We start from the raw sequence: 57,671 nt of genomic DNA, 5'->3' as shown, positions 1-57,671 counted from the left end.
ACGCCGGATGGAAGCGGGCGAAGCCGTACCAGGCTTCGTCTACGATGACCTTGATGCCCTGCTCGTGCGCGGCCTCGATGATGGGCTTCAGGTCGTAGCGCAGGCCGTCGTATGTGCAGGAAGTCAGAATCAGCACCCGCGCGTCGGGATTGGCGTCGATCGCGGCGAAGATGGTTTCCTTGGGCACCGGGCCGAAAATACCGAACTGCTTATTGATGGAGGAATCCAGGTACACCGGCAGCGCGCCGGACAGGATCACGCCGTGATGCACCGATTTGTGACAGTTGCGATCCAGCAGCAGCTTGTCGCCGGGCGCCAGCAAGGTCTGGAAGATCACCTTGTTGGAGGTGGAAGTGCCGTTGGTGGCGAAGTAAGTGCGCTTGGCGCCGAAGGCCTTGGCCGCCAACATCTGCGCCTCCTCTATCACGCCGGTCGGGTGCAGGAGCGAATCCAGCATCGGCACCGACACCGACAGATCGGCGCGCAGCATGCTTTCGCCGACGAAGTCGTGAAAATCGCCCACCCAGGGGCTGCCTTTCAAGGAATCGCCGCCGGAATGCCCGGGCGTGTGCCAGGAATCCTTGGCCATGCGCACGTATTGCTTGAGTTTGTCGTAGAACGGCGTTGCCGACTTCTCCGCCAATTCCGCCGACAGAATGCGGAACCAGCCGTGGAAATCCAGCTCGTCGCGGTAGAAATAGCCGTCCACTGCGTGGCTGGCCAGGTCCTCCACCAGCGCGCGCTCGTCATCGTCGAACAATAAGACATACAGCGAAATTTCCGGACGGAAGGCGCTGATGCGGTTGGCCAGCTGCGCCGCCGCCTGACTGACGCCCTTCTCCTGCAACTGCTTGTCCACCAGCACCACCTGGACGTCGCCGTCTCGGGCGATCTGATCCAGCGCCTCCTGACTGCGCGCGACGCCGACGAAAGTCAGGCCATAGGGGTTTTCCAGCCGGACCGCGGCGGCGCCTAGTCCGGCCAGCACATCGGCCTGCCATTTGGCGTCGTCGCTGACCACCAGCACTCGGCTAACGGGTGTCATGATCGGGTTTCTCCTGTTGATATTGCTTTGCGCTGTTATTGATGGATTTGTCTGCCTAAGTCGCTCGCGCAATTTCGCTTGTTTTTATATTTGCCTATCCTATCCACATCCGCGCGTCGCCGTCATTTTGCAGTCGCACATCAGGATTTCCCCATATTCGACGCCCAGCTTGGCGCGGCCAGACAAGGCCGCCCCCTTGCGGTACAATCGCCGCCATGCTGACCCCTGCTGAAAAAGACGCGATTCGCGACCATTACCGGACCATAGCCGACAACCTGCCGGGTTTTCGCCCGCGCGCCGCGCAACGCCGCATGCTGGCGGAAATCGCCAACGCACTGTCGCGCAGCAAGGACAAGGAAGGCGACGACTGGCCGGAACGCGCCGGCGAAAGCATCACCGTGATCGAAGGCCCTACCGGGGTCGGCAAAAGCCTGGCTTATCTGCTGGCCGGCGGCGTAATGGCAAAATCCCGCGCCAAGAAGCTGGTGGTCACCAGCGCCACCGTCGCCCTGCAAGAACAGTTGGTCAACCGCGACCTGCCCTTCGTCGTCGAGAACAGCGGCCTGCCGCTGACCTTCGCGCTGGCCAAGGGCCGTGGCCGCTATTTGTGCCCGCAGCGCATCTACGCGCTGACCGCCGAGAACGCCCAGGGCCAGCTATTGGATCTTGACCCCACGCTGGCGCTGTGGGACCGCAAGCCGGAGGCCGGTGAAATTGAAACCTTGCGCCAGCTGGCCGACGCCTTCTACTACCGCCGCTGGAACGGCGACCGCGACGCCTGGGAAAGCGTGATAGAAGACGGCCTGTGGTCGCGCGTCACCAACGACCGCCACGGCTGCCTCAAAGCCGCCTGTCCGAACCGGCCGGAATGCCCGTTCTACCTGGCGCGCGACGTGCTGGAAAACGTGGACGTGGTGGTGGCCAACCACGACTTGATGCTGGCCGACGTATCCATGGGCGGCGGCGTGATCCTGCCGGCGCCGGAAGAAAGTTACTACTGTATCGACGAGGCGCACCACCTGGCCAAAAAGGCGGTCAACCAATTTTCCGCCGAACATTCCTTGGCTCAAGCCATGTCCTGGCTGGACAAAGTGGCCGCCGCCGCCATCCGCGTGGAAGCGCTGACCAATAAGGTGGAAATTGTCAGCCAGGCGATAGAAGCCGCCAGCGCCTGTTCCGAAACGCTGACCGAGTGGCTGTGGCTGCTGGAAGGCGAAGATGCGCTGGCAGCCTCCAGCGACAATCTGGAGCCCACCTGGCTGATAGAAGACGGCGTGCTGCCGGAACGCTTCCAGAGCCCCACCGCCAATATGGCCACCTCGGCGCGCTCCCTGTTCAAGCAACTGAGCCTGCTCTCCGACGCGCTGGGCGAGGCGCGCAAGGACAAGGGCGGCGAAGCGGCGCAAGTCGACAAGACCGCCTCCGACCTGGGTTTTCTGACCGCGCGCGCCGAGCAGTTGCTGGCGGTGTGGGAGTTGTTTGAGAAGGAAACCGAGCCCAGCAGCCCGCCCATCGCCAAATGGATCACCCGTCGCGCCGAAGGCAAGGGCGACTACCTGTTCTCCGCCTCGCCGGTCAGCGCCGCCGCCAGCCTGGCCGCCACGCTGTGGCGCCGCGCCGCCGGCGCCATCCTGACTTCGGCCACGCTGCGCTCGCTGGGCGAATTCGACCTGCTGCTGTCGCAAACCGGCCTGAAATGGATGCCGGAAGTCAGCTGCGTGGCGCTGGACTCCCCATTCAATTTCGACGAGCAAGGCGAGCTGTATCTGCCCCCCATGCTGGCCAGCCCCAAGGACGCCGGCGGCCATACCCGCGAAATCGTGGAATGGCTGCCCAAGCTGATCGATGTGAAAGAACCGGTCGGCACCCTGGTGCTGTTCTCCTCCCGCAAACAAATGCAGGAGGTCGCCGCCGGCCTGCCGGCCGCGCTGCGCGAGCGGCTGCTGATTCAGGGTGAAATCCCCAAGAGCCTGCTGATAGAACAGCACCATCAGCGGCTGAAACAGAGCGAACCCAGCGTGATCTTCGGCCTGGACTCCTTCTCCGAAGGTTTGGACCTGCCCGGCGAAAGCTGCGTACACGTGATTATTGCCAAACTGCCGTTCGCAATGCCCGACGACCCGGTGGGCAAAACCCTGTCTCGCTGGATAGAGAAACGCGGTGGCAATCCCTTCATCGAGATCACGGTGCCGGAAGCTTCGATCAAGCTGGTGCAAGCCGTGGGCCGGCTGATCCGCACCGAACGCGACTACGGCCGCGTCACCATTCTGGACAACCGCTTGCAAAAACAAAGCTACGGCAAGCGGCTGCTCGCCTCGCTGCCGCCATTCAAGCGCATCTGATTTTCGGGTAAAATACTAAATATTCAGCAACAAACAAAACGCCTGAACATAAAACGCCAAGCGCAAATCGCTTAGCAGACGATAAAAAACAGGCTAAACCAAAAGCAAACACTCCGGTCCACCGCCATGATCTGCAATCCATACGAAATAGTCATCCAGGGCATCACTTCCGAGGGGCGCACCTTCCGCCCCAGCGACTGGGCCGAACGCCTGGCCGGCATCCTGGCCTCCTTCGACGATCAAAAGCTGCACTACCACGCCCATGTCCGCCCGATGATGCTGGACGGCGTGCGCTGCGTGGCGGTGGATAAGAAACTGGAGAAAATCAGCCCGCAGGTGTTTTGCTTTCTGATGGACTTCGCCAAGGACAACGATCTGCGCATCGTCGATTGCCGCACCCTGCTGGACGAGGTCTACCCCAATCAATTCTTGGCGTAATTGCAACACTACCCCTGTCCGAATTGTCTTGATGCAACAACATTGCAACACCCACGTCATATTTTGTGGCTAAACTAAGACATGTGTTGTGGCGATACCGCACTTATCTACTATAGATATTGCAGGTCCGTCAGCTTCGGCACCTGACTTTAGTAAAGCAAAAACTGACTTGGAGCATTCAAGATGCAAAAGAAAAATCTGGCAGCCCTGCTTGCCGCAATGTTCGCCTTGCCCGTTGTCGCCCACGCTGACGTAACCATCTATGGTTTCCTCAGCGGCGGCATCGAATCGAGCAAAGCCACCGGTTCCGGCGGCAGCGAATACAGCAGCCGCACCCGCATCGTCGACCACAACTCCCGCATCGGCTTCAAGGGCTTTGAAGACATCGGCGGCGGCACCAAGGCGATCTGGCAGGTGGAAAACAGCCTGCGCAACTTCGAACAAGGCGGCACCAACGACAAGGGTCAGAGCGCTACCTTCGCCACCCGCAACTCCTTCATCGGCATCGACAATGCCGACTTCGGCCGCGTGCTGCTGGGTCAACACGACTCCGCCTACAAGATGTTCACCGGCAGCAGCAACAGCGCGCTGGGCACCGACCTGATGGTCAACACCACCGCCGACAACTTCGGCAGCAGCTCGGTCAACAGCCGCGGCGAAGCGCGCTTGGCCAACTCCGTGCACTACTACTCTCCGAGCTGGGCCGGCTTCAAGCTGGGCGGCTCCTGGGGCGTGGATGAAAGCCGAACCAATGGCACTGACGCCAAGCGTATTTCTCTGGGCCTGGGTTACACCTGGCAAGGCCTGAACTTGGCCGCGGCCTGGGACCGCCAATACGACAAAGGCGTCACCCCCAACACCACCACCACGAGCACCACCTCCGGCAAGAACGTCACCTTCTACAGCATTGCCGCCAGCTATAAGTTCGACACCGGCACCTTCGTCGGCGGCAACTACGAGTGGGGCACTTTCGACCAGGTTGGCGGCGGCCAGCTGAAGCAGGATGACTGGCTGATCGCAGTGGGTCAGGACTTCGGCGCGGCTTCGGTCAAACTGTCCTACGGCCAGCTTGGCACCCTGAAGAACACCTCGGCCGGCGTCAGCGGCGACGACTTCAAAGCCAAGCAGTGGATCCTGGGCGGCACTTACAACCTGTCCAAAACTACCCAGGTGCTGGCTTACTACACCAAGATCGACAACAAGGCTCGTCAAAACGCCAACTTTGCCAACAATCCCGTTTACGATGCAGGCACTTTAGGCACCTCTTCTGCAGCTCTGACCGCCGGCAACGACCCGCAGGCCTTCGGTGTGGGCTTCAAGATCGCTTTCTGATCCTGAACGACTACCGTTCCAATCACGCCGCCGGCCCTGCCGGCGGCGTTTTTCATTTGCTCAGGCTGGCGCGCAAGGCCTCGATCGCGTAACGCACTTTGGCCGGCTGAATGTCGCGGCGCGGCGTCACCGCGTAAATCGCCAGCGGCGGCAAGCTCCACTCCGGCAATACTCGCAATAAGCGGCCGTCGGCCAGTTCCTGGCGTATCTCCGGCTCCGGCTGCACCGCCACCCCCATGCCGGCCAGCACGAACTGGCGCGCGGCGACGATATTGTTGCTGACCAGGCGCGCGTCCGGTTCGGCGGTGAAGCGGCTGCCGTCAGCGTGCTCGAAGGCCAGCCAACCCAGCTTGCGATCCGACAAAGCCACCCACTGCAGCGCGGACAATTGCTCCGGCCGCGTGATCGCCGGCTGACGCGCGAGATAAGCCGGCGACGCGCACAGCACATTGGGCCAGTCCGCGAGGTGGCGCGCCACCAGGCTGGAGTCCTTGAGCACGCCGGCGCGCAAAGCCAGATCGATGCGGTTGTCCACCAGATCTATCATTTCGTCGTGGAAAAACAAACGCAGCTTCAGGCCCGAGTGCGCGCTCAACAGCGGCGTCAGCGCCTCGCTCAACAAGGCGCCGGCAAAGCCGGTGGGCGCGGCGATACGCAGCTCGCCCACCGGCGCGTCTCGCAGCTCCAGCAAGCGCTGCTCGGCCAGCTGCGCCGCCGCCAACATGTCGGCGCAGCCCTGATAGAACAAGCTGCCGGCCTCGGTCAGCGTCAACTTGCGGGTAGTCCGGTGCAGCAGACTAACGCCATGTTGCTGCTCCAGCTTGCTGATATGTTGGCTAACCGCCGACGGCGTCATGCCCAGTTCGCGGGCCGCGCCGTTCATCGAACCCTTATCCACCACCATGGCGAAAACCGCCATGCGTCGCAACGCATCCATTTATTAAGCCCTACTAAACTATCAATCCTATTCTTGCTGGATTATCGCCCTATAATCAAGCTGCTATTCTGAACGCCATCAAACTTCATTATGTTTATCGCGGAAAGGAATCCCCATGAAAATCGCTCTAATCGGCGCCAGCGGCTTTGTCGGCTCGGCCATCTTGCAAGAACTGCTGTCCCGCAACCATCAAGTCCGCACCATCGTTAGCAATCTGTCCAAACTGCCGCAACACCCGCAGCTGAGCGGCGTGGCCGCCGACGCCTACCAGGCCGGCCAGATAGCCGCCGCCGTGGCCGGCCACGACGCCGTGGTCAGCGCCTTCAATCCCGGCTGGGACAAGGCCGACATCCAGGCGCTGGCCGTGAAGGGCCACGACGCCATCGTCGCCGGCGTCAAGCAGGCCGGCGTCAAGCGCTTCCTGGAAGTGGGCGGCGCCGGCAGCCTGGAAGTGGCGCCCGGCGTGCAATTGGTGGACACTCCGGAATTCCCGGCGGAATGGAAGGAAGGCGCGCTGGGCGTGCGCGAGGCGCTGCGCCGCCTGCGAGAAGAAACCGCGCTGGACTGGACCTTCGTCTCCCCGCCGGCCTTCCTCCACCCGGGCGAGCGCAGCGGCAAATACCGGCTGGGCGGCGATCAGCTGCTGTTCAACGGCGACAAGCCGGCCGATATCAGTGTGGAAGACCTGGCCGTGGCCATCGTCGACGAACTGGAAAAACCGCAGCATCTGCGCCGCCGCTTCACCGCCGCCGCAGCCTAAGAACGTGTTTACGATCTCACGAGCTAGGGCGAGACAAGGCGAAAACGGCTGAGAAAGCGGAATGTACGTGTGGTACATGAACATTCGAAGCCATACTCACCGTGGGGCGTCTCACGAAGCGCAGCAGATCGTAAACAGGTTCTAAGCTCCAAGCCCGGCTCGCCCGGGCTTTTTCACGCCCCATTCCCCTCCTCGCCTTGTACAAAGGGCCTCCCGCCCGCCCTGCTCATGCCGTCCGAATGCGAAGCGGTCTCAACTCTTCGAATCCCCGACGCAACTTAGTCCTGACTCTATAATTCTAAATTGACAGCCGTCGCCGGCTTGTCTAGATTGCCCGGCTGCCGCAAGATGGCGAAGCGCTGGCAACCCCGGCGCCACAACCATGTGAAACCATGACAACGACAATAATAAGGACGGCCCAGGCCATCCTCACAACAACCCGCTTAGCGGGACACAGCCCTTAAAGAGAAGCATTATGGCCATCAGTGTTTTTGATTTGTTCAAGATAGGCATCGGCCCGTCCAGCTCCCACACGGTTGGACCGATGCGCGCCGCGCGCCAATTCATCGCCCGGCTGGAAAAAGACGAGTTGCTGACTCAGACCGCCAGCGTGCGCGCCGAGATGTTCGGCTCGCTGGGCGCCACCGGCAAGGGCCACGGCACCGATGTCGCGGTCTTGCTGGGACTGCAGGGCGAGCAGCCCGACCTGATTGACACCGATGCGGTGGACGGCATGCTGGCCGCCATCCGCGCAGACAAAGCCGTCTCGCTGCTGGGCAAACAGACCGTACCCTTCGTCGAAGGCGAGCACCTGATTCTGCACAAGAAGAAAACCCTGCCCTATCACCCCAACGGCATGATTTTCGAAGCCTTCGACGCCGCCGGCGCCAGCCTGTCCAAACGCGCTTATTATTCGGTGGGCGGCGGCTTCGTGGTCGACGAGGCCGCCATCGACGCCGGCTTCGTGCCGCCAGGCGTCACCGAGCTCAAGCACCCGTTCAAGAGCGCGGCGGAATTGCTGGCTTTGTGTCAGCGCCACGGCAAATCCATCAGCCAGATCATGTTGGAGAACGAACTGGCCTGGCGCAGCGAGGAACAAGTACGCGCCGAGCTGCTGAAAATCTGGCAAGTGATGCAGGACTGCGTCAAGCGTGGCTGCGAACGCGAAGGCATCCTGCCCGGCGGCATGAAGGTGAAGCGCCGCGCCGCCGACATGCACCACAAACTGCTGGCCTCGCCCGAGGCGGCGCTGCGCGACCCGCTGACGGTGATGGACTGGGTCAATCTGTATGCGCTGGCGGTTAATGAGGAAAACGCAGGCGGCGGCCGTGTGGTGACCGCGCCCACCAACGGCGCGGCCGGCATCATCCCGGCGGTGATGCACTATTACGCCCGCTTCGTGCCCGGCGCCAGCGACGACGGCATCGTGCGCTTCCTGCTCACCGCCGGCGCCATCGGCGTGTTGTTCAAGCTCAACGCCTCCATCTCCGGCGCCGAAGTGGGCTGCCAGGGCGAAGTGGGCTCGGCCTGCTCCATGGCCGCGGGCGCCTTGGCCGAAGTGCTGGGAGGCACCCCGGAACAGGTGGAAAACGCCGCCGAGATCGGCATGGAGCACAATCTGGGCCTGACCTGCGATCCGGTGGGCGGCCTGGTGCAAGTGCCCTGCATCGAACGCAACGCCATGGCCTCAGTCAAGGCCATCAACGCGGCGCGCATGGCGCTGCGCGGCGACGGCCAGCACTTCGTGTCGCTGGACCGGGTGATCAAAACCATGCGCGACACCGGCATGGACATGAGCACCAAGTACAAGGAAACCGCTCGCGGCGGCCTTGCCATCAACGTCATCGAGGTGCCGGTGAATATTGTTGAGTGCTGAGCCGCTGGCCTGTTAGCATCAAAGCCGATGGCGTTTGTGCGCCGTCGGCTTTTTTTACGACCTCATCCCGCGAAATCCGAACCAGCCATGCATCACATCGCCACCGCCAGACTGCAACTGCGCCCGCTGCACGCCAGCGACGCCCCCTTCATGCTCAAGCTGCTGAACGAGCCGGCCTTCATCGCCAATATCGGCGACAAAGACGCCCACGATCTGCTCGGCGCCCTGCGCTATATCGAGGAAGGCCCGCAAACCAGCTACCGCAAGCACGGCCACGGCCTCTTGCTAGTCGAGCAGCTGGACGACGGCGCCCCGGTCGGCATCTGCGGCCTGGTCAAACGCGACGGCCTGGACTACCCGGACATCGGCTACGCCTTCCTGGAGCAATACTGGGGCTGCGGCTACGCCAGCGAAGCCGCGCTGGCCGCCATAGAACACGGCCGCGAGCAACTGGGCCACGCGGTGGTGGTGGGCATCACCGCTCCGCACAACCTGGCATCCATCCGCGTGCTGGAGAAAATCGGCCTGCTTTATCAGGGCCGTATCGAACTGCCCGGCATCGACGGCGACAGCTGTTACTTCGTGCCGCCGGCCTTGTTGAAAGATCAGTCCGCCTGAACAGACGCCGCCGGCCGCAACCAGCGCCGGCACAGCAACACGCCCAGCGCGGCGGCGACGGCAGACATCGCGAACGTCGTCGCCATGCCGCCGTGCGGCCACACCAGCCCGCCGATCAGACCGCCGGCGCTGCCGCCGACGCCAAACGAGGCGATGATGTACAAACCCTGGGCGCGTCCGTGGTGATGTGGGTCGAACATGCGGTGAATCAAGCCCACCGAGGCCGCGTGATGCAGACCGAAAGTCAGCGCGTGCAGCAGCTGCGCCCCTATCGCCACCCAGGCCAGTTGCGCCGCGGCGGCGATCAGCGCGAAACGCAGCGCCGCCGCCGCTAGCGACAACAGCATCAGCGTTTCCAAACGCGCACGCGCCATGATCTTGGGCATCAGCAGGAATATCGCCACCTCGCTGGCCACGCCCAGCCCCCACAGCATGCCGATCGCGCCTTGCTCATAACCCGCCTGCTTCAGCCCGATGGAAAAAAAGGTGTAGTAAGGCCCGTGAGCGAAGGCCATCAGAAAACAACAGCCAAACAGCGCCATCACCTCCGGCCGCCTCAGCGTGGCGGCGATAGGCGCAGACGGCCCGCTCTTGCGCTCAGCAACCACCTCCGGCACCCGCCAGGCCGCCGCCGCCACCAGGGCCAGCAAGGCGCACAGCGCCCAGGGCAGATTGCCTATGCCGATGCCGTCCAGCAGCAGGCCGCCGCTCATCGCCAGACAGACGAAGCCTATCGAGCCCCAGACCCGCACCCGGCTGTAACGCCCTGGCTGCGCGCGCGTCAGATGGGCGGTGCTGGCCTCCACCAGCGGCAGCGCCGCCGCCCAGAAGAAGTGGGACACCGCCAGGCTGACGAACACCCACCAGAAAGCGCGGTCCAGTCCCACCAGCAGGAAGGCCGCCGCCGACAGCAGCGACGTCGTCAGAATGATGGCGCGCCGGCGGCCGCGCCTGTCCGCCAGCCAGCCCCAGAAACCGGGTGCGACGATGCGCGCCAACGTGGACAAGGCCATCAACACCGAGATCTGCCAGGCGGAGAAGGACAGCGATTGCAGATAGAGCCCCCAGAACGGACTGAACAGGCCCTGAAAGGCGAAATAACTGAAATAGAACAGGCTGAACGGCAGCAGGGATACGGCGGGTGACGCGGCAGACGGCATGATGTAAAGCTCGGCCCTTAAACGGGCTCCTGGTTGAAAACGTAAAACGGCGCGCGGAAATGCCGCGCAGCAGACTTTGAACCGGCTCTCAGAACTGCCCTTTGAACTTGCCGATATCCCGGCGCGCCTTCTTGGTGGGACGGCCGTCGCCGTGCGGGAAACTGGCGCGCTCCGCTTTTAGCAGCAACTGCTGCTCGGCTCGCGCGCGTTGCGAGGCCTCGTCCTCGCGGTAGAGCAGCCGCGCCTCCTGCGCCGGGCGGCGCTGGGTGCTCAGCGCCAGCACCTCAACGCGGTACTCCAGCTGATTGATGCGCATCACTAGCTGGTCGCCCTCCTTGACCACCCGCGATGCCTTGACCTTGTCGCCGTTGACCTGCACACGCCCCAGTTCCAGAGCTTCGTGCGCCAGTTGCCGGGTCTTGAAGAAACGAGCCGCCCACAGCCATTTGTCGAGACGGACCTTGCCGTCGTCCTCGCCTGAGGCCGCCATCAGAGCACGCTCCATTCGGCGGAGGCCAATCCATCCAGCTTCAAGCTAAGCTTGTCACCGGAGCGCACCGCGGCCACGCCTTCCGGCGTGCCGGTATAGATCAGATCGCCGGCCTGCAGGCCGTAGGTCCGCGACAGATAGGCGATGATGGCCGCCACCGGGAACAACATCAAGCCGGTGTCGCCTTGCTGACGCAACTCCCCGTTGACACGCAATTCGAAGCTCAGCCGCTGAGGATCGGCCACTTGCTCAGCCGGCGCCAGCCTCGACAGGCAGGCGGCGGTGGGAAAACCCTTGGCCTTGGTCCAGGGATGGCCCTTGCTCTTGGCCGCCGATTGCACGTCGCGAGCCGTCATGTCCAGGCCAATGCCGTAACCAGCCACATGATCGAGCGCTTCCGATTCCGCAATATCGCAGCCGCCCTTGCCTATCAACAGCACCAGTTCGCACTCATGGTGAACGTCACGGGAATAGTCGGGCAGACGCAGTGGCTCGCCCTCGCCGGCCAGCGCCGAAGTCGGTTTCAGGAACACCAGCGGCTCGTCTTCCAGTGGGTTGTTCAACTCCGCCGCGTGCGCGGCGTAATTGCGCCCAATGCAGAAGATATTCCCCACCGCGACGTCCTCTTCGCCCAAGCGCGCCTTGAATGCCGTCATGACCATCCTTTCCCGTTCAGTCCAACGCCAATTGAATCTTCGCGATTATCCCATAATTTCCATCCTCCCGGCATGCCAGGCCGAAAGGACAGCTAGGCAGATTGTGCACTGCGGCAACAAGATGCGGCTTTCGACGCGCCTTATCGTCCTCCTCCCGGTGAAAATGTCATGCAACCCTGTTACAGTCATGGCGTACCTTGCGACCGCACACTTTGTTACACGGTCCAATGCAGGAAAGCTTCGATAACGCTTCGGCACGTTTCAGGAGACAGCTTTGACCCAAGAAAGTACAAACCCGCTGGATAGTTTCTTCGCCAGCCTATCCGAGGCCAACCAACAATGGATGCAGCAGTTCGTCAACAACCTGCCGCTGCCGCCGCAACCTGGAAATGCTGAACTGCCGCTGGCCAACGCCTGGGGCGCCATGCTCAGCAACGCCGGCCAGCTGTTCGCCTGGCAAAGCAGCTTGTATCAGCAGCAGATGAATCTGTGGTCTCAGTTCCTGGGCCAGGCGCCCGCCGCCAACGGCGACGCCTCGGCGAAAAAGGGCGATCGCCGCTTCGCCTCGCCGGAATGGGATGAACACCCGTTCTACCATTTCCTCAAGCAAGGTTATCTGCTCACCAGCAAATGGATGACCGAGCTGGTGGACAATGCCCAGCTGGAGGAAGAAGCCAAGGACAAGCTGGCCTTCGCCACCCGCCAATATCTGGACGCGGTCTCCCCCAGCAACTTCATGCTGACCAACCCCGACGTGATGAAACGGGCGATAGAGACCAAGGGCGAGAGCCTGGTCGACGGCATGAAGAACATGCTGGAGGATTTCCAGAAGGGCCATATCTCGATGTCGGACGAGAGCCAGTTCGAGATCGGCAAGAACATCGTGGTCACCCCGGGTGAGGTGGTGTTCCGCAATGAATTGATCGAACTGATCCAGTACACCCCCACCACCGGCCAAGTCTATGAAAAACCGCTGCTGATCGTGCCGCCTTGCATCAACAAGTACTACCTGATGGATTTGCAGCCGGACAACTCCATGGTCCGTCACTTCGTCGCCCAGGGTTACCGCGTGTTCTTGATCAGCTGGCGCTCGGCGGAACCAGAGATGAAGCATTTCACCTGGGAAAGCTATATCGAGAAAGGCGTGATCGCCGCGGCGGAAACCGTGCGCAAGATCAGCAAGCAGGACAGCATGAACGCGCTGGGCTTCTGTGTCGGCGGCGTGATCCTGACCACCACCCAGTGCGTGCTGCAGGCGCGCGGACTCAAATACTTCGATTCCACCACCTTCATGACCTCGCTGATAGATCACGCAGAACCGGGCGAGATCTCCTACTTCATCGACGAGAACCTGGTGGCCAGCCGCGAAGCCAAGATCGCCGCCGGCGGCATCATCAGCGGCAAGGAGATAGGCCGTACCTTCGCCAGCCTGCGCGCCAACGATCTGGTGTGGAACTACGTGGTCAACAACTATCTGCTGGGCAAGACGCCGGCGCCGTTCGACCTGCTCTACTGGAACAACGACGCGGTGGACCTGCCGCTGCCGATGCACACCTTCATGCTGCGCCAGTTCTACATGAACAACGCGCTGACCAAACCGGGTTCCATCACCCTGTGCGACGTGCCCATCGACGTTTCCAAGATCGACATCCCTGTTTACATCTTCGCCGCGCGCGAAGACCACATCGTGCTGTGGAGCTCCGCCTACTCCGGCGTCCACTACCTGACCGGCGCGCCGTCGCGGCGCTTCGTGCTGGGCGCCTCCGGCCATATCGCCGGCTCGATCAACCCGGTGACCAAGGACAAGCGCAATTACTGGGTCAACGACAAGTTGCCGGAACACGCGGACGCCTGGCTGGAAACCGCGGAAAGCCGCCCCGGCAGCTGGTGGAAGGACTGGGACGCCTGGCTGGCCCCTCAATCCGGGAAGAAAGTCGCCGCGCCCAAGAGCCTGGGCAGCAAAGACTTCCCGCCGCTGCAAGCGGCGCCGGGCAGCTATGTGCTGGCCAAGGCCATGCCCAGCGTGGTGGCCAGCCTGCAATAAGAACCTGTTTACGATCTGCTGCGCGTCGGCGATACGGCGTTGAAACCGAGCTCAAAATGCTCATGTACCACGTGTACATTCCGCTTTTTCGCTCGTTTTCGCCTTGTCTCGCCCTAGCTCGCGAGATCATAAACAGGCTCTAAGAAAAACTGTTCAAAGTCTGCCGCGCCTCGGCGGGATAGTTGGGCAAGGGCGTTGAAAGCCGCTTCGAAGCGCTTTAGCGGCTTCCTCGCCCCGCCGCCGGCGCGCTGGCCGACACACCGACCTTCGCGGTCACATTGAAGAGAGACGGAGAAAAACATGGAAGTCGTGATTGTCGCAGCAACCCGCACCGCCATCGGCAGTTTCGGCGGCGCGCTGGCCAAGATCCCGGCCCCGGAACTGGGCGCCACCGTCATCAAATCGCTGCTGGCCCAAACCGGCCTGAAACCGGAGGACGTCAGCGAAGTCATTCTCGGCCAGGTGCTGACCGCCGGCAGCGGCCAGAACCCGGCGCGCCAGGCCTTGATCAAGGCCGGCCTGCCGGTCACCACCCCGGCCACCACCCTCAACGTGGTCTGCGGCTCCGGCCTGCGCGCCGTGCATCTGGGCGCCCAGGCCATCGCCAACGGCGACGCCGACATCGTCATCGCCGGCGGCCAGGAAAGCATGTCCCTGTCGCCGCACATTCTGCCCGGCTCGCGCGACGGCTTCCGCATGGGCAACGCCCAGCTGATCGACACCATGGTCAACGACGGCCTGACCGACGCCTACAACGCCTACCACATGGGCATCACCGCCGAAAACGTGGCGGAAAAGTACGGCATCGGCCGCGAAGAGCAGGACGCGCTGGCTCTGGCATCGCAGCAACGCGCCGCCGCCGCGCAGAAAGCCGGCAAGTTCAAGGATGAGATCACGCCGGTGCTGGTGCCTCAGCGCAAGGGCGATCCGGTGGCCTTCGACAGCGACGAGTTCATCAAGCACGACGCCAGCGCCGAAAGCCTGGCCAAGCTGCGCGCCGCCTTCAAGAAAGAAGGCACCGTCACCGCCGGCAACGCTTCCGGCATCAATGACGGCGCCGCCGCCGTGCTGCTGATGTCCGCGCAGAAGGCGGACCAGCTGGGCCTGAAACCGCTGGCCACAATCAAGGGCTACGCGCTGACCGGCTGCGCGCCGGAAATCATGGGCATAGGCCCGGTAGCCGCCACCCGCAAGGCGCTGGTCAAGGCTGGCTGGAAAGTGGAGGAGCTGGACCTGGTGGAAGCCAACGAAGCCTTCGCCGCACAGGCGCTGGGCGTGGCACGCGAACTGGGCTGGGGCCCGGACAAGGTCAACGTCAACGGCGGCGCCATCGCGCTGGGTCACCCGATCGGCGCTTCCGGCTGCCGCGTGCTGGTCACCCTGCTGCATGAAATGCAGCGCCGAGACGCCAAGAAAGGCCTGGCCACGCTGTGCATAGGCGGCGGCATGGGCGTGGCGTTGGCGGTGGAACGTCGCTAAGCCGTTTCGCTCAGACAAAACCCCACCGGTTCCCGGTGGGGTTTTTGGTACTCGCGGGCAGGCTCAGCCCGAACGCGCGTTGTCGCCGTGTTGGTGCAGAAAGTCCATGTTCAACTCCAGCGGCGCGCCCAGCCACATGGCGAAATCGCTGTGGTCCTCGACATCGTCTCCGGTTAGCGGATGCAGCAGCGCGCTCAGCCCTTCCCGGTTCAACATCAGCCACGGCACGATCTCGCCAAACAAGGCCGGCGCGAAAGCGATCTGATAAGCGCCCACCGGGTGCGGCCCGTAAGCCTGCTCGCGCCAGCGTCCCAACTCCACCTCGAAGCGCTGCGCCACCGCCTCGCGCAGCCGCCGCGCAGCCGGCTGCTGCGCCGCGTTATAATAGACATGGGCGTGATAGCCCGTCACCTCGATTGCCTGTTGCATCGCCTGTCCCCCGCCCCCGCCGCGTTCACGGCGGCCGGCCCCGAATAAAGCCGGTAAAGCTATCGTCTCCGCCGAAAAAAATCAACAAGCATATTTTGGCGGCGCGCGCCTGCCCTTGATCCGCAAGCAATCCGCGCCAAACAAAAACCTCCTGGCCGCGATGGCAGGAGGTTTGGACGATTGGCCGGCCCACTGGCCGGCGTAGACGGTCACATGGACCGTGGAGGGTAACAACGCGCGGATCAAAACCAGCAAGGCGGTCGGCACATCAGGGCTGCCGCATCGCCACGGCGCTTGCCTTAGTGAGGAACAATGATGGGGACACCGTCCGGCCCGTGCTTTTTCTGATGTTTGGCCGCCCGTTTCTCTTTGGGCGTCATCAACGGCTGCTTCTTGGCTTCCTTGCTGCTGTGTCTTGATTTACTCATGATCAGCTCCTTGGCATGCATCGGCGGTGCCGATGCCGGCTCCAGTATAGACCTCTCAGCAGCGCTTGTGCCGACTCAAGAAATGACATGGCAATCATTAGCTATGCTCATACTCTTGCGCCCCGGTTTCATTAGCCACAGAATGCATGGCATACATCCCCCGGAGCCGGCATGAACACCCTCGCAACCCCGCAATTGGACACCATTCCGCAACGCATCGCCTCCTTGCGCGCCGCCATGAAGAACGCCGGCGTCGACGCCTGTCTGGTGCCCTCCTCGGACCCGCATTTGTCGGAATACCTGCCGGCACGCTGGCAGGCTCGCCAATGGTTGTCCGGCTTCACCGGCTCCATGGGCACGCTGATCGTCACCCGCGACTTCGCCGGCGTCTGGGCCGACAGCCGTTACTGGGTGCAAGCGGAGGCCGAATTGGCCGGCAGCGGCATCCAGCTGGTCAAAATCATCAGCGCCGCCAGCGCCGACCACCTGGGCTGGATCGCCAAAACCCTGAGCGCCGGCCAGACGCTGGCGGTGGACGGCGATTCGCTGGGCCTGGCCGCGGCCAAGGCGCTGCAAGCCGCGCTGGAACAGGCCGGCGCCCTCTTGCGCACCGATCTGGACCTGATAGACGCCATCGACCCGCAACGCCCGCCGCTGCCGGACGCGCCGGTGTATCAACATGAGGCGGCGTTCGCGCCGCAAAGCCGCGCCGATAAGCTGGCGCGCTTGCGCGCCGCCATGGACGAGGCCGGCGCCGACTGGCACTTCCTGTCCACGCTGGACGACATCGCCTGGAGCTTCAATCTGCGCGGCAGCGACGTCAACTACAATCCGGTCTTCATCAGCCACGCGCTGCTGAGCCGTCGGCAGGCCACCCTCTTCGTCGGCGAAGGCAAGGTTTCCGCCGAGCTGCGCGCCCAACTGGCGGCCGACGGCGTCGAAGTGCGGCTTTACGCCCAGGCCAAGCCGGCGCTCGCCGCCTTGCCGGCCGGCGCCAGCCTGCTGCTGGACCCGCGCCGCGTGACCCTGGGCCTGCGCCAGGCGGTCAATCCGGCCGCCCGCGTAATCGAGGCGATCAATCCCAGCACCCTGTTCAAGTCCTGCAGGACGGAGGAAGAGGCCGCCCACATCCGCGGCGCGATGGAACAGGACGGCGCGGCCCTGTGCGAGTTCTTCGCCTGGTTCGAAGGCGAGGTCAACCGCAGCCGCGTCACCGAGCTGACCATAGACGAGGAAATCACCGCCGCGCGCGCGCGCCGGCCCGGCTTCGTGTCGCCCAGCTTCGGCACCATCGCCGGCTTCAACGCCAACGGCGCGCTGCCGCACTACCACGCCACCGAAGCCGCCCACAGCGAGATCAAGGGCGACGGCTTGCTGCTGATAGACTCCGGCGGCCAATACCTGGGCGGCACCACCGACATCACCCGCGTGGTGGCGGTCGGCGCGCCGTCCGCCGAGCAGAAGCGCGACTTCACCCTGGTGCTGAAAGGCACCATCGGCCTGTCCATGGCCCATTTCCCGCGCGGCACCCTGTCGCCGATGCTGGACGCGCTGGCGCGCGCGCCGCTGTGGCAGCAGGACATCGACTTCGGCCACGGCACCGGCCACGGCGTCGGCTACTTCCTCAATGTGCACGAAGGCCCGCAGAGCATTTCCCGCGCGGTGCCGGACGCCAATATGGCGATGCAGGAAGGCATGGTCACCTCGATCGAGCCCGGCGTCTACCGCCCGGGCCGCTGGGGCGTGCGCATCGAGAACCTGGTGCTGAACGTGGCCTCGTCGCAGAACGAATTCGGCGACTTCCTGCGCTTCGAAACCCTGACACTTTGCCCCATCGACACCCGCTGCCTGGACTTCAACCTATTGTCCCGCGCCGAGGTGGACTGGCTGAACCAGTACCACGCCGAGGTGCGCGCGCGCTTGCTGCCGCTGGTGGACGGCGCGGCGCGCGAATGGCTGCTGGCCAATACCGAAACCATTTAAATCCCTCCCCGCCCGGGCGCTGCCGCGCCTGGGCCATTCACATGCTTGATCGACTCAACGACCTACGCCTCTTCCTCGACGCCGCCCAGCTGGGCAGCTTCTCCGCCGCCGGCCGCAAGCAAGGCCTGTCCCCCGCCGCCGCCAGCGCCTGCATCCAGCGGCTGGAGGCCGCGCTGGACAGCCGGCTGTTCCAACGCACCACCCGCCAGCTTCGGCTGACCGAGGCCGGCGAAGTCTTCCGCGACCACTGCCAGCGCGCGCTGGACACCCTTCAGCAAGGCCAGGACCGGCTGCAGCGCGAGCAGCGCGAACTCAGCGGCCTGATCCGGCTGTCGGCGCCGTCGGACCTGGGCCGCCACGCCTTGCTGGACTGCCTGGACGAATTCCGCCGCCTGCACCCGGCGGTGCATTTCGCCTTGCAGCTGGACGACACCCCGGCCGATTTGATCGGCGAGGACATCGACATCGCCATCCGCTACGGCCAGCCGGCGGACAGCAGCCTGATCGCGCGCGAACTGGCCGCCAGCCGCCGCGTGGTCTGCGCCGCGCCGGCGCTGCTGGCGCGCACCGGCACGCCCAGCCATCCGCGGCAGCTGGCCGAGCTGCCGACGCTGACCCTGGTCACCGGCGACGGGCCGATGCATGAATGGCCTTACCGCGAGCACGGCCAGCGCCGTGCGCTGCGGCTGGAGCGCGCGCAGCAGAGCAACGACGGCGAGGTGATCCGCCGCTGGGCGCTGCAAGGCCAGGGCTTCGCCTACAAATCGCTGCTGGACATCGCCGACGATCTGCGCCAGGGCCGCCTGCTCACGGTGCTGGACGAATACTTCACTGACAGCGCGCCGCTGCATCTGCTCTACCCCGGCCAGCGCGGCCAGCCGCTGCGCATTCGTCGGCTGATCGATTTCTTGCGCGAGCGGCTGTCGACGTTGCCGGCCACCGCCCTGCTACCGGAGGCCGGCGCCCAATTGTAAGAACCTGTTTACGATCTGCTGCGCGTCGGCGATACGGCGTTGAAAACGCTTTCAGAATGCTCATGTACCACCTGTACATTCCGCTTCTTCAACCGTTTTCGCCTTGTCTCGCCTTAGCTCGCGAGATCGTAAACAGGTTCTAAGAAAACCGCGGCGCGGCCAATGGCCGTCCCGCGGTTGTGGAACGCGACTCAAGACCCAAGGTTCTCAGTCTGCCGGCACTTTGTCCGCCTGCAGCGCGTAGCGCGCGATCTCGTCCTTGCGCATGAAGGCGACGCCGGCATGGCTTTGCGCATAGCGGATGAACTGCTCCAGCGCCTTGACCCGCGCCGGCGAGCCGGAAATGCGGTCGTGGGTGCTGATCGACATCATCCGCCGCCGCGAACCCGCCTCGGCGTAGAGCACGTCGAATTCGGCCTTCAGATCCGACAGATAAGCCTCATTGCTCAGCGCCGGCGAATCGAAACGCACGATGTCGTTGTTGCGCAAGGTATAAGGCACCACCACGAAGGGCTTGCCCTTGACCGCCACCGTGAACGGCTCGTCGCGGCTGACGTTGTCGATGTGATAGAGAAAGCCCAGTTGCTGCAGAATGCTCAGGGTATTGGGCGTGCCGCGCAGCCAGAAGGCGTTGAAGCCCACCGGCCGCGTGCCGGTGGCGCGCTCGATGCTGGCGATATTGGCGCTGTAGGCCGCCAGTTCCTGCTCCGGCGTCATCGGGTATTGCGGCTCCCAGGTTTGACCGTGCGCCGCCGCCTCGTGACCGCGCGCCACGATCTCGCGCGCCAGCCGTGGGCTGCGGTCCACCGCCTGCCCCACCATGTGCGAAGTCACCTTGACCCCGGTGCGGTCCCACAAGTCCAGCAGCCGCGGAATGCCCTCCTTCACGCCGTAGTCGTACCAGCTTTGCATCGGCAGATCCGCGTACTTGGGGTCCAGCGGCGGAAACGGCCCGCTGGCGCCGCGCTCCGGCTGCGCGCCGGCCTCGAACTGCATGGAAATCGAAATCGCCAGGCGGGCGCCGTTCGGCCAGAAGGCGCCGTCGCTTGTTGAAATTGCCGTCATTTTGCTTGCTCCTGTCGCCGCCAGCGCCGCGCCGTGCGCCAGCATCAGCGCGGTGCCGCCCGCGGCCGCGCCGGCCAGGAACTGGCGACGATTAATGGGTAGGGTATCGGACATCTCGAGTCCTCTCTCTTGGGCCAGGGCCTACAACAAGGCCCCGCCCTCCACGTCCAGCACCGCGCCGGAGATGAAGCCGTTGGCCATCGCCAGCAGATAGGCTTGCGCCAATTCCCGCGGCTGGCCGACGCGGCCGACGGGCAGACCCTGGCCGATGCGCGCCAGCGTCGCCTGGCGCGCGGCCGAGCCGGCCTCGCCCCATAGCTCGGTGTCCACCACGCCGGGGCTGACCACGTTGACGCGGCGCGGCGCCAGTTCCTTGGCCAGATTCTTGGCCGCCGCCTCCAGCGCGGCGTTGACCGTGCTTTTCAGCAGGCCGCCGCTGGAGAATTTGCGCGCCAGCAGGCCGGAGGTGAAGGTCACCGACGCCCGCTCCGTCAGATAGGGCAAGGCCTCGCGCACCGCCAGCAGGCTGCCGAACAGCTTGACGTCGAAAGTCTGCCGCAAGGCCTCCTCGCTCAACTCGGCCAAGGCCGGCGCGCCGACCCGGGCGCCTGCGGTCAGCACCAGATGATCGATGCGGCCGATGTCGGCGAAGGCCCGGGCCAATGCCCGGCTGTCGGTCATGTCCGCCTGGATGCCTTCGCGATCCGCCTCGGATTGGGCGCTGCGTCCCAGCACATAGACCCGCGCGCCGGCCGCCGCGGCCGCGTCCGCCACCGCCCGGCCGATGCCGGAGCCGCCGCCCAGCACCGCCACGGTCTGGCCGTGGAAAGCAAAACCCCCCGCGCTCATGGCTTCACCACGCCCAGTTGCTGCATCAGGGTCAGATTGTCTTCCAGATGCCAGTTCTCGGCGATGCGGCCGTTCTTGACGCGGTACAGGTCGAAGGCCTGGAATTCCACCGGCTGGCCCTGGCCTTGCACGTCGCCGAAGCGGCCGCTGAAATGGCCCTGGAAATGCAGGCGCAGCGCGACGCGGTCGCCGGCCAGCACCATGTCGGTGACGTCCACCTTCAAATCCGGCACCGCGGCGCGGAACTGGCGCGAGGCCTGCAAGGGCCCGGCCACGCCCTGCTGACGGCCGGCGGGCAGGGTGCGGTCGATGAAGTCGGGGTCCAAGGCCAGTTCGGCGTAGCGCGGATCGCCGCTGTTCCAGAACGCCGCGTAACGCAGCGCGGCCAACTTCACCGCCGCCGTGCTACCGGCCGGACGGTCCGCCCACACCCGCGCCGGTTGCGGCAGGTTTTCCGCCGCGCCGGCGAAGGCCGCGGTCAAGGCCAGGCCGAAGCCCAGCGCCAAGGTCAAAGCTTTCATCATCGTCTCCCGATTGCGGCGTCGCCAACACGGCGACACCGGACCAGCGCATTGTGTCGCCGCCGAAAGGATTTGATAATTGGCTTTAAATTTGGATGATCTGCTTGTTCAATTTGAAAATAGGCGTAAAAAAAGGCGAAGCTCCAGCGCTTCGCCTTTCTCAAAGACCCTGTTTACGCAGCTTCTTAGCCGCCGGTGCCGCCCACGGTCAGGCCGCCGTCTATGCGCAGCGTGGGCTGGCCCACGCCCACCGGCACGCTCTGGCCCTCCTTGCCGCAGACGCCGACGCCCTGATCCAGCTGCAAATCATTGCCTATCATGCTGACGTAGTTGAGCACGTCCGGCCCGTTGCCAATCAGGGTGGCGCCCTTGACCGGGTAACTGAGCTTGCCGTTTTCGATGCGCCAGGCTTCCGACGCGGAGAACACGAACTTGCCGCTGGTGATGTCCACCTGGCCGCCACCGAAATTGACCGCGTACAGACCGTCCTTAACCGAGGCGATGATTTCCTGCGGATCGTGCTGGCCGGCCAGCATATAGGTATTGGTCATCCGCGGCATCGGGATGTGGGCGTAGGACTCGCGGCGGCCGTTGCCGGTGGCGCCCACCTGCATCAGGCGCGAATTCATCGCGTCCTGCATATAACCCTTGAGCACGCCGTCCTCGATCAGCACGGTGCGCTGAGTGGGATTGCCCTCGTCGTCTATCGCCAGCGAGCCGCGGCGCTCTTCCATCACCCCGTCGTCCACCACTGTGACGCCCGGCGCCGCCACCCGCTGACCGATCTTGCCGGAAAAGGCCGAAGTGCCCTTGCGGTTGAAATCGCCTTCCAGGCCATGGCCTATCGCCTCGTGCAAGAGCACGCCGGGCCAGCCCGGGCCCAACACCACGGTCATCTGGCCGGCCGGCGCCGGACGCGAGTCCAAGTTGGTCAAGGCCTGATGCACCGCCTGGCGCGCGTAGCGCTCCAACACCTCGTCGTCGAAGTAGGCCAGGTCGAAGCGACCGCCGCCGCCGCTGGAGCCCTGCTCGCGGCGGCCGTCTTGCTCGGCGATCACCATCACCGACAGCCGCACCAGCGGCCGCACGTCGGCGGCGCGCACGCCGTCGTGGCGCGCCACGTAAACCACATCGTATTCGCTGGCCATGCCGGCCATCACCTGAATCACCCGCGGGTCCAGCGCCCGGGCCATCCGTTCCACCTTTTCCAACAAGGCCACCTTGGCCGCCGCCTCCAGGCTGTGGCACGGGTCCAGCGCCGGATACAGCGGCTTGGGCGCTCGCCGGGTCTGCGCGCCGGCGGAACCGTCCCCGCCCACCTGGCCGATGGCGCGCACCGCGTCGGCGGAGCGGCTCAGCGCCTCCAGGCTGATGGCGTCGGAATAGGCGAAGGCGGTCTTGTCTCCGGCCACGGCGCGCACGCCCACGCCTTGATCAATGCTAAAGCTGCCGGACTTGACGATGCCCTCTTCCAGGCTCCAGGCCTCGCTGCGAGTGTATTGAAAATAGAGATCGGCGTAGTCGATGGCGTGGTGGCGCATGCGCGCCAGCGTGGCTTCCAAAGCCGCCTCGTCCAGGCCGTAAGGCTTGAGCAGCAGGCTGTCTGCCGCGGAGAAAGCATCTTGCATAGTGTCGGGTTCTTTCACGCGAGTACGCGGTGCGCCAGCGCCGGCAGGCGGGTGCGCACCGACTGGATCAATGTCGGGTCTATTTCGGCGAGGATCACGCCCTCGCCCTTGTCTATTTCGGCCAGCACGCGGCCCCAGGGATCGATGATCATCGAATGCCCGTGGGTCTTGCGGCCGTTGTCGTGTTCTCCGCCCTGCGCCGAGGCCAGCACATAGCTCTGGTTCTCGATAGCGCGCGCGCGCAGCAGCGGCTCCCAGTGCGCTTCGCCGGTGGTGGCGGTGAAGGCCGCCGGCAGAATCATCAGATCATAGGGCGACAGCTGGCGGAACAGCTCTGGAAAGCGCAGATCGTAGCAGATGCCGAAAGCCATCTCGGCAAAGCCGAGGTCGGCCTTCACCGGCTGCTCGCCCGGCCGGATGGTGTTGGATTCGCAATAAGTCTCGCCCAGGCCGGAAAAACCGAACAGGTGGATCTTGTCGTAGCGGGCGCGCACCTCGCCGTCCGGGTCGAACAGCAAGGTGGTGTTCAGCACCCGCTGCGGCTCCGGGCTGCGCAAGGGCACGGTACCGGCCGCCAGCCACACGCTGTTCTCCTGCGCCATCCGCGCCAGCGCGCTCTGGATGGGACCGTCGCCATAGGCCTCGCATACAGCCACCTTGTCGGTTTCCTGCCGCCCCATCAGGCAAAAGTACTCGGGCAAGACCACCAGCCGCGCGCCTTTGCCGGCGGCTTCCGCCACCCAATGCGCGGCGCGCTGTAAATTGGCCGTCACATCAGAGCCTGACACCATCTGCACCGCCGCCGCCAGAAATTTTTGCCTCATGGTTTCCCCCCTTTGTTCTGCTGTATCGGACCGATCGCCGTGCGCACTACTTTAGGGTCTCGCAGCGAGCCGCTCACTTCGTAATCCACCGACAGGATGCGGCCCACCGGATCGCGCAGCACTTTCTGCGCCGCCAGCGTGGCAATGCCCACCACCGGATTGAGCAAGGCCGCACCCGCCGCCAACGCCACGCTTTCTGCCAAGCGCGGCATCACATGAACTTTCAGCGCCTGAGTTTCCTTGCCCAGATCCAGCTCTCCGGAAATCGTCACGTCCGCGCCCGGTCCCTTCATCTCCACCTTGGGAGAAGTGAACAGGCCGTTGCGCGCCTGCGCCTCGCCTTTCAGGCTATCGAAGGCAAAACCATCGCTGAACACATCGGTGAAGTCCAAACGGATGCGGCGCGGCAGCGATTGCAAGCTGAGCGCGCCCAACAGCTTGACCACGCCCGGATCCACTTTGGCGAAGCGCCCGTCCTTGAAGTCTAGCGCCAATTCGCCGGATACCTTGGCCAAATCCAGATCGCCCAGGCCGCCGGGCCAACTCAAGCGGCCGTTGAGCGTGCCCTGGCCGTTGCGGAAAATCTCGCCCTGGCCCAGCCGCGTCAGCAGCTTGCCGGCGTCGCTTACGTTCAATTCAAAGCGGGCGTCGACATTGCCGGCGCCGCGCGCGTCCGAACGCACCATGGCCTTCAGCGTGCCGTCGTTGGTCGTCAACCGCAAGGGCGCCATCTGCCAGACGCTGCCCTCGCGACGCGCCTCCAGCTCCAGCCGGCCCACCGAACGCCCCTGCAGCACCAATTCGCCGACGCGCACCTTCATCTCAGGCAGCCGGCGGTTCAGCACCGAGGCTTCGCCGCCGGCCCCGGCCTTGGCCTCCGCCGCGCCCTCCTTCTTCTCCTTGTCCGCCGGCAGGCTCAAGGCCAGACGACTGAGATTGGCCTGTAGCAGGCCGTTGCCTTCCGGCCGATAGCTGGCGTCGCCGCTCATCTCGTTGGAGCGCAGCTGTACGGTCCAGGCCTTGGACAACTCGCGGTTGCCCAAGCGGGCGTTGACCTTGTGCAGGCTCAGGCCCGGCAATACCAATTCCGGCGTTTCCAGTTCCAGCTGCAAGGCAGGCAAAGCCGACAAGGCCCCCGGCCCGCCGGCTCCGCTGGATAGCGTTGCGCCGTCCGCCAATTTCAACCAGTCATCCAACACCACCTTGGGCTGCGCTACCCGCACCGTCAGGCCGGACGCCGCCGGTTCACCCGGCGCGCGCCCCACGCCCAGCGCGCCGGCCTGCAAGTCGCCGTGCTCGTTCAAACGCAAGCGACCGCCGAGCATGCCGTCCAGACTGAAGTCCAGCCGCAGGGTCTGCGCGCCTCGCATCTGCTGCGGCCGCAACTGCAGTTGCAGGGGTAAAGCCGTCGCCGCGGCCTTGGCCAAGGGCGGCGGCAAGTCGAAGGCGGTGCCCTGCAGGTCCGAGGCCACCGTCAGGCTCTCAAGGCCTTGCTTGACGACGAACTGCGCGCGGTAGCCGGACTTGCCCGACACCTGCTCCGCCAGCGCCGGCAGATACTGCTTCAGCACCTGACGCGAATCGGCCTGGCCCGCCAGTTCGAAACGCATGCGCTTGTCGGCGCCGGTGTTGGCCTTCAACTGGAACGGACCGCCGAAGCCGACGAACTGCAGGCCCGGGCTGTCCACGCCGCGTTCGGTAAAGGTCAGCCGGCCGCGCGCCTTGCTCAGCGGCGGAATCGGCAGGGATTTGAAGCGCAGCGCGTTGTCGGCGAAGCGGATGTCGCCGCGCACCGTCACACCCTGTTCGCCGGCCAGCGGTATCCCCAGTTTCAAATCCAAGCTGGCGTCGCCGCCGGCTTCGATCTGGCCGGTGAAACCGTCCAGCCAGCCGTCCACCGGGCTTTGCGTGGTGAAGGCCAGCATGCGCTGCAGACGGTCGGCCGCTCGGCCCTCCACCGTCAGCATGGGCACGTCGGCGCCCAAATTGTCTATCATCGCCTTGACGCCGCTCAGCGGTACGCCCACCGTCGTGGCGCGGCGCGCGTTCACTTCCATCCGCTCATTACGGAACAGCAATTGGGCGTCGATGTCGTCGATGCGAGGCCAGCCGGGCTGATAACTGAGACGCGCCCGCTCCACCTCGGCCTCCACCAGAAACTCGCCGCCCTTGCCGCCGGCAAAAGGGAACTGTTCCAGATCGCCGCGCAGCTTCATCGTGGCCTGGCGCAGCTGCCCGCCCTGCAAGGCCTGGCGCAGCCAACGCAAAGTGTGCTCGCCCACCTCGTGCGGCAGATACTCCGCCACCCTGGCCGCCGGCACTCCGGCGATGCTGGCGCGCAGATCCGCGACGCCTGCGCCGCCGCCCTGATTCCGGTAACTACCTTGCAGGCTGCCGGATAGATCGGCGTTGGAGAAGGCGACCTGACGGAAGTCCAAAGCCACCGCCTGCCCCTGCCGCTGCCAGCCCACATCGGCGGTCAGCTTGTCGAAAGCCAGTGGCGCGACGAACACCGACGGATAGCTGACCTGGGACTTTCCGGTGTCCAACTGCAAGCGGCCGCCCTTTTCATCAAAGCTGATCGCGCCGCTGACGCCGGCCACGCCGGGCAGCTCGTCAAACGGCTGCCAGGCCAGTTTTTCAAAACGGGACTTGAGTTTGAAGGCCTTGGGCGCTTCCAGCGCGCCCTTCCAGCTGACGGTCAGGTCACGCAAGGCGCCGCTGGGCGAAAAGCGCGCGAACAGCGGGTTGCGATCGGCGCCCAGCGCATGGATGAAGGGAGTCAGATGGCCGAGGTCGACGTTGTCCAGCGTCAGTTGGCCGAAGCCCTGCTCGCCGTAGCGCCACTCGCCGTCGATATTGGAGTTGTCGAAAGCCAGCCCGCTGGCGCTGGCCAAGCTCAGCCGGCTGGCCTTGACCTTATAGCTGCCGCTGAGCTGACGCGTCAGCTGCAACTCGCCCTGCAGACGCGGCAACACCAGTTCGTGGGAATCCGGCGGCGTGTAGGCGGCGTCGTGGACGTTGACGCTGGCTTTCAAGGCGTCGATGGCGCCGTCGGAGAAGGACATCTCCACCGTGCCGCTGCCCTCTCCGCTGCGCAGCATGCCCAGTTGCTGCAAATAGCGCGTCCACGAGCCCACCCTGGCGCCGTCCAGCGCCACTTTGATCGAGCCCGACCACTGCTGCCAGGCGGCGATGTCGTCGCCGCGCCAGGACGCAGCCAAATCGAAGCCCTTGCCCAAGGACGCCGCCGGCTGGCCGGACAGCTTCAGGCCATGGCCGAACAGGCCCGCGCTCAGCTTGAGCTGGCCCTGGCTCAGATCCAGCCGAGGCAGGCCCAGCAGTTCGTCCTGCCAGCTCAGCCGCGCGTCGCTGATCTCCAGGCTGGGCTGGCGCAGCAGCCAATTGCCGAGGCCGCTGTCGGCGGGACCGGAACTCAGATCGAAGCCGTTGAGATAGATCACGCCCTGGCGCGAACGCAGCAACTCAACCGCCGGCCCCTTGACCACCACGCTGGACAAGCGCGGCTCCAACGCCAGCAGCGAACGCCACGACGGCTCCAGCGATACCTGGCGCAAGGTCAGCGCCTTGCCGTCCTGCGGATTGGCAATGGTGACGCCGCCCAACTCGAAACGCGGCCCCACGGTCAGCCATTCGCCGGATAAGGCCGCCACCTGCACAGGTCGCCCCAGCGACTGACTCAGATAGCGCTCCAGCGGCTGGCGAAACTGGTTCAGATTGGGCAGCACCCAGAAAGTGAACGCGCAAAAAGCCGCCAGCAGCAGCGTCAAGGCGATAGCGACGGCCATTCCCAACAGCGTACAGGTCCGTTTTAGGACCTTGACCACATGAATATGGGACAGAACGGAGAATAGCTTTTCCAAATGCGGCAAACCGTTACAATGTGGCCATCAAGAATTGACATGCCGTAGAGGCCTATTATGCCAGCAAACACGGCCGCTGCCATTGCCCGCAGCCGCGAGTTTTCTCACTATCTGCAACGTTTGCTGACCGCCCAGCCCGCCGAGCAGGCGCGGTTGGAAAGCCGACTGAGTCACCGCTTCGACGCCGCGGAGATGGAAGCCTTCGCCGATTGGGAAGCGCTGATCGACGCCGAAGGGCTGGCCCCGGCGCTGCGGCGGTTGCGGCAGGCGGTGGTGGCGCGGCTGATCTGCCGCGACCTCAACGGCCAGGCGGATCTGGACGAGGTGGTTTCCACCGTCAGCGCGCTGGCCGATTTCGCCGTCGAAAGGGCGCTGGTCTCCGCGCGAGCCGGCCTGGCCCACTACGGCGAGCCGATAGGCGAGGACAGCGGCGAGGTCCAGCAACTGATCGTCATCGGCATGGGCAAGTTGGGCGGCGGCGAGCTCAACGTCAGTTCCGACATCGATCTGATTTTCATCTACCCGGAAAGCGGCGACACCGACGGCGCCTCCCGCGGCGGCCGTTCCATCAGCAACCACGAATACTTCACCCAGGTGGGCAAGCGGCTGATCGCCCTGCTCAACGACGTCACTGCCGATGGCCAGGTATTCCGCGTCGACATGCGGCTGCGGCCCTACGGCGACTCCGGACCGCTGGCGATGAGCTTCGCCGCGCTGGAAAACTACCTGCTGAGCCAGGGCCGAGAATGGGAGCGATACGCCTGGATCAAGGCCAGGCCGCTCAGCGGTGACGCGGCGGCGCTGGCCGACACGGCGCGCCCCTTCGTTTACCGTAAATATCTGGACTACAGCGCCTACGGCGCGATGCGCGAGCTGCACGCGCAAATCCGCCGCGAAGTGGCCCGCCGCGACATGGCCGAAAACATCAAACTGGGCCCCGGCGGCATCCGCGAAGTCGAATTCATCGCCCAAGTCTTTCAACTGATACGCGGCGGCCGCGACCGCAGCCTGCAACTGCGCGGCACCCGCGAAACCTTGCGCCGACTGGGCGAACTACGGCTGCTGGAACCCGCCGCCGTCGACGAACTCCTGCAAGCCTACGCCTTCCTGCGCAATCTGGAGCACCGGCTGCAATACCTGGACGACCAGCAAACCCAAACCCTGCCCGCCGCCGCGGACAACCGCGCCCGCATCGCCGCCAGCATGGGCTGCGCCGACTGGGAGCAGTTCATGAACCGGCTCAACCAGCAGCGCCGCAAAGTCACCCGCCACTTCGAGCAAGTGTTCATCCTGCCCACCGAGGGCGCCGCCGACCATCCGCTCACCGAACTCTGGAGCGACATCACCGAGGAATTGCCGGTGGAGAGGCTGCGCCAGCTGGGCTTCGCCGAGCCGGAACAAGTGGCGCGCCAGCTGCAAAGCCTGGCCCAGGGGCAGCGCTACCAGCAGATGCCGCTGAACGGCCGCAAACAGTTCGATCAATTGATGCCGGCGCTGATCGAGGTCGCCTCCCGCTTCGACAACGCCGACGCCACGCTGACCCGCATCATCGCCTTGATGGAGGCGATCAGCCGCCGCGCATCCTATCTGGCGCTGCTGACCGAATACCCGCAGACCCTGCAACGGCTGGCCTCGCTCTACTCATCCAGCGCCTGGGTTTCCGGCTATCTGACCCGCCACCCGATACTGCTGGACGAGCTATTGGACGCGCGCGTGCTCTACGCCACGCCGGACTGGCCGCAACTGGAAGCACAGCTGGAACAGCAGCTGAGTCAGGCCGACGGCGACGTGGAAGCCAAGATGGACGCGCTGCGCCACTTCCAGCACGCGCAATCCTTCCGCCTGGTGGCGCAGGACCTGGCCGGCATGTGGACGGTGGAGGCGCTGTCCGACCAGCTGTCACTGCTGGCCGACATCGTGCTGGCCGCCACGCTGCGCCACGCCTGGCTGGACATCCCCAGCCGCCACTGCGACACGCCGCGCTTCGCCATCATCGGCTACGGCAAGCTGGGCGGCAAAGAGCTGGGCTACGCCTCGGACCTGGACCTGATCTTCCTCTACGACGACGAGCACCCGGACGCCGCCGAACTCTATTCGCGGCTGGCGCGCAAAATGTCCACCTGGCTGACCAGCGCCACCGCCGCCGGCGTGCTCTACGACATCGACCTGCGGCTGCGCCCCAACGGCGCCAGCGGCCTGCTGGTCAGCTCGGTCAACGCTTTCCGCCAATACCAGGAGCAGCAAGCCTGGGTCTGGGAGCACCAGGCGCTGACCCGCGCCCGCTACGTGGCCGGAGACGCCGACGTCGGCGCCCAATTCGAACAGGAACGCCACGCCATCCTCACCCGCCGGCGCGAGCACAACACTCTGCGCGACGAAGTGCTGGCGATGCGCCAACGCATGCTGGACAGCCACCCCGCCCGCGACGAAGACCCGAAAAACGCGCGCGGCGGCATCATAGACATCGAATTCCTGGTCCAGTACCTGATCCTGGCCCATGCCCACGCGCTGCCGGCGCTGACCGCCAACGCCGGCAATATCGCTTTGCTGGCCACCGCCGCCGAGGCCGGACTGATCCCCGCCGCCGACGCCGAAGCCGCGCGCAACGCCTACCGCCACTACCGCCGGCTGCAACACGCTGCCCGGCTCAACGAGCGCCAGACGGTGACCCCGGACAGCGCGCTGCTGGACGACTATCGCCAGTGTCGCGCGCTATGGCAGCGGGTATTCGAGCAAGCGCTCAAATAAACGGTTCACAGCGTCATGAGGGCGAGATAAACTCATTGGATAAGAACCTAGTTCAAAGTCTGCTGCGCCTCAGCGATACGGCGTTGAAAACGAGCTCAAAATGCTCATGTACCACGTGTACATTCCGCTTTTTCGCTCGTTTTCGCCTTGTCTCGCCCTGGCTCGCGAGACCTTGAAAAGGTTCTGAGGTCGGACAAGATCCGGCCCCACCTGCAAACGAAAACACAATATTGGAGAACACCAAGATGTCGATGGCTGATCGTGACGGAAAAATCTGGTATGACGGCGAAATGGTGGACTGGCGCGACGCCACCACCCACGTACTGACCCACACCCTGCACTACGGCATGGGCGTGTTCGAAGGCGTGCGCGCTTACGAAACCCCCAAAGGTCCGGCCATCTTCCGCCTGGAAGACCATACCGCGCGACTGTTCCGCTCCGCCAAGATTCTGGGCATGGCGCTGCCGTTCACTCCGCAACAGATCAGTCAGGCCCACTTGGACGTGGTCAAGGCCAACGGCCTGAAATCCTGCTATTTCCGTCCGATGGCCTTCTACGGTTCCGGGAAACTGGGCGTGGCGCCGCTGAAGAACGATGTGCGCGTAATCGTGGCCGCCTGGCCCTGGGGCGCCTACCTTGGCGACGAAGGCCTGGAAAAAGGCATCCGCGTGAAGACCTCCTCCTTCACCCGCCACCACGTCAACATCACCATGTGCAAGGCCAAGGCCAACGGCAACTACATGAACTCCATCCTGGCCAACAACGAAGCCACCGCCGACGGCTACGACGAAGCCTTGCTGCTGGATGTGGATGGTTTCGTGGCGGAAGGTTCCGGCGAAAACATCTTCATCATCCGCAAGGGCAAGCTGTACACTCCGGACCTGACCAGCGCGCTGGAAGGCATCACCCGCGACACCGTGGTGCAGATCTCCAAGGAAATGGGCCTGGAACTGGTAGAAAAGCGCATCACCCGCGACGAGGTCTACAGCGCGGACGAAGCCTTCTTCACCGGCACCGCCGCCGAAGTGACCCCGATCCGCGAACTCGACAGACGCGCGATCGGCGACGGCAATCGTGGTACCATCACCGCCGAAATCCAGAAGCGCTACTTCGACATCGTCAAAGGACTGGATGCCGAACACCAGCACTGGCTGACCTACGTCAACTAAGCAAGACGAGCCGCCCGCGCGGCGGCTCCGCAAGGAATACAGAATGGCTGAACAGAAAGAAAACACTCAACGCGTGATCGAAGTCACCCAGCACGACCTGCCGCTGCATTGCCCGATGCCGGACATGGTGTCCTGGAACTCCCACCCGCGCGTGTTCCTGCCCGTGCACAAGACCGGCGAAGCGCTGTGCCCCTATTGCGGCACCCGCTACAAGCTGAACGGCCCGGCAGGCGGCCACCACTGAGACCGGCTCCGCGCCGGCAACGCAGCTAAGGTGTGGCGCGAGCCGCACCTTTTTTGCTTGCCGGCCCGCCTCGTCTGCAAACCCAAGCCGGGCTGCGCCCCGGTTTCGGTTTGCAATCGGAACATCTGCAATGAAGAAGAAAATCCTCGTCATCGGCCCTTCCTGGGTCGGCGACAGCGTCATGGCGCAACCGCTGTACCAAAGACTGCACCAACGCCACCCCGATCTGGAGCTGCACGTGTTCGCGCCGGCCTGGACCCTGCCCTTGCTGGCGCGGATGCCAGAAGTGGCCAAGGCCCATCTCAACCCCTTCGGCCACGGCGCGCTGCGCCTGGGCGAGCGCTGGAAAGTGGCGCGCCAGTTGGCCGCCGAACGCTTCGATCAAGCCATCGTGCTGCCCAACTCGCTGAAATCCGCCTTGATTCCGCTGTTCGCCGGCATCCCGCTGCGCACCGGCTTTCTCGGCGAATCGCGCTACTGGATTCTCAACGACGCGCGCGAACTGGACGAGCAGGCGCTGCCCATGATGGTGGAGCGCTTTTGCGCGCTGGCGGAAGACAAGGGCGAACCGCTGCCGCGGCCGCTCAGCCATCCGCGGCTGGTGCTCACCGACGCCAGCCAGCAAGCGGCGCTGGACAAACTGAAGCTCGACGCCAGCCGCCCTGCAGTCGCCTTCTGCCCCGGCGCCGAGTACGGCCCGGCCAAGCGCTGGCCGGCCCGGCACTTCGCCGAACTGGCTCGCCGCTTCGACGCCGCCGGTTACGCGGTGTGGTTGTTCGGCTCCGGCAAGGACCGCGAGGTGGGCGACGATATCAGCCGTCTCTCCGGCGGCCTGGCCGTCAACCTCTGCGGCGCCACCGGCCTGGAAGAAGCGATAGACCTGATAGGCCTGACCCGGCTCGCCGTCTGCAACGATTCCGGCCTGATGCACGTGGCGGCGGCGCTGGACAAGCCGCTGGTGGCGCTGTACGGCTCCTCCAGCCCCGACTTCACGCCGCCCTTGTCGACACGGGCCGCCATCGTCTCCCTCAACCTGGATTGCAGCCCCTGTTTCGAACGGACCTGTCCGTACGGCCATACCGATTGCCTGGAAAAAATGGAGCCGGAACGGGTCTGGCAAGCCGCGCTTCCGCTGCTGCACGCCCACTCCCAAGAAAAAACACAATAATGAGCACAGACAACACCGCACCCGTCGAAGAAAACAGCCGCCGCATGGAGCTGATCCGCGCCGCGGCGATGCTGTTCCGCGACCAGGGCTACGAGCGCACCACAGTGCGCGACCTGGGCAACGCGGTCGGCATGCAATCCGGCAGCCTGTTCTACCACTTCCGCACCAAGGAAGAGATCCTGGTCGCGGTAATGGCCCTGGGCATCACCAGCACCACCGAGCAGTTGAAGCGCGCGCTGGACGCGGCCGGATCGCCGCGGGCCAAACTGGCCGCGCTGTTCCGCGTGCATCTCAATTCGCTGCTGGGGGACAATCAGGCGGCGCTGGAAGTGATGCTGTACGAATGGCGCAGCGTGTCCGCCGCCGCCAGGCCCGGCCTGATCGTGCTGCGCGACCGCTACGAAGCGCTGTGGCAGCAAGCGCTGGACGAAGCCGCCGCCGCCGGCCTAGTCAAACCCGACACCGCGCTGCTGCGCCGCACCCTGCTGGGCAGCCTGCACTGGTCGGTGCAGTGGTACCGCTCTGAAGGGCCGCTGAGCGTGGATCAATTGGCCGAACGCATGCTGGAATTGGTATTACTGCCACAAATCTGACCTTTAGGCCTGAAAAAATTCGGCAATCCGGTAAAAAAGATTCTAGAATCAGCGATATAGGGCAACTGGGCTCTATACCGTCCTGCGCGACGGCAACGGCATCCACGGTTTGGAGAGAGCGACATGGCAAGCACCGGCAGCATAGGCAGCCTCAACTCTCTGCAGCAATTGCAATCGCTGCAGAACACGCGGCCTGAGCAAAAGACGCTGGAAGAACCGCGGTCCGCCACCCCTGCGGTTTCACAGCAAAACGTCAGCCAGACCGCGGTCCGGCAAAATCCCGACACCGCCCGTGTCGAGCAGCAACTACAACGCCAGTTGAACACCGCGCAGGCCAACGCCGCGCAAACCCGCAACGGCGACCAGCAACGGGTCAGCCAGGAACAGGCCCAAACCGCCGCCCTGGCCAGTTCCGCCACTCCGACCACCGCGGCCAACGAGACCCCGCGGGCTCAGCAGCGCGCGGCGGAAGCGGCCAGCGCCAATCGCGCCGCGAGCGCCCCGCCGGCGACGCCTCCGCGCCCGACCACGGTGCCGGCGGCCAATGAGCAGCAAGCCGCCAACAACCAGACGGAACAACAGACCAACCAGACCAACAACAACGCGGTGGCCCGCTCCCAGCAACAGAACGCCAGCGGTCAATTAGCGGTCACTCAGTACCAGACCACCCAGTCCCTACTGCAGAACAGCACTTACCGGCCGCGGGTCTCGGAAGTGGCCTGACGCCACCTTCACAGAAAAACGGCAATCCTTGTGGATTGCCGTTTTTTTGCCGAATCGTCCTGCTTAGACTTCGCCGGTTTTGCGCCCCGGCCGCCACAGCACGTCCGGTTCGCCGGCCTGGCGGTTCAGATAACGCGACAGCACAAACAGCAGATCAGACAGACGGTTCAGATAGCGGCGCGCCGCGTCGGACACCGTCTCCTGCTGCGCCAGCGCCACCACCGCGCGCTCTGCGCGACGACACACCGATCGCGCTTGGTGCGACAACGCGGCCGCCCGGCCGCCGCCAGGCAGGATGAACTCCTTCAGCGGCGGCAAATCCTCGTTGAGGAAGGCCACCACGGCCTCCAGCGCCTGCACGTGCTCGGCGCCCAAAGCGCTGTAGCCGGGCACCGCCAGCTCCGAGCCCAGGTCGAACAAATCATGCTGCGCCTCGGACAGCCAAGCCCTGGCCTCGTCCGGCAGCCTTTCCGCCAGCAAGACCCCCAGCACCGAGTTCAATTCGTCCACCTCACCCAACGCGCGGATGCGCAAGCTGTCCTTGCCCACCCTGCTGCCGTCGCCCAGGCCGGTGCTGCCATCGTCGCCGGACCTGGTGACGATATGCGACAATCTGTCACTCATCGCGTTTCCCATCCTTTTCAATCTTGCCCAAAGAGTTGATTGTCTGACGCAGGCTCTCCTTCAAGGCTTCGCCGAACAGCATCTCGTAATCCTCCTTGAGCTGATGCATTACGCCGGACAGCATCTGCTTGGCTTGTAGCTCCAAAGCGTCCTGCAACCACAGCGACAGTTCCACCTTCATCCGCGGCAGCATTTTTTCGTACATGGACTGCAGCAAAGCCTGTTCGTCTATCACCGCCACCGTGCCCGGCGGCGCATTCACCGCTTGGGGCGACATCATCGCGGCCGCCGCAGCGGCCGAAGCCACCTCGGATACTTTCAAGACTTCCACTCCGCGCGCCGTCGGCCCGTCGGAAACGGCTTCCCGCTCGGGTTCTCCCGACGACGCCGCGCCGGCAGCCAACGCCAGGCCCGCAGCGGCCAGCGCCCCGGCTCCCGCCGCCAACTCCGCGGCCCCCATCCCATCCGTCTCGGTCTCGGTCTCGGGTTCGGACTCCAGCACCGTCAGTTCGGGAATCTCGCCCTCGGCCAGGGCCAAGGACTCGGGCTCGACGTCCGCCAAGGGCATTGCCGGCTCGGCCGCTTGCGGCTCCAGCATTTGATCCAATACAGGCTCGGCTACCGCTTCGACTTCCGCCGGCTCGGCAAACCCAGCGCCCTGCTGCGGGACCTCCGGTTCGACGGCTAGCGATTCCAGCGCCTCGTCCAACACAGGCTCTGCCGTCGCTTCGGCTTCCGCCGGCTCGGCAAACACAGCGTCCAGATGCGGGACGTCCAACTCGGTGGCTTGCGGCTCCAACGCCTCGTCCAGCACAGGCGCGGCTGCCGCTTCGGCTTCCGCCGGCTCGGCACACTCAGCGTCCAGATGCGAGACGTCCAACTCGGCGGCTTGCAGCTCCAACGCCTCATCCAACACAGGCTCTGCCGCCGCTTCGGCTTCCGCCGGCTCGGCAAACCCAGCGTCCAATTGCGGGATTTCCAACTCGGCGGCTTGCGGCTCCAACGCCTCGTCCAACACAGGCTCTGCCGCCGCTTCGGCTTCCGCCGGCTCGGCAAACCCAGCGTCCAATTGCGGGATTTCCAACTCGGCGGCTTGCGGCTCCAACGCCTCGTCCAACACAGGCTCTGCCGCCGCTTCGGCTTCCGCCGGCTCGGCAAACCCAGCGTCCAGCTGCGGGACTTTCAACTCGGCGGCTTGCGGCTCCAACGCCTCGTCCTGCACAGGCTCTGCCGCCGCTTCGGCTTCCGCCGGCTCGGCAAACCCAGCGTCCAGCTGCGGGACTTCCAACTCGGCGGCTTGCGGCTCCAACGCCTCGTCCTGCACAGGCTCTGCCGCCGCTTCGGCTTCCGCCGGCTCGGCAAACCCAGCGTCCAGCTGCGGGACTTCCAACTCGGCGGCTTGCGACTCCAACGCCTCGTCCTGCACAGGCTCTGCCGCCGCTTCGGCTTCCGCCAGCTCGGCAAACCCAGCGTCCAGCTGCGGGACTTCCAACTCGGCGGCTTGCGGCTCCAACGCCTCGTCCTGCACAGGCTCTGCCGCCGCTTCGACAAACGCGACATCCATCATTGGCGCTTCCGCCGTAGCCGGAGGCTCATGCGCCTCCGCCTCAACGGCCTCCGGCATCGCCAAGACAGGCTCAGTCTGCAAACCCGCCAGCGCCTGGTCGATCTCGGCCAGCAAGGGCTCCTCTCCCGGCACAGCAAGCGCCGAGGCGACGGCGGACTCCGGCGAAATCATCGCATCGGGAAGTGCCTCCGCCGATTCGAATATCGCTTCGGGCGCTACCGCCGGCGCGACGTCAAACGCCGGCACAGGCGGCTCATTCATTTCAGGCGAGGCTTCGACGGCGCTCTCGCCCTGGAGCGGCGCAAATTGTTCCAGATCGTCCGCCGCAGCGTCCGGCAAGCCGACGGCTGGGGCCTCGGCGGACTCCGGCCAGACGGGGGCGGCTTCCTCCTCCGAGCTCTCCGGCCAACTCGGCAGCAAGCTGTCCACCTGGGTTTCCGGTCCGACTCCACCGCCCAGCACGCCGGTGGGCAGGCTATCCAAGGAAATGGAAGTGAAAGGCGTCGGCGCGGACGGCTCGATCAGGGTCTCGGCCGCACCGACATCCGGCACGGCGGGCGGCGCCTCCGCGTCCGGAATCTCGGTGCCAACGGGCTCCGACTCGGCGGCCGCAAGCGCGGCCTCCATTACCGGCTCAGCCTCGGCAACTAGCGGCTCGGTATCGAGCGCCCGATCAGGCATCGCGGCCGGCGCCTCTTCCGCGATGGGCGCGAACTCATCGGCCAAAGCCTCCGTCGGCGGCTCCTCGCCAACCGGCTGCAACAAGAATTCGAAATCACCGGCCTCCGCCGCCGCCGGCAGCGCCGCTTCCGGCGAGGCCACGGCGGGGCTCCAGCCCGGCAACACTTGCTCGATGCCCAGCTCGGAGGCGGGTATGTCGTCCAAGTCCAGCGACGGCAGCGAAGCCAGGTCCAGCAAAGGTTCTTCGCCGGGAACAGGGGCGGCGATCAGTTCTTCCAGGCTCAGTTCGGGAATTTCCAGTTCGGCGGGCAAATCTTGCGGTGGCTGGCCCAACTGGTCGGCCAGCGCGTCCAGTTCACTGGAGAAATCAAAATCGGGAATGTCGATGACTTCGTCGCCCAAGGTGGGCACTTGCGACTCATCCACCACCTCGGTCAACACCGGCAGGTTGAGGCCGGACCAGTCAGGCTCTTTGGGCTTTGACGGCTCGCTCATGGTCACTTGTTGCTCATGTCGTGATGTTCGATTGCATAACCGCGCTCGCGATACGCCTTGAACCGCAGGCGCGCCGTCTCCAGCGACGCTTCGTCGCGTCCGACTATTTCCAGAATACGATCAAAGCGCTCCATCCGCTCCGGCAAATTCGAACCCAGATTCAACAATACCGGGTGCTCCAACGCATCCGGCAAGCGAGCGGTCAGCCAGATCGGCGTGTCGGCCGCCTCGTCTGCGCCCAGCCTGCAGTGCGGCACGAAGCGGGTATCGCCGAAACTCCACAGCTGCCGGCTGAAGGTATCAAGCTGCTGCTCGCTGTCGAACCAGACCAGCAGCCGCTCCCCCTTGCGCATCACCGTGGCCGCCAGCAGGCAGGCGAAGCCCTGCGGGTCGGCCACTTTGGTGTAAAAATCAATCCTGCTCATCATCCACCGTTTCAGGGGTTTCACGGCGCGGACGGCCGCGTCGCACCACATTGCCCAGCGCGATATCCGCGCGGTCTTGCAGGAACTGCACCAGCAAGGGTACCGGACGCGCGGTGGCGCCCTTGTCCTTGCCGCCCTTCCAGGCGGTGCCGGCGATATCCAGATGCGCCCAGTCGTAAGCCTTGGCGTAGCGGGACAGGAAGCAGGCCGCGGTGATGCTGCCGCCCGGACGTCCGCCGATGTTCGCCATATCAGCGAACGGGCTCTTCAACATGTCCTGGTACTCGTCCCACAGCGGCATGTGCCAAGCGCGGTCGGCCACTTCCTCGCCAGCGGCCAGCAGCTCGCGCGCCAAACTGTCCTGGTTGCTGTACAGCGCGGTCGCGATATGACCCAGCGCGACCACGCAGGCCCCGGTCAGCGTGGCCACGTCGATCACGGTCGCCGGGTCGAAGCGCTCGGCGTAGGTCAGCGCGTCGCACAGGATCAGCCGGCCCTCGGCGTCGGTGTTCAGAATCTCGATGGTCTGGCCGGACATCGAGGTGACAATGTCACCCGGCTTCAGCGCGTTGCCGTTGGGCATGTTTTCGCAAGTGGGCACGATGGCGACCAGGTTCAGCGGCAGGTTCATTTCCACTGCGGCGCGGAAGGCGCCCAGCACGGTGGCCGCGCCGCACATATCGTACTTCATCTCGTCCATGCCCTCGCCCGGCTTCAGCGAAATGCCCCCGGAATCGAAGGTAATGCCCTTGCCCACCATGACGATGGGCTTGTCGCCCTTGTCCTTGGCGCCGTGGTGGCGCAGCACGATCAGTCGCGCCTCTTCAACGCTGCCCTTGGCCACGGACAGGAAAGAACCCATGCCCAGTTCGGCGATTTCCTTGGGGCCCAGGAGTTCCGCGTCCGCGCCGAAAGCCGCGGCCATCTGGCGCGCTTCTTCGCCCAGATAGCTGGGGGTGCAAACATTGCCCGGCAGATTGCCCAGATCCTTGGCCAGCCTCATGCCGCTGCCGATGGCCAAGCCGCGCTGCAGGCCCTTTTCACCGTCGGCGAGGTCGCTGCGGCGCGGCACCGCCAGCGTCAGCTTGCGCGGCTCGCGGACGGATTCGTCCACCTTGCTCTTGAAGCGGTCGAAACGGTACAAGGCGTCCAACGTCACCACCGCCGCCTGCTCTATCATCCACTCTACATCGTGCTTCTTGACTGTCAGTTCGCTCAGGTAGCTGACCGCCTCCACCGCTGAAGTCTGGGTCAGGGCCTTGACCGAGGCCCGCACCGCCTCGCGGTATTCCTTGGCGCGGAACTCTCTCTCCTTGCCCAAGCCCACCAGCATCACCCGGTCGCACAGAGTGTGCGGCACCGAGTGCAGCACCAGCGTGCTGCCCAATTTCCCTTCCATGTCGCCGTGACGCAGCACGTCGCTGATGAAGCCATTTGAGATGCGATCCAGCAAATCCGCTGCGAAGGTCAGCTTGCGGGATTCGTATACGCCGACGATAACGCAAGCTACCCGTTGCTTTTCCGGACTGCCGCTTTTTATGTTAAATTCCATTGAGAACTCCCGTGTAGAGCGAGTGTCTGTAGCTCCACCTCTTAACCGGCCGTCGATGCGCAGGTACAATCCTGACGGCCCGGCCTTCCGGTGAAGACGGATTTTGTTGTTGATTCCGAAATCGTCTGTTTTTGACGTTTCTGGATGGTCCCCGGAATTATCACAATGCTTTTCATGAAAAGTCAAAAAGGCACTGAATAAATGGTTTTTCAAAAAAGCCTGACTCGCGAGCTGACTTTGAGCGCATTAGGCGTTTTCATCGTGCTCCTGGCGATTATCGTTTCCACTCAGGCAGTCAATCTACTAGGCCGCGCAGCCGAAGGACAAATGGCCAACGAGGCCGTTGCCGCGGTGCTTGGTTTCACCACGCTGGGCTTTTTCCCGGTATTGATGATTTTGACGGTTTTCGCCACTATTTTGGTGGTGTTGACCCGTATTTGGCGCGATCACGAGATGGTGGTCTGGCTCAGCTCCGGCCTGTCGCTGAACAATTGGGTGTGGCCGGTGATGCGCTTCACCCTGCCGCTGGCGATGCTGATCGCCGGCGTCACCCTGTTCATCGGCCCGTGGGCCGACCAACGCAGCCAGGACTATGCCGAACAGATCAAACGCCGCGAAGAGGTTTCCGCGATCTCCCCCGGCGTGTTCAAGGAATCGGCCTCGTCCAACAAGGTCTATTTCATCGAGAACTACTCCGGCGAGCACGGCGCGGCCACTAATATTTTCATGCAGGAAATCACCGACGGCAAAGTGGCCACCATTTTCGCCAAATCCGGTTTTATTACCACTAAGCCGGACGGCGAGCGCGTGGTGGTGTTGGAGCATGGACAGCGCTACGTAGGCGAGCCCGGCAGCGCCAATTACGAGGTGGCGGAATTTCAACGCTACACCGCCGGCATCGGTGAAAGTCAGCAGATACCCGGCCCGTCCGGCAACCGTCAGGCCATTCCCACCGCCCAGTTGCTGAGCCAGGATTCCTCCGACTACCGCGCCGAGCTGGCCTGGCGGCTGTCGATGCCGATCAGCTGCGTGATCCTGGCGCTGCTGGCGATCCCGATGTCCTATTTCAACCCGCGCAGCGGCCAGACTTACAATCTACTGCTGTCCTTGCTGGTTTTCTTTGTTTATCAGAACGGACTGACCGTGGCCCGCAACTGGGTGGCCCAGGGCAAAGCCGGCGTCTGGCTGGTGCTGCTGGTGCACTTGGCCATGCTGGCGTTGGCGCTGGCGCTGTTGAGCTACCGCAACCGGCCGGCCCGTCCCATCGGCCAGGCCTTGTCCCTGTTGTTCCGGAAATCCTGATCCCGTCATGAAACTGATTCATCGCTACATCGTCGCCACCCTGAGCCAGGCGACCTTGTTCACCCTGCTGGCCCTGCTGGGTCTGTATGGCTTCTTCGACCTGCTGGCCGAAGTGCCCAATCTGGGCAAGGGCAGCTACACCCTGGGCAAAATGCTGGGCTATGTCGCGCTGCTGATGCCCGGCCACGCTTACGAGTTAATGCCGCTGGCGGTCTTGATCGGCGGCATGGTGGCGATGACCCAGCTGGCCACCAGCAGCGAATACACGGTGATACGCACCAGCGGCGTGACGCTGCCGCAAATCGCCGCCACGCTGCTGAAGTTCGGCCTCGGCTTCGCCCTGCTCACCGTGCTGCTGGGCGAGGTGCTGGCGCCTCGCGCCGGCCAGCAGGCGCAAAGCCTGAAGCTGTCCGCCACCCACTCGATGGTGGCGCAGGAATTCCGCTCCGGCATCTGGGTCAAGGACAATCAAAACTTCATCAACGTTCACGAGATGCTGCCGGACACCTCGCTGCTGGGCGTGCGCATCTACACCTACGACAATGATTTCCGCCTGGTTCGCACCCGTTACGCCGAACGCGGCTCCTTCTCCAAGGACGAGCAGCAATGGCGTCTGATCAATGTGCGCGAAACCACGCTAGGCGCGGATCAGTCGGTCAGCCGCCATTATCCGGAGCTGTCTTGGAAATCCATCGTCGAGCCGGAAATCCTGTCGGTGCTGCTGGTCGTGCCGGAACAGATGTCGGCCAGCGCGCTGCTGACCTATCTGGAGCACTTGCGCAGCAACAAGCAACAGACCCAGCGCTATGAGATCGCACTGTGGAGCAAGCTCTTCTATCCGCTGGCCTGCATCTCAATGGCCCTGGTGGCGCTGGCCTTCACCCCGCAGCAGCGCCGCCACGGCCAACTGGGCATCCGCCTGTTCGGCGGCATCTGTCTGGGCATCGCCTTCCACTTCGTGAACCGTCTGTTCGGCCATCTGGGCCTGCTATACGACTGGAACCCCATCCTGTCCGCCACGCTGCCCACCTTGCTGTTCCTGGTGGCGGGCGTCGCCATCATCGCCAGACAGGAAAGGCGCTGACATGAGCTCGCCGGCCGCGGACTCCCTCGCCCGCATGCGCCAGGATCTGGCCGGCAAACGTCAGGCTCTGACCGGGCAATACCGCGAGCAGCGCAATCCTCAGGAGTATCTGAAGCGGCACAGCCAGACGGTGGACGGCGCCTTGCAAGCACTGTGGGCGGAATCCGGCCTGGACGGCGTCGCCAGCCTGATCGCCGTGGGCGGTTACGGCCGCGGCCAGCTTTTCCCCCACTCCGACATCGACCTGCTGGTGCTGCTGGACCAGCCGCCCTCGCCGGAGGTGGGCGAACGCGTCGGCGCCTTCATCAGCCAATTATGGGACGTGGGTCTGGAAATAGGCCACAGCGTGCGCACTGTCGAGGAATGCTTGTCCGAGGCGCGCGGCGACATCACCATTGAAACCAATCTGCTTGAAAACAGGCTAATCGCCGGCGATGCCGCACCCTGGCGACGCATGAGCACACTGCTGGACCGCCAGCGCGACCCGCTGGCCTTTTTCGAAGGCAAGACCCAGGAACAGCAACAGCGCCACACTCGCCACTTCGGCGTCGGCAACAATCTGGAGCCCAATATCAAGGAAAGCCCGGGCGGCCTGCGCGATCTGCACACTATTCTGTGGATCAGCAAGGCCATCGGCCTGGGCGACAATTGGGACGCGCTGGTGCGCCGCGGCATCCTGACTTTGGCCGAGGCGCGGCTGATCAAGCACAGCGAACGCCAGTTGCTGGGCCTGCGCATCGAGCTGCACCTGCTGGCGCACCGGCGCGAAGATCGGCTGATATTCGATTTGCAACAGCAATTGGGCCGAGCGCTGGGCCTGCAGGACACCCCGGCCAAGCGCGCCAGCGAACAGGCGATGCAGCTGTATTACCGCGCCGCCAAAACCGTTAACCAGCTCAACGGCATCCTGCTGCCCAATCTGCGCGGCAGGATCTACTCCCAAGTGCCGCGCGTCACTCAGAACCTTAACGAGCGTTTCTACTCGGTCAACGGCATGCTGGGCATCCGTCAGCCGGACGTGTTCGAGAAATACCCGTCCGCCATTCTGGAAGCCTTTCTGATGTTGCAGCGCAACCCGGAACTGAGCGGTTTCGCTCCGCGCATGCTGCGTGCACTGTGGCACGCGCGCAGCCACATCAACGAACGCTTTCGCAACAACCCGCGCAACCGCGAGCTGTTCCTGCAGTTGTTCCGGGAGCCCAACGGACTAACGCGCTGCCTGCGGCGGATGAATCTATACGGGGTGCTGGGCCGCTACCTGCCCAATTTCGGCCACATCGTCGGCCAGATGCAGCACGACCTGTTCCACGTCTACACCGTGGACGAGCACATCCTGATGGTGGTACGCAATCTGCGCCGCTTCGCCAGCAGCGCCTTTACCCACGAATATCCGCTGATGTCCCGGCTGATCAACGACTTCGAGCGGCCGGAAACGCTGTACCTGGCCGGCCTGTTCCACGACATTGCCAAGGGCCGCGGCGGCGACCACTCGACGCTGGGCATGGCGGACGCCGCGGACTTTTGCCGCCAGCATGGCTTGCCGGCCGAAGACGGCGAGCTAGTGGTCTGGCTGGTGGGTCAGCACCTGACCATGTCCAGCGTGGCGCAGAAGCAAGACATTTACGACCCGGAAACCGTGCGCCGCTTCGCCGAACTGGCCGGCACGCCGCGCCGGCTGACCGCGCTCTACCTGCTGACCGTGGCCGATATCCGCGGCACCAGCCCCAAAGTCTGGAACGCGTGGAAAGCCAAGCTGCTGGAAGACCTTTATCACGCGGCGATGCGCCAACTGGTGCGCGGCGGCCAGTTGGACGTCGCCTCGGAGCTTGAGGAGCGCAAACACCAGGCCCAGGCTCTGCTGCGCCTGCACGCGGTGCCGAGCGGCGTGGAGGCCGCGCTGTGGCAGGAGCTGGACACCGTCTACTTCCTGCGCCACGAAGCCAAGGAGATCGCCTGGCACGCGCGGCTGCTCAACCGCTTCGTCCATGCCGACGGGCCGCTGGTGCGCGCCCGGCTGTCCGACGACCACGAAGGCATCCAGGTGCTGATCTACACCCGGGACCGCCCGGAACTGTTCGCCCGCGCCTGCGCTTTTTTCGGCCGCACCCACTACAGCATTGCCGACGCCAAGGTTTACACCACCCGCCACGGCTACGCGCTGGACACTTTCCACGTCTTCGTGCCCGAGCATCATGACGGCGATTATCGCGACATGATCAATTTCATCGAGTTCGAACTGGCCGAGTGCCTGCGCCAGGAGGGCGAATTGAGCCTGCCCGCCTCCGGTCGCATCAGCCGCCACCTCAAACACTTCCCAATCACGCCGCAGATCTTGATTCGCCCGGATGACAAAGCCAGCTTCTACGTGCTGTCCATCGTCGCCGGGGACCGCCCCGGCCTGCTGGCGCGCATCGCCAAAGTGCTGTCCGACTACCGGATGAATGTGCAATCCGCCAAGATCATGACTCTGGGCAGCCGCGCCGAAGACTCCTTCCTGATCTCCGGCCCCGGCCTCAACGACGATAAGACGGTGCTGGCGCTGGAGAACGCCTTGCTGACGGCCTTGCGGTTGTAAAAGCCTGCTCTAAAGTCTCGTGAGCAAGAGCGAGACAAGGCGAAAACGGCTGAGGAAGCGGAGTTTACAAGTGGTAAATAGCATTCCGGAGGCGCACCCACCCTGCAGCGCCTCATGAAGCGCAGCAGACTTTGAACAGGTTCTAAGCCCCCGTCAGCGCCCACGGCGCGTCACCAGTCCGCACGTTGGCTAGCGCAGCAAAAACTCATGCGCCGCATGAGTAAAATCGCAGCCTCAACCACCCCTCTCCTGTTTAGCCTCCAATCGCGCAGCGCTGAAGAAACGCCAAGCGCCTCACAACCCATCAGACATATTCATGGAAGCCATTAAACAAACACATCGCATGCCTCATATTTTTGCGTTTTGCATACAGATTTGACGCTGATCAATAATTTACTTGTCATCACTTGAGGTTTGGGATTACACATTCAGCGTTCCCCATCGGGAGCAGCCCTTCCGCACCAAGGGCAACCAATCTGGATCAAAGGCGCGCCGTCGAGCGACTACAAGCCTGGTCCAAGGGCCTTGCCCAAGAGCAGGCCCGCGCGGTACTTCTTCAGAGGAGAAGTGAATGTTTGCCAAGCAATACACGGTCGCACTGGTGTCCGCCGCCTTCTTCAGCATCGCGGCGCAAGCAACAACCCTCAACTGGCAGTCCACCAACACCCTGGCTCATCCTGTGCAAACGCTGATCCCGCAAGCGCAGGATAGCGGCGAAGTCGCCGCCGGCCAGAGCGTGCACATCGCCGTGGCCTTGAAAGTACGCGACAAAGCGCAGCTGGACGCGCTCACTCAGGACATCCTGCAAGGCCGCAGCAAGCACTACCTGAGCAAGGCCGAGTTCCTGCGCCGCTTCTCGCCCACCGAGGCGCAAGCACAAACCGTGGTCAAGCATTTGCAGGCCAGCGGCTTCCGCAACATCAAGGTGGCGCCCAACCGCCTGCTGATCACGGCCGACGGCAGCGCCGCCACCGTCAAGGCAGGCTTCCAGACCACCCTGCACCGCTACGACATCAACGGCCGTCAGGCCTTCGCCAATGTCGCCAACGCTCAGGTGCCCAGCCAGTTGGCCGACATCGTTCTGGCGGTGCACGGCCTGCAAAACGTCCACCAGTTCCACACCGCCTTGCGCCACCCAACGCCGCAGGCCTTCAAGACCGCCAGCGTCAGCGGCCACTCTCCCACCGACTTCCCGTCCATCTACAACGCGAACAGCCTACCGCCGGCCGGCAACACCACCGTCGGCATCATCGCAGAGGGCGACCTGAGCCAGACGCTGAGCGATCTGCAGGACTTCGCCAGCAGCGCCGGCTACGGCACGGTGGCCACCTCGGTGATCAACAGCGGCACGCCCACCAGCGACACCTCCGGCACAGAAGAATGGAACCTGGACAGCCAGGACATCCTTGCCGCCGCCGGCGGCGCGGTTCAACAGATGAACTTCTACGTGGCGCCGTCGATGACCAACGCCGATATTACCGCCGCCTTCAACGCCGCGGTCAGCGACGGCACGGCCAAGGTGATCAACGTGTCGCTGGGCGAATGCGAAACCAGCGCCCAAAGCGACGGCATGACCGCCAGCGCCGACCAGATCTTCCAGGCGGCGGTGGCCCAGGGCCAGACCTTCTCGGTATCCACCGGCGACTCCGGCTCCTACGAGTGCGGCGGCCGCACCGCGCGCCAGAGCTACCCGGCGGTATCGCCCTACGTGATCGCGGTGGGAGGCACCACCTTGTCCACCAGCGGCAAGACCGCGTATCTGTCGGAAAGCACCTGGAACGGCGGCGGCGGCGGCCCCAGCTATACCGAGAGCGCCCCTGCTTGGCAGAGCAGCGCCGGCGTGTTGACCATTTCCAAAACCAAGCGCGGCGTGCCCGACGTCTCCTTCGACGCCGACCCCAATAGCGGCGCGCTGGTGCTGGTCAACGGCAGCACCTCGCAGATCGGCGGCACCAGCCTGGCGGCGCCGCTGTTCACCGGCTTCTGGGCGCGGATCGAATCGGCCAACGGCAACAACATCCACTCGCCGGCGCCGTCGATTTACAAATACTTCAAGGCCAACCCCTCGCTGTATCACGACGTCACCAGCGGCAGCAACGGCGCTTACAGCGCCGCCAAGGGCTGGGACTACACCACCGGCTGGGGCAGCTTGAACATCGCCAACCTGAACGTCTTCATCGCCAGGACTCCAGGGTTCTAATCTCAACGCCCTCTCTCCTTGAGCCCCGGTCCGCCGGGGCTTTTTTGCGCCCGGCCCCGGCGCCGGCTAAGATGAGCCCACTTCGCGCCGAGAACCCAACATGAAAATCCCGCCCGCCGCCGCCATCCATCTACTTCACCGCGGCGCCCACGCCAGCCTGGCCACTCACAGCACTCAGCTGGCCGGCTACCCCTACGCCACACCGATACCCTGCGTGCCCGACGCCCGCCACCGGCCCACGCTCTGCCTCAGCGCGCTGGCCGAACACTGCAAGAACCTGCGGGCCGACCCGCGCTGCAGCATGGCGCTGCTGGACCCGGCGGCGGCGTCCAGCCAAAGCGGCGCGCGCCTGACCCTGCTGGGTGATATGGAAGCCTTCCAACCCACCCCGCTGGAGCTGGCGCGCCACCTGCGCTACCAGCCGGAGGCCGAAGACTGGCTGCAGCTGGACTTCGCCTTCTACCGGCTGCGGCCGCAACGGTTGCGCTATATAGAAGGCTTCGGCCGCATGGGCTGGCTGGAGGCCGAGCAGTGGCTTGACGGCCCGACGCTGGAAGCGGAACAAGAAGCGGAGCTGCTGACGCAGAGCGCCGCCTTGCCCGCCGGCGTCCGCTTGCTGGGGGCAGACTGCCACGGCATTGACTACGAGATCGCCGCCACGCGCCGGCGACTGCCCTTCCCCGCCGCGCTGGAGGTGGACGAACTAGCCGCCCGCTGGCCGGAACTGACTGCGGCGCTGACATGAAAAACGGGAGCCCTCGGCTCCCGTTCGTTCACATCCTGCTTGCGCCGCTTTGACGCGGCCATTCACTTGAACAACATATGGCCCAGCTTGCTGGCCTTGGTGTCCAGATAGCGGTCGTTGTGGGGATTGCGCCCCACCTCCAGCGGCACCCGCTCCACCACATCGATGCCGGCGGTGCGCAGGGTTTCGATCTTGCGGGGATTATTGGTCATCACCCGCACCCGCGATACGCCCAGCTGTTCCAGCATGTAACGGGCAATGCGGAAATCACGCATGTCGGCGGGGAAGCCCAGCCGCTCGTTGGCTTCCACCGTGTCGGCGCCACCGTCCTGCAGCTGATAAGCGCGGATCTTGTTGATCAGACCAATGCCGCGGCCTTCCTGGCGCAGGTACAGCAAGGCGCCGCGACCTTCGGCGGCAATGGCGGACAAGGCCGCCTCCAATTGGAAGCCGCAGTCGCAGCGCAGCGAAAACAGCGCGTCTCCGGTCAGGCATTCCGAATGCAGCCGCGACAGCACCGGCTCGCCGTCGTCTATCGTGCCCAGGGTCAACGCGATGTGCTCGCGGCCTCCCACTTCTTCAAAACCATGCATGGTGAACTCACCCCAAGGGGTGGGCAGCTTGCAACTGGCGACGTATTCCATCCTCGGCTCATCCGCGCTGAGCTCGACAGCAGGCAATGACATTATTTCTCCGCTAAACCTGATAAGCGCAGCTGAATCCGCGCGCGATAATCTTTATTAACTGTGGTCGGCTTCCGGATTTTCAAGCGCCAGCGGCAAAGCGGCGAAGGGCTCGGCCAACACGATGGCCAGCGCCGCCAGCCACACCAGCAGCTCCGGCGTGAAGAAACCGGCGCGGGACGCCTCGGCGTCCAGAATGCCCAGCACATTGTCGTCCCGGCCCAGCACCGGCAGGCAGACCTCGCTCATGACTTTGGGATCGCACTCGTAATAACCGCCGCCCTCGGCACGCCAAGCCTTGACGTCCTCAATCAACACCGCCCAGCCGGTCAGTCCCACCCGGCTGTTGTTGCTGTACTCGGCGAAGGCCTCGGTCAAAGGAAACTCGGCGCGGCTGGGCACGCCCTGGTAGGCCAGCTTAACCAACTTGGCCTGCTGGCCCTTGCCTAACTTGCGGTACACGCCCAGCCAGTCCGCGCCCACCTTGTGGTTTACCGACTCCACCAGCGCGTGCAGATTGCGCAAGGCCGCCGTGGCTTCCGGGCTTTCGCCGCCGAACAACGGCGCCAGATCGTACGGTTCGTCGGCCAGTTCTTCAAACAAGGAGCAACTGCCGTCCTCGCTCAATTTGGGCACCCGATAGCGGTACAGGTCCTGGCGCGCCGCCGGCTTGTCCGCGCTCAATACCGCGGACAGGGTCAACACCGCGATCTGCAGCTCGGTGCGATCCAGTTCCAGACTCTGCTCGCGCAGATAGTCGGCCAGTTGGCTTACGGGTATCATGACTGTGCTCCTGAAGGCGGCACCGCCGCCTGATGCGAATGAATATCGAAACCCAGCAGGATACCAAAAACCGCCCCGCGCTGGCCAACCCCAGTCCAGAATAAGACACCATGTCCGCCATCCATATTCCCTACCAGCCCCTCGTGATCAAGGCCGGCGCGCACGCCCGCAAGCTGCTGGCGCGCCAGGGCCTGCCCGCCGCCAGCGTTGCCATTCTGCCCGGCGCCGCCGGCGGCCCCAAGGCGATAGGCATCACCGGCCTGGATCAGGCGGTGTTCGAATGGCTGAACGGCAACCCGCGCCGGCGCGAACTGGTTGGCGCCTCCATCGGCGGCTGGCGCTTCGCTTGCGCGATGCAGGCCGAACCGCGCCAGGCGCTGGCCCGGCTGGCGGAGCGCTACACCGATGAAACCTACGCGGCGGACTCCAGCGTGGCCGAAATTACCCGCCAGACCCGCCTGATGCTGGATGAGATACTAGCGCCGGCGGCACGCGGCGCGCTGATAGACCATCCGCACTATCAGCTTAGTCTGTTGTTGGTGCGTTCCCACGGCCTACTCTCCAGCGAAGCGCGCGCCGCGTTGCTGGGCGGCCTGGCGTTGAGCGCCGCGCTCAACGCTGTGTCGCGTAGCCTGCTGCGCCACGCTTTCAGCCGGGTAATCTGCCATGATCCCCGCAGCGCCTTGCACTTCAAGCCCGAGGACGGCATCCCCACGCTGTGCCAGCCCTTGGGGCCAGACAATCTGGACACCGCGCTGATGGGTACCATCGCCATTCCCGGCGTGCTCAGCGGCGTGCAGCTGCCAGGCGCCCCGGCGGCCACTTATCGAGACGGCGGCCTGACCGACTACCACCTGGACTTCCCCTTCGCCCAGGGCGACGACATCGTGCTCTATCCGCACTTCACCCAGCGCATCGTGCCCGGCTGGTTCGATAAATTCCTGCCCTGGCGCCGGCCCAACCCGGCCCACCACGCCAACACCGTGCTGATCTCGCCGTCGCGCGACTATCTGGCGCGCCTGCCCGGCGGCAAGCTGCCGGACCGCCAGGACTTTCACCGCTACCTGGGCCGGGACGCTCAGCGCCAGCAGGTCTGGCGCCAGGCCACCGCCGAGAGCCAACGGCTGGGCGACGCCTTCATGGCTTGGCTGGAACAGCCGGATCTGGGCCAGGTTCAAGCGCTCTAACACAAAAAGAGCCGGGAATCTCCCGGCTCTTTTCATTCATGCCTCAGACACGCCTCAACCGGCGCGGGCCCAGCACTCCTCGTCCGACATATTCACCGGCGTCGCCAGCAATTGCACCACCACATCCCGCGTTTGCGCGCCCTTGCGCACGCGCACGGTGATCTGGTCTGCCACGCCCGGCTGGTCCTGATCGCGACGGTAGTTGAAAGCGCCGTGGTCGGCCATGATGGCGCGGCCGAGCTTGGGGCCGCTTACCAGGCTATAGCCGTCCGGCTCGCCCACGCCTTGCAACTGGCCACGCAGGCAGCGCACAGGGCTGGAATAGCTGAGCTTGGCCAAACCCAGCCGGGCGTCGCCGCCGCCCGGCTGCGACGCGGCCGGACCCAACGGACCTTCGCAGCGCAGCGCGGCGCGCTTGGCCTTGAAGTCGTAGTCGGTGGCCGCGCAGTTAAGCGCCATCATATTGTTGATGCCGCTACCGCGCAGCAGGTTCTGCAGCGCGGAATCCAGCGTCTTGTCCAGCTCCTGGCGCGCCAAGGTGGCGGTGCCGGAACGCAGCGGCAAAGCGCCGTCGCATTCGAAGCGGCGCAGAGCGCTGCGCTCGCCGTCAGCCCACACTCGGCAGGCCACCGGCAGATAGCGGCGCATCGCGCCCTCGATCGCGCCGATCTCGCCGGCCTGCCACTCCCCCTGTTTCAGCCAGTCCACGCCCCGCTCGGTCGAGGTATTGCCCAGTTGACCGGCGCGCTGCGCCTCCACCTGGCGGCCCACATAGTCGTGGAAGCCCTGCACCAGACCGACGTCGCGGCCCATTTCCGCCACCAGGGCGTCGAAGCGCTTGACGTCGTCGGCGCGCAGCGAGGCCAGAATCTCGGCGATACGGCCCGGCTGTTGCTGGTTCAGGTAGTAGAACCACAAGGCGGAATGACTGTAGAAGTCCCAACCGTCGCTATAGCTGGAACGCATGATGCGGGATGGTTCCAGATAGCTTTGCGGCCAGCCGTTGGCCACCACGTCCACCACGTGGCCGCGCACCTTGATGCCGTCGCGCGACGTGCTCCAGGCCATGAATTCGGCGAAGCCCTCGTCGTACCAGGCCATGCGGCGGTCATCGCGATAGAACTCCGAGCTGCCCCACATGCCCGGTTGAATAAAGCGGCCGGACAGATAGTGCACGTATTCATGGCGCACCAGCTCTTCCAGGCTCAGATAACTCTCACGCGGCACTTCGCGCTGGAAGGTGTAGAAGGTGCCGTCCTTTTCGATGTAAATGCCGCCGTTGTCGGTGGACAATTCATTGAGCAGGCCCTGGAAGCGCTGGTAGGCGGTCTTGCTGCCGTAGATCACCATGCGCAATTTGGCGTTGGTGTCGCCGCTCACCGGCTGGCTGATGCCGCTGACCCGGCCCAGTTGCGCCTGTACCTGCTTCATCGCGTAGTAGAGCGGCTCCACTTCGGCCAGCGCCAGCGGGGTTTCGAACACCAGATTGCCGTTGTCGAAACTCCAGCTATGCGGGAACAAATGGGTTTTCAGTTCCTGTTCCGCCTGGCAAATGCCGTAGCGCTCGCAAGGCACCTTGCCCAGCTTCTTCAGCGCGTACACCGCTTCCGCCCACGAAGCGCCGAATTTCTCGCCGCCCAGCAAGCCGGCCACCGCGTCTTCCGCCAGCTTGGCGGTGCGCGGGTATTGCATGAAACGGCCGGTTTCGCGCACGGTGTTCAGATACATCTGCTCATCGGCGAAAGCCGCCTGGCCGGCGCGGGTCAGCCCTGCCAGGCTGGTCGCCAGCGCATCCAGTTGCCCGGCGCCCGCCTTGGCGGCGAAGCCCTCGGTGTAATGCATATTGAACAGGGTGGTCTGCATCGGATGCAGCGCGATGCGCGCCCAGTTGTTCTTCGCCGCGGCGTTGTAACGGCCGAAGAAACGCTGCAGCAACGGCAAGGCGTGCTCCGGCTTGCGCACCGAATCCGCCAGGATCATGGTTTCCGCCACGGACTGACGCAGATCGGTCGCCAGATACCAAGCGTCGTGATCGCCGCTGCCGTCGCGCACCGGCTCGCCCCACAGCGCCGGGTTTTCCGCCAGCGCGCTCACCACCTGCATCACCGGCTCGTCCACCGGGCGGCCGTAATCGCCCACTTCCGCGGCGTGGCTGTACTGGGTGAAATAGCCGGCTTTCAAAAACACCGCCAGCGGCCACAGGCCGTTGGCGCTCTTGCCGTCCCAGCCTTGCGCGCGGGCGCGGGCCTCGGCCGCCACTTCACGCATATTCGCCGGCGATACCACCCGGTAGCTGAAAGCGTCCGCCTGGAACAGGCGGTTCATGCAAGTGCCCTGCACGCTGGCGACATAGCGCGCCAAGGCCGCGCCGGACAATTGTCCCAGCTTGGCTTCGTCGCAGTCGGCGTACTGCGGCGCGGCCGCGGCCTCCTTGGCGCGACGCGCGCCGGTCTGCTGCATCGGCCCTTGCGGCTTGGCACCGGGGCCGGCGCCGTCGGCCGGCGCGCCGGGCGGCAGGCCGTGGGGGTAGGACGGTTTCTCCGACAAAGCCGGAGAGTGCGAAGAATGGCCGGCCTGCGGCAGATTGGCCTGCGGCGCCGGCTGACTGAGCGCTGTTTTTTCGGAATCGCTGACGCAACCGGCCAATAAGGCGGCGGCCATCACGGAAAGACTCAGTGCGCGCACGCCGCTGAGCGAAGCTGTTTTTATCATGACGCTATCCAAGACATTAAAAATGTCGCATCAATATTCATATGCGAATTTCAAATCATATAGAATAGCCATCGTCATGAGAATTCAGTTTAAAATAAAACCAGCAATTTAAACCATAATTACAACATTGGTATTTTTACCCTGTTTTTCACCCAAAAAAGAGCGTAAAGAAAGCCGCATAAGCGGCTTATGGAAAGTTTGTTGCCAAACTAACAAAAATGCATCAATGCCTGGCCTCGCGCGCCGCGGCGATCACATCGTAATCGAACAACCCGTTGGCATCGTCTTCGTCGTAGACGTAATGCTGGTTGCAGTAATCGCAGACGATTTCCACGCTGCCTTGCTCCAGCAACACCTCGCCCACTTCCTGGCCGCCCAGCATCTTCAACATGTCGCCGACGCGCTCGCGGCTGCAATTGCAGGCGAAACTCACCGTTTCCTGATCAAATACGCGCACCGTTTCCTCATGGAACAGACGATGCAGGACATCCTCGGCCGGCAAGCCCAGCAACTCATCCGCCCTCAGGGTGGCGCCCAGCATCTGAATGCGCTCCCAGCCTTCCGGATCCCCATGGCCTTCCGGCAGCCTCTGCAACAGCATGCCAGCGGCGGTTTCCTCGCTAGAGGCCAGGATCAGTCGGGTTTCCAGCTGCTCGGAACGAAGCATGTAGTTCTCCAGCATCTCGCCAATGCTGTCGCCCTCCAGCGCCACGATGCCCTGCCAGGTTTGCGCCTTGTCCACGCGCGGCTCCAAGGTCACTACGAAGCGTCCGTGAGCGCCCAGCAAGGACTGGATGGACGCGTCGTCGGAAATGCTTTCGTCCCACTTTGCGGTGGCGCGAATGGTGCGATCGTTGTTGCACTCCACCACCGCCAGTTTCAGGGCGCCGGCGCCGTGAAGCTGCAGAATCAGCGCTCCGTCGAACTTGAGGTTGGCGGCCATTAGCTCGGCCGCCGCCATCATTTCGCCGACAATCTTCTTTAAGGCAGGCGGGTAGCTGCGGCGAGCCAACACCTGCTGCCAGGCGCCGTCCAATCTCACCAGCGCGCCGCGCACCGGCGCGCCGTCAAACAAAAATCGTTGCAATCTGTCTTGTGTGCTCATGCTGTGTCTTTCTTTTCCTTGCCCGCCGCCAGTTCTACGGTATAGACCGTCATCGGCATTGAAGAACTGACGTCGAATTCGCAACCTGCGCGCACGCCGACTTCGGCGATTTCGCGCGCGCTCAGCGCTTGGTCATACACCGCGTACATCGCGCCCATCGCGAACTTGCGGCCGGAGCCTATCGCCCAGATGCGGGAGAACTCGTAAATCTCGCGCATCGGATAAACCCCGAAAATCCCGTGACGGTTGGCGATCACCACCATCATCTGGCTGGATTCGTACGGATCCTCCTCGTCCTCTTCAGGACGCAGGTAGAAACCATCCTTCAGCTTGGGATGCAATTTGCGGAAGGTCTCGAAAATACCCTGGCGGCTGCTCAGGTCCTTTTTCTTCAACTCCTTCAGCGCGCCTTGCAACACCAGATCGTGGGCGGCCGAGCCGGAGATGGCCAAATAGCTGTCCCCATGCTGGAAAATCTTGTTGTGGAAACAATCATAGCCGGCCAACAGCTTCTGGTCGTCGCCAAAAGTGGTCTGGCTGTCGGCGGCGATCGCGATCTGATCGCCCTTTCTTACCGCCACGATGGTAGTCATCCCTACGCCTTTTTCGTCGATGGCGGCCCCGGAGTCGGCGGCCGCGCAAAACCGCCTATTGTATCGGCTTACGCCCGGCAACCCAAGCCTTGCGCCCACGGCCGGCCTTAGGAAAGGTGGGGACCGCCGGAGCGAATCTCAAGACCGCTCCGCGACCACCATCGGGATGACAGATCGGGTTTTTGACGATACAATGATATTGATTATCATTTACAAAAAAGCCATGCAATTCCACGCTCAAGACTTCCCCATCGTCTGGCTGGATCGCCGCCGCCCGGATGGGCAGCAGCCCACCGACATCTTCGCCACCCTGGACCAGTTGCTGCTCCAGCAACGCCCCTTTGTGTTCATCGCCAAGGAACCGGCGCCAACCGAGCTGGATCTTCACGCGCGCATCATCCGTAAAATGGCGGCACTGTGGGTCAAGGACAACCGGCTGCAGATTCGCCAATTGATACGCGGCACCATCGTGATCGCCCCGCAAACCGACCAACAGCGCTATCTTGACGAATTCGCGCCGCGCTTCGAAAAGTTCTGGGGCTATCCGCTGCGCCACCGTCCGGACCATGATGCGGCGCTGAGCTTGGCGGCGGACCTGTTGGCCGGCCCGCCCGCCGTCGGCGGCGTCCTCAGGCGTCGCGCAATTCGAAATCGTGGCTGATCTCGGCGGTCTTGCCCAGCATGATGGAGGCGGAACAGTACTTCTCCGCCGACAGCTTGATCGCTCGCTCCACCGTCTCCGCCTTCAGGTCACGCCCGGTCACCACAAAGTGAAAATGAATGCGGGTGAACACCTTGGGCTCCTCCTCCGCGCGTTCCGCTTCGATCTCCACCCAGCAATCGCTGACTTGCTGCCGCGACTTTTTCAAAATAGTGATCACGTCGTAACTGGTGCAGCCGGCGGTGCCCAAGAGCAACAGCTCCATGGGCCGCGGCCCCAGATTCCTGCCGCCGCCTTCCGGCGCGCCGTCCATCACCACCGCGTGACCGCTGCCGCTTTCGCCCAGAAAACACACGCCGTCCACCCACTTCAACCTGGCTTTCATCCCCGCCTCTCCTCATAGTAGGAATTCCGAAACGGCCTAGCCTAACATCCGGATTTGGGAGAACAAAGATTCACCGGTAAAATAGAAAGATTGTCCCGCTATATCCGAGCTGCGCCCAAACATGCTGGTACTAGGTATTGAATCCTCCTGCGACGAAACCGGAGTCGCGTTGTACGACACAGACGGCGGCCTGCTGGCCCACCAACTGCACACTCAGATGGCCATGCACACCCAATACGGCGGCGTGGTGCCTGAGCTGGCCAGCCGCGACCACATCCGCCGCGCCATCCCGCTGACCGAGGCCTGCCTGGCCGAGGCCGGCAAGACCCTGGCCGACCTCGACGCCATCGCCTACACCCAGGGCCCCGGCCTAGGCGGCGCGTTGCTGGTGGGCGCCAGCGTGGCCAACGCGCTGGCCTTTGGCCTGAACATCCCGGTGCTGGGGGTCCACCACCTGGAGGGCCACTTGTTGTCGCCGCTGCTGGCCGAACCCAAACCGGCGTTCCCCTTCCTGGCCTTGCTGGTTTCCGGCGGCCACACGCAGCTGATGGCTGTACGCGGCGTCGGCGACTATCAAATCCTGGGCGAAACCCTGGACGACGCCGCCGGCGAAGCCTTCGACAAAACCGCCAAATTGCTGGGCCTGCCCTACCCCGGCGGCCCTCTGCTGTCGCAGCTGGCGGAGGAAGGCGATCCGGCCCGCTTTACCCTGCCGCGGCCGATGCTAAATTCCGGCGACCTCGACATGAGCTTCTCCGGCCTGAAAACCGCAGTGCTGACGCTGAGCAAGCAGGTGGCGGACGCCGACGGCCACATCGACGAACAGACGCGCAAAGACATCTGCCGCGCCTTCCAGGAAGCCATCGTCGAAGTGCTGACCAAGAAATCGCTGGCCGCGCTCAAGCAATGCGGCATGAAACGGCTCGTGGTGGCCGGCGGCGTCGGCGCCAACAAGCAACTGCGCGCCGCACTGGACGAAGCCGCGCGCCGCCGCCGCTTCGACGTGTTCTATCCGCCGCTGGCGCTGTGCACCGACAACGGCGCGATGATCGCCTTCGCTGGCGCGATGCGACTGAAACACGCCCAAGCCCCCGGCAGCTACTCGATCAAACCGCGCTGGGATCTCAGCGCACTGCCTCCGGCCTGACCCACCCCCATGCGCCGCGCCGGCCTCAAACGCCGGCGCGGCTTCGGACTCATATGATTCAACTCAAGAACCTCAACCTGCGCCGCGGCCTGAAAGAATTGCTGCTAGGCGCCAACCTGATCCTCAACCCCGGCTACAAGACCGGCCTCACCGGCGCCAACGGCGCCGGCAAGTCCAGCCTATTCGCGCTCCTGATGGGCGAACTGCACGCCGACAGCGGCGACGCGCTGCTGCCGCCCCACTGGACCATCGCCCATGTGGCGCAGGAGACGCCGGCGCTGGAACGCTCGGCTCTGGACTACGTGCTGGACGGCGACCATGAGCTGCGCCAGCTGGAACAGGGGCTGCAAGACGCCGAAGAGCGGCACGACGGCAACGCCATCGGCCATCTGCACGGCGAATTGGCGCGCATCGACGCCTACGCCGCGCCGGCGCGTGCCGGCAAGCTGCTGACCGGCCTGGGCTTCGACATCGACGCCCAGCAACGACCGGTGGCCAGCTTCTCCGGCGGCTGGCGCATGCGCCTCAACCTAGCCCAAGCGCTGATGTGTCGCTCCGACCTGCTGCTTTTGGACGAACCCACCAACCACCTGGACCTGGAAACCGTACTGTGGCTGGAGGACTGGCTGCAAGGCTATCCAGGCACCCTGCTGATGATTTCCCACGATCGCGATTTCCTGGACAGCGTCTGCGACCACATCGTTGAAGTTGCCAACCAGGACTTGACGCTGTACACCGGCAACTACAGCCAGTTCGAA

47 protein-coding genes and 1 pseudogene (2 of these 48 cut by a window edge) are annotated in these 57,671 nt (G+C 64.3%); 25 read left to right on the top strand and 23 right to left on the bottom strand.

Annotated features, from left to right (window positions below; all coding sequences use genetic code 11):
• Nucleotides 1-1,045 carry the 5' portion of an aminotransferase class I/II-fold pyridoxal phosphate-dependent enzyme gene (locus B0T39_RS01755; RefSeq protein ID WP_081544527.1) on the bottom strand. 914 nt of this gene lie to the left of the window's left edge, so 1,045 of the gene's 1,959 nt are visible here — the first part of the coding sequence; the start codon lies at nt 1,043-1,045; its stop codon lies off the left edge, out of view.
• Nucleotides 1,046-1,260: 215 nt separating this feature from the next.
• Here B0T39_RS01755 and dinG point away from each other — a divergent pair, with 215 nt between their 5' ends.
• The 3 genes and pseudogenes from dinG to B0T39_RS01740 all read left to right on the top strand — a co-directional run bounded on the left by dinG (nt 1,261) and on the right by B0T39_RS01740 (nt 5,157).
• Nucleotides 1,261-3,387: an ATP-dependent DNA helicase DinG gene (dinG, locus tag B0T39_RS01750; protein ID WP_081544526.1), complete on the top strand. Its 2,127-nt coding sequence runs from the start codon at nt 1,261-1,263 to the stop codon at nt 3,385-3,387.
• A gap of 126 nt (nt 3,388-3,513) precedes the next feature.
• Nucleotides 3,514-3,798, top strand: a pseudogene (locus B0T39_RS01745) (DUF3579 domain-containing protein); the annotation flags it as partial.
• 210 nt (nt 3,799-4,008) lie between these two features.
• Complete coding sequence (locus B0T39_RS01740; protein WP_081544525.1) at nt 4,009-5,157, top strand: porin; 1,149 nt, start codon at nt 4,009-4,011, stop codon at nt 5,155-5,157.
• 52 nt (nt 5,158-5,209) lie between these two features.
• On the opposite strand, the gene B0T39_RS01735 is transcribed toward B0T39_RS01740, so the two are convergent.
• A complete protein-coding gene (locus B0T39_RS01735; RefSeq protein WP_217806181.1) occupies nt 5,210-6,076 on the bottom strand; it encodes a LysR family transcriptional regulator in 867 nt (288 codons plus the stop codon).
• 133 nt (nt 6,077-6,209) lie between these two features.
• Between B0T39_RS01735 and B0T39_RS01730 the strand changes: the two genes are divergently transcribed.
• The 3 genes from B0T39_RS01730 to B0T39_RS01720 all read left to right on the top strand — a co-directional run bounded on the left by B0T39_RS01730 (nt 6,210) and on the right by B0T39_RS01720 (nt 9,348).
• Nucleotides 6,210-6,854, top strand: coding sequence for an NAD(P)-dependent oxidoreductase (locus B0T39_RS01730; RefSeq protein WP_081544524.1), 645 nt, complete (start codon nt 6,210-6,212; stop codon nt 6,852-6,854).
• Between the two features lie 475 nt (nt 6,855-7,329).
• On the top strand, nt 7,330-8,730 hold the full coding sequence (locus B0T39_RS01725; protein WP_081544523.1) for an L-serine ammonia-lyase: 1,401 nt from the start codon (nt 7,330-7,332) through the stop codon (nt 8,728-8,730).
• 87 nt (nt 8,731-8,817) lie between these two features.
• On the top strand, nt 8,818-9,348 hold the full coding sequence (locus B0T39_RS01720; protein ID WP_081544522.1) for a GNAT family N-acetyltransferase: 531 nt from the start codon (nt 8,818-8,820) through the stop codon (nt 9,346-9,348).
• Here B0T39_RS01720 and B0T39_RS01715 read toward each other — a convergent pair.
• From B0T39_RS01715 to B0T39_RS01705, 3 genes are all read right to left on the bottom strand, one after another.
• Nucleotides 9,336-10,508: an MFS transporter gene (locus tag B0T39_RS01715; protein ID WP_081544521.1), complete on the bottom strand. Its 1,173-nt coding sequence runs from the start codon at nt 10,506-10,508 to the stop codon at nt 9,336-9,338. The two genes, B0T39_RS01720 and B0T39_RS01715, sit on opposite strands and share 13 nt — an antisense overlap.
• Before the next feature lie 88 nt (nt 10,509-10,596).
• The gene (locus tag B0T39_RS01710; RefSeq protein ID WP_081544520.1) at nt 10,597-10,998 is read right to left on the bottom strand and encodes an RNA-binding S4 domain-containing protein; all 402 of its coding nucleotides are present in this window, start codon (nt 10,996-10,998) and stop codon (nt 10,597-10,599) included.
• A complete protein-coding gene (locus B0T39_RS01705) occupies nt 10,998-11,654 on the bottom strand; it encodes a fumarylacetoacetate hydrolase family protein (protein WP_141111038.1) in 657 nt (218 codons plus the stop codon). The genes B0T39_RS01710 and B0T39_RS01705 overlap by 1 nt, the downstream gene beginning before the upstream one ends.
• A 343-nt stretch (nt 11,655-11,997) precedes the next feature.
• Here B0T39_RS01705 and B0T39_RS01700 point away from each other — a divergent pair, with 343 nt between their 5' ends.
• Entirely contained in the window at nt 11,998-13,698 is a 1,701-nt protein-coding gene (locus B0T39_RS01700; protein ID WP_439896876.1) for a PHA/PHB synthase family protein, read from the top strand.
• Between the two features lie 300 nt (nt 13,699-13,998).
• Nucleotides 13,999-15,177 (top strand): acetyl-CoA C-acetyltransferase, encoded by a 1,179-nt coding sequence (locus tag B0T39_RS01695; protein WP_081544517.1) that lies wholly within the window; start codon nt 13,999-14,001, stop codon nt 15,175-15,177.
• A 63-nt stretch (nt 15,178-15,240) separates the two neighbouring features.
• Here the strand turns inward: B0T39_RS01695 and B0T39_RS01690 are convergent, their stop codons facing one another.
• On the bottom strand, nt 15,241-15,606 hold the full coding sequence (locus tag B0T39_RS01690) for a DOPA 4,5-dioxygenase family protein (protein WP_081544516.1): 366 nt from the start codon (nt 15,604-15,606) through the stop codon (nt 15,241-15,243).
• A gap of 299 nt (nt 15,607-15,905) precedes the next feature.
• The gene (locus B0T39_RS26070) at nt 15,906-16,034 is read right to left on the bottom strand and encodes a hypothetical protein (protein ID WP_254894466.1); all 129 of its coding nucleotides are present in this window, start codon (nt 16,032-16,034) and stop codon (nt 15,906-15,908) included.
• 195 nt (nt 16,035-16,229) lie between these two features.
• Between B0T39_RS26070 and B0T39_RS01685 the strand changes: the two genes are divergently transcribed.
• On the top strand, nt 16,230-18,017 hold the full coding sequence (locus tag B0T39_RS01685; RefSeq protein ID WP_217806185.1) for an aminopeptidase P family protein: 1,788 nt from the start codon (nt 16,230-16,232) through the stop codon (nt 18,015-18,017).
• A gap of 41 nt (nt 18,018-18,058) precedes the next feature.
• Nucleotides 18,059-18,991, top strand: a complete 933-nt coding sequence (locus tag B0T39_RS01680) for a LysR family transcriptional regulator (RefSeq protein ID WP_081544514.1) — start codon at nt 18,059-18,061, stop codon at nt 18,989-18,991.
• Between the two features lie 207 nt (nt 18,992-19,198).
• Here the strand turns inward: B0T39_RS01680 and B0T39_RS01675 are convergent, their stop codons facing one another.
• From B0T39_RS01675 to B0T39_RS01650, 6 genes are all read right to left on the bottom strand, one after another.
• Complete coding sequence (locus tag B0T39_RS01675) at nt 19,199-20,170, bottom strand: polysaccharide deacetylase family protein (protein ID WP_081544513.1); 972 nt, start codon at nt 20,168-20,170, stop codon at nt 19,199-19,201.
• Between the two features lie 27 nt (nt 20,171-20,197).
• Complete coding sequence (locus B0T39_RS01670; protein WP_081544512.1) at nt 20,198-20,905, bottom strand: SDR family oxidoreductase; 708 nt, start codon at nt 20,903-20,905, stop codon at nt 20,198-20,200.
• Complete coding sequence (locus B0T39_RS01665) at nt 20,902-21,426, bottom strand: ester cyclase (protein WP_081544511.1); 525 nt, start codon at nt 21,424-21,426, stop codon at nt 20,902-20,904. Before B0T39_RS01665 ends, B0T39_RS01670 begins: the two co-directional genes overlap by 4 nt.
• Nucleotides 21,427-21,611: 185 nt before the next feature.
• On the bottom strand, nt 21,612-23,054 hold the full coding sequence (gene tldD / locus B0T39_RS01660; protein WP_081544510.1) for a metalloprotease TldD: 1,443 nt from the start codon (nt 23,052-23,054) through the stop codon (nt 21,612-21,614).
• A gap of 14 nt (nt 23,055-23,068) precedes the next feature.
• A complete protein-coding gene (locus tag B0T39_RS01655; protein ID WP_081544509.1) occupies nt 23,069-23,878 on the bottom strand; it encodes a carbon-nitrogen hydrolase family protein in 810 nt (269 codons plus the stop codon).
• The gene (locus tag B0T39_RS01650; RefSeq protein ID WP_439896875.1) at nt 23,875-27,726 is read right to left on the bottom strand and encodes a YhdP family protein; all 3,852 of its coding nucleotides are present in this window, start codon (nt 27,724-27,726) and stop codon (nt 23,875-23,877) included. The genes B0T39_RS01655 and B0T39_RS01650 overlap by 4 nt, the downstream gene beginning before the upstream one ends.
• A 93-nt stretch (nt 27,727-27,819) precedes the next feature.
• Between B0T39_RS01650 and glnE the strand changes: the two genes are divergently transcribed.
• The 6 genes from glnE (at nt 27,820) to B0T39_RS01620 (ending at nt 34,407) form a co-directional block, all read left to right on the top strand.
• Nucleotides 27,820-30,510 carry a bifunctional [glutamate--ammonia ligase]-adenylyl-L-tyrosine phosphorylase/[glutamate--ammonia-ligase] adenylyltransferase gene (gene glnE, locus B0T39_RS01645; protein WP_081544507.1) on the top strand — a complete coding sequence of 897 codons (2,691 nt, stop codon included), beginning with the start codon at nt 27,820-27,822 and terminating at the stop codon, nt 30,508-30,510.
• A gap of 245 nt (nt 30,511-30,755) precedes the next feature.
• Nucleotides 30,756-31,679 (top strand): branched-chain amino acid transaminase, encoded by a 924-nt coding sequence (locus tag B0T39_RS01640; protein WP_081544506.1) that lies wholly within the window; start codon nt 30,756-30,758, stop codon nt 31,677-31,679.
• A gap of 43 nt (nt 31,680-31,722) precedes the next feature.
• Nucleotides 31,723-31,923, top strand: coding sequence for a zinc-finger domain-containing protein (locus tag B0T39_RS01635; RefSeq protein ID WP_019104039.1), 201 nt, complete (start codon nt 31,723-31,725; stop codon nt 31,921-31,923).
• Between the two features lie 130 nt (nt 31,924-32,053).
• The gene (gene waaF / locus B0T39_RS01630) at nt 32,054-33,091 is read left to right on the top strand and encodes a lipopolysaccharide heptosyltransferase II (RefSeq protein WP_081544505.1); all 1,038 of its coding nucleotides are present in this window, start codon (nt 32,054-32,056) and stop codon (nt 33,089-33,091) included.
• The gene (locus B0T39_RS01625; protein ID WP_081544504.1) at nt 33,091-33,684 is read left to right on the top strand and encodes a TetR/AcrR family transcriptional regulator; all 594 of its coding nucleotides are present in this window, start codon (nt 33,091-33,093) and stop codon (nt 33,682-33,684) included. The genes waaF and B0T39_RS01625 overlap by 1 nt, the downstream gene beginning before the upstream one ends.
• Nucleotides 33,685-33,807: 123 nt before the next feature.
• On the top strand, nt 33,808-34,407 hold the full coding sequence (locus tag B0T39_RS01620) for a hypothetical protein (RefSeq protein WP_081544503.1): 600 nt from the start codon (nt 33,808-33,810) through the stop codon (nt 34,405-34,407).
• 63 nt (nt 34,408-34,470) lie between these two features.
• On the opposite strand, the gene B0T39_RS01615 is transcribed toward B0T39_RS01620, so the two are convergent.
• The 4 genes from B0T39_RS01615 to B0T39_RS01600 are packed head-to-tail and all read right to left on the bottom strand — an operon-like array spanning nt 34,471 to nt 39,751.
• Nucleotides 34,471-35,031: a cob(I)yrinic acid a,c-diamide adenosyltransferase gene (locus B0T39_RS01615; RefSeq protein WP_081544502.1), complete on the bottom strand. Its 561-nt coding sequence runs from the start codon at nt 35,029-35,031 to the stop codon at nt 34,471-34,473.
• Nucleotides 35,024-37,774 carry a hypothetical protein gene (locus tag B0T39_RS01610; protein WP_081544501.1) on the bottom strand — a complete coding sequence of 917 codons (2,751 nt, stop codon included), beginning with the start codon at nt 37,772-37,774 and terminating at the stop codon, nt 35,024-35,026. Before B0T39_RS01610 ends, B0T39_RS01615 begins: the two co-directional genes overlap by 8 nt.
• A 2-nt stretch (nt 37,775-37,776) precedes the next feature.
• A complete protein-coding gene (locus B0T39_RS01605) occupies nt 37,777-38,202 on the bottom strand; it encodes a DNA polymerase III subunit chi (protein WP_019104311.1) in 426 nt (141 codons plus the stop codon).
• Entirely contained in the window at nt 38,186-39,751 is a 1,566-nt protein-coding gene (locus B0T39_RS01600) for a leucyl aminopeptidase (protein WP_081544500.1), read from the bottom strand. The genes B0T39_RS01605 and B0T39_RS01600 overlap by 17 nt, the downstream gene beginning before the upstream one ends.
• 201 nt (nt 39,752-39,952) lie before the next feature.
• Between B0T39_RS01600 and lptF the strand changes: the two genes are divergently transcribed.
• From lptF to B0T39_RS01575, 5 genes are all read left to right on the top strand, one after another.
• Nucleotides 39,953-41,053 carry an LPS export ABC transporter permease LptF gene (lptF, locus tag B0T39_RS01595; RefSeq protein ID WP_081544499.1) on the top strand — a complete coding sequence of 367 codons (1,101 nt, stop codon included), beginning with the start codon at nt 39,953-39,955 and terminating at the stop codon, nt 41,051-41,053.
• 7 nt (nt 41,054-41,060) lie between these two features.
• Nucleotides 41,061-42,137, top strand: coding sequence for an LPS export ABC transporter permease LptG (gene lptG, locus B0T39_RS01590; RefSeq protein ID WP_081544498.1), 1,077 nt, complete (start codon nt 41,061-41,063; stop codon nt 42,135-42,137).
• 1 nt (nt 42,138) lies between these two features.
• Nucleotides 42,139-44,712: a [protein-PII] uridylyltransferase gene (locus B0T39_RS01585; protein WP_081544497.1), complete on the top strand. Its 2,574-nt coding sequence runs from the start codon at nt 42,139-42,141 to the stop codon at nt 44,710-44,712.
• A 571-nt stretch (nt 44,713-45,283) separates the two neighbouring features.
• On the top strand, nt 45,284-46,912 hold the full coding sequence (locus B0T39_RS01580; RefSeq protein ID WP_081544496.1) for a S53 family peptidase: 1,629 nt from the start codon (nt 45,284-45,286) through the stop codon (nt 46,910-46,912).
• A 100-nt stretch (nt 46,913-47,012) separates the two neighbouring features.
• Nucleotides 47,013-47,657: a HugZ family protein gene (locus B0T39_RS01575; RefSeq protein WP_081544495.1), complete on the top strand. Its 645-nt coding sequence runs from the start codon at nt 47,013-47,015 to the stop codon at nt 47,655-47,657.
• A 62-nt stretch (nt 47,658-47,719) separates the two neighbouring features.
• Here B0T39_RS01575 and ribA read toward each other — a convergent pair whose 3' ends face one another.
• Nucleotides 47,720-48,301: a GTP cyclohydrolase II gene (gene ribA, locus B0T39_RS01570; RefSeq protein WP_081544494.1), complete on the bottom strand. Its 582-nt coding sequence runs from the start codon at nt 48,299-48,301 to the stop codon at nt 47,720-47,722.
• A 96-nt stretch (nt 48,302-48,397) separates the two neighbouring features.
• Entirely contained in the window at nt 48,398-49,123 is a 726-nt protein-coding gene (locus B0T39_RS01565) for a GAF domain-containing protein (RefSeq protein ID WP_081544493.1), read from the bottom strand.
• 110 nt (nt 49,124-49,233) lie between these two features.
• Here B0T39_RS01565 and B0T39_RS01560 point away from each other — a divergent pair, with 110 nt between their 5' ends.
• Nucleotides 49,234-50,310, top strand: a complete 1,077-nt coding sequence (locus tag B0T39_RS01560) for a hypothetical protein (protein ID WP_081544492.1) — start codon at nt 49,234-49,236, stop codon at nt 50,308-50,310.
• 54 nt (nt 50,311-50,364) lie between these two features.
• On the opposite strand, the gene B0T39_RS01555 is transcribed toward B0T39_RS01560, so the two are convergent.
• From B0T39_RS01555 to B0T39_RS01545, 3 genes are all read right to left on the bottom strand, one after another.
• On the bottom strand, nt 50,365-53,022 hold the full coding sequence (locus B0T39_RS01555) for a collagenase (protein WP_081544491.1): 2,658 nt from the start codon (nt 53,020-53,022) through the stop codon (nt 50,365-50,367).
• Nucleotides 53,023-53,245: 223 nt separating this feature from the next.
• Complete coding sequence (gene hslO / locus B0T39_RS01550; protein ID WP_081544490.1) at nt 53,246-54,127, bottom strand: Hsp33 family molecular chaperone HslO; 882 nt, start codon at nt 54,125-54,127, stop codon at nt 53,246-53,248.
• Complete coding sequence (locus tag B0T39_RS01545; RefSeq protein ID WP_081544489.1) at nt 54,124-54,720, bottom strand: MFS transporter; 597 nt, start codon at nt 54,718-54,720, stop codon at nt 54,124-54,126. The genes hslO and B0T39_RS01545 overlap by 4 nt, the downstream gene beginning before the upstream one ends.
• A gap of 193 nt (nt 54,721-54,913) precedes the next feature.
• Between B0T39_RS01545 and B0T39_RS01540 the strand changes: the two genes are divergently transcribed.
• Nucleotides 54,914-55,381 (top strand): hypothetical protein, encoded by a 468-nt coding sequence (locus tag B0T39_RS01540; RefSeq protein ID WP_081544488.1) that lies wholly within the window; start codon nt 54,914-54,916, stop codon nt 55,379-55,381.
• Here B0T39_RS01540 and B0T39_RS01535 read toward each other — a convergent pair.
• Nucleotides 55,350-55,766 (bottom strand): OsmC family protein, encoded by a 417-nt coding sequence (locus B0T39_RS01535; RefSeq protein ID WP_081544487.1) that lies wholly within the window; start codon nt 55,764-55,766, stop codon nt 55,350-55,352. The two genes, B0T39_RS01540 and B0T39_RS01535, sit on opposite strands and share 32 nt — an antisense overlap.
• A 121-nt stretch (nt 55,767-55,887) precedes the next feature.
• On the opposite strand from B0T39_RS01535, the gene tsaD reads away from it, so the two are divergent.
• A complete protein-coding gene (gene tsaD, locus B0T39_RS01530) occupies nt 55,888-56,913 on the top strand; it encodes a tRNA (adenosine(37)-N6)-threonylcarbamoyltransferase complex transferase subunit TsaD (RefSeq protein WP_081544486.1) in 1,026 nt (341 codons plus the stop codon).
• A gap of 53 nt (nt 56,914-56,966) precedes the next feature.
• A protein-coding gene (locus tag B0T39_RS01525) for an ATP-binding cassette domain-containing protein (RefSeq protein WP_081544485.1) crosses the window boundary here: on the top strand, nt 56,967-57,671 show its beginning. The gene runs 1,200 nt beyond the window's last position; 705 of the gene's 1,905 nt are visible here — the first part of the coding sequence; its start codon is at nt 56,967-56,969; the stop codon falls past the right edge of the window.

The organism is Chromobacterium haemolyticum, from assembly GCF_002081825.1.
GTDB classification, from domain to species: Bacteria; Pseudomonadota; Gammaproteobacteria; order Burkholderiales; family Chromobacteriaceae; genus Chromobacterium; species Chromobacterium fluminis.
Note: the sequence above shows the minus strand (reverse complement) of the source record. Positions and strands in the feature narration are given on the sequence as shown.

Bases quoted from the DNA above. Each gene is read 5' to 3' on its own strand.
- dinG (WP_081544526.1), top strand. From the start codon at position 1,261: ATGCTGACCCCTGCTGAAAAAGACGCGATTCGCGACCATTACCGGACC.
- B0T39_RS01740 (WP_081544525.1), top strand. From the start codon at position 4,009: ATGCAAAAGAAAAATCTGGCAGCCCTGCTTGCCGCAATGTTCGCCTTG.
- B0T39_RS01735 (WP_217806181.1), bottom strand. From the start codon at position 6,076: ATGGCGGTTTTCGCCATGGTGGTGGATAAGGGTTCGATGAACGGCGCG.
- B0T39_RS01730 (WP_081544524.1), top strand. From the start codon at position 6,210: ATGAAAATCGCTCTAATCGGCGCCAGCGGCTTTGTCGGCTCGGCCATC.
- B0T39_RS01725 (WP_081544523.1), top strand. From the start codon at position 7,330: ATGGCCATCAGTGTTTTTGATTTGTTCAAGATAGGCATCGGCCCGTCC.
- B0T39_RS01720 (WP_081544522.1), top strand. From the start codon at position 8,818: ATGCATCACATCGCCACCGCCAGACTGCAACTGCGCCCGCTGCACGCC.
- B0T39_RS01715 (WP_081544521.1), bottom strand. From the start codon at position 10,508: ATGCCGTCTGCCGCGTCACCCGCCGTATCCCTGCTGCCGTTCAGCCTG.
- B0T39_RS01710 (WP_081544520.1), bottom strand. From the start codon at position 10,998: ATGGCGGCCTCAGGCGAGGACGACGGCAAGGTCCGTCTCGACAAATGG.
- B0T39_RS01705 (WP_141111038.1), bottom strand. From the start codon at position 11,654: ATGACGGCATTCAAGGCGCGCTTGGGCGAAGAGGACGTCGCGGTGGGG.
- B0T39_RS01700 (WP_439896876.1), top strand. From the start codon at position 11,998: ATGCAGCAGTTCGTCAACAACCTGCCGCTGCCGCCGCAACCTGGAAAT.
- B0T39_RS01695 (WP_081544517.1), top strand. From the start codon at position 13,999: ATGGAAGTCGTGATTGTCGCAGCAACCCGCACCGCCATCGGCAGTTTC.
- B0T39_RS01690 (WP_081544516.1), bottom strand. From the start codon at position 15,606: ATGCAACAGGCAATCGAGGTGACGGGCTATCACGCCCATGTCTATTAT.
- B0T39_RS26070 (WP_254894466.1), bottom strand. From the start codon at position 16,034: ATGAGTAAATCAAGACACAGCAGCAAGGAAGCCAAGAAGCAGCCGTTG.
- B0T39_RS01680 (WP_081544514.1), top strand. From the start codon at position 18,059: ATGCTTGATCGACTCAACGACCTACGCCTCTTCCTCGACGCCGCCCAG.
- B0T39_RS01675 (WP_081544513.1), bottom strand. From the start codon at position 20,170: ATGTCCGATACCCTACCCATTAATCGTCGCCAGTTCCTGGCCGGCGCG.
- B0T39_RS01670 (WP_081544512.1), bottom strand. From the start codon at position 20,905: ATGAGCGCGGGGGGTTTTGCTTTCCACGGCCAGACCGTGGCGGTGCTG.
- B0T39_RS01665 (WP_081544511.1), bottom strand. From the start codon at position 21,426: ATGAAAGCTTTGACCTTGGCGCTGGGCTTCGGCCTGGCCTTGACCGCG.
- tldD (WP_081544510.1), bottom strand. From the start codon at position 23,054: ATGCAAGATGCTTTCTCCGCGGCAGACAGCCTGCTGCTCAAGCCTTAC.
- B0T39_RS01655 (WP_081544509.1), bottom strand. From the start codon at position 23,878: ATGAGGCAAAAATTTCTGGCGGCGGCGGTGCAGATGGTGTCAGGCTCT.
- glnE (WP_081544507.1), top strand. From the start codon at position 27,820: ATGCCAGCAAACACGGCCGCTGCCATTGCCCGCAGCCGCGAGTTTTCT.
- B0T39_RS01640 (WP_081544506.1), top strand. From the start codon at position 30,756: ATGTCGATGGCTGATCGTGACGGAAAAATCTGGTATGACGGCGAAATG.
- B0T39_RS01635 (WP_019104039.1), top strand. From the start codon at position 31,723: ATGGCTGAACAGAAAGAAAACACTCAACGCGTGATCGAAGTCACCCAG.
- waaF (WP_081544505.1), top strand. From the start codon at position 32,054: ATGAAGAAGAAAATCCTCGTCATCGGCCCTTCCTGGGTCGGCGACAGC.
- B0T39_RS01625 (WP_081544504.1), top strand. From the start codon at position 33,091: ATGAGCACAGACAACACCGCACCCGTCGAAGAAAACAGCCGCCGCATG.
- B0T39_RS01620 (WP_081544503.1), top strand. From the start codon at position 33,808: ATGGCAAGCACCGGCAGCATAGGCAGCCTCAACTCTCTGCAGCAATTG.
- B0T39_RS01615 (WP_081544502.1), bottom strand. From the start codon at position 35,031: ATGAGTGACAGATTGTCGCATATCGTCACCAGGTCCGGCGACGATGGC.
- B0T39_RS01610 (WP_081544501.1), bottom strand. From the start codon at position 37,774: ATGAGCGAGCCGTCAAAGCCCAAAGAGCCTGACTGGTCCGGCCTCAAC.
- B0T39_RS01605 (WP_019104311.1), bottom strand. From the start codon at position 38,202: ATGATGAGCAGGATTGATTTTTACACCAAAGTGGCCGACCCGCAGGGC.
- B0T39_RS01600 (WP_081544500.1), bottom strand. From the start codon at position 39,751: ATGGAATTTAACATAAAAAGCGGCAGTCCGGAAAAGCAACGGGTAGCT.
- lptF (WP_081544499.1), top strand. From the start codon at position 39,953: ATGGTTTTTCAAAAAAGCCTGACTCGCGAGCTGACTTTGAGCGCATTA.
- lptG (WP_081544498.1), top strand. From the start codon at position 41,061: ATGAAACTGATTCATCGCTACATCGTCGCCACCCTGAGCCAGGCGACC.
- B0T39_RS01585 (WP_081544497.1), top strand. From the start codon at position 42,139: ATGAGCTCGCCGGCCGCGGACTCCCTCGCCCGCATGCGCCAGGATCTG.
- B0T39_RS01580 (WP_081544496.1), top strand. From the start codon at position 45,284: ATGTTTGCCAAGCAATACACGGTCGCACTGGTGTCCGCCGCCTTCTTC.
- B0T39_RS01575 (WP_081544495.1), top strand. From the start codon at position 47,013: ATGAAAATCCCGCCCGCCGCCGCCATCCATCTACTTCACCGCGGCGCC.
- ribA (WP_081544494.1), bottom strand. From the start codon at position 48,301: ATGGAATACGTCGCCAGTTGCAAGCTGCCCACCCCTTGGGGTGAGTTC.
- B0T39_RS01565 (WP_081544493.1), bottom strand. From the start codon at position 49,123: ATGATACCCGTAAGCCAACTGGCCGACTATCTGCGCGAGCAGAGTCTG.
- B0T39_RS01560 (WP_081544492.1), top strand. From the start codon at position 49,234: ATGTCCGCCATCCATATTCCCTACCAGCCCCTCGTGATCAAGGCCGGC.
- B0T39_RS01555 (WP_081544491.1), bottom strand. From the start codon at position 53,022: ATGATAAAAACAGCTTCGCTCAGCGGCGTGCGCGCACTGAGTCTTTCC.
- hslO (WP_081544490.1), bottom strand. From the start codon at position 54,127: ATGAGCACACAAGACAGATTGCAACGATTTTTGTTTGACGGCGCGCCG.
- B0T39_RS01545 (WP_081544489.1), bottom strand. From the start codon at position 54,720: ATGACTACCATCGTGGCGGTAAGAAAGGGCGATCAGATCGCGATCGCC.
- B0T39_RS01540 (WP_081544488.1), top strand. From the start codon at position 54,914: ATGATATTGATTATCATTTACAAAAAAGCCATGCAATTCCACGCTCAA.
- B0T39_RS01535 (WP_081544487.1), bottom strand. From the start codon at position 55,766: ATGAAAGCCAGGTTGAAGTGGGTGGACGGCGTGTGTTTTCTGGGCGAA.
- tsaD (WP_081544486.1), top strand. From the start codon at position 55,888: ATGCTGGTACTAGGTATTGAATCCTCCTGCGACGAAACCGGAGTCGCG.